This is a genomic window from Marinobacter sp. SS21 (assembly GCF_028369065.1).
Lineage (GTDB): Bacteria > Pseudomonadota > Gammaproteobacteria > Pseudomonadales > Oleiphilaceae > Marinobacter.
Genome location: NZ_JAQNDA010000003.1, coordinates 171,745 through 229,415, shown reverse-complemented (window position 1 = coordinate 229,415; position 57,671 = coordinate 171,745). Strand labels below are relative to the sequence as shown.

At 57.3% G+C, this 57,671-nt stretch carries 54 protein-coding genes and 3 tRNA genes (2 of these 57 only partly in view); 46 read left to right on the top strand and 11 right to left on the bottom strand.

The window, feature by feature from the left end:
* A protein-coding gene (locus tag N6L25_RS05485; protein ID WP_271978724.1) for an Lrp/AsnC family transcriptional regulator crosses the window boundary here: on the bottom strand, positions 1–167 show its beginning. Its footprint begins 343 nt before the window's first position; only the first 167 of its 510 coding nucleotides appear in the window; its start codon is at positions 165–167; the stop codon falls past the left edge of the window.
* A gap of 145 nt (positions 168–312) precedes the next feature.
* Between N6L25_RS05485 and N6L25_RS05480 the strand changes: the two genes are divergently transcribed.
* A complete protein-coding gene (locus tag N6L25_RS05480; RefSeq protein ID WP_271978722.1) occupies positions 313–2,007 on the top strand; it encodes a 2-isopropylmalate synthase in 1,695 nt (564 codons plus the stop codon).
* Positions 2,008–2,108: 101 nt separating this feature from the next.
* Here the strand turns inward: N6L25_RS05480 and N6L25_RS05475 are convergent, their stop codons facing one another.
* The 3 genes from N6L25_RS05475 to xseA form a co-directional block, all read right to left on the bottom strand.
* Complete coding sequence (locus N6L25_RS05475; RefSeq protein WP_271978720.1) at positions 2,109–2,318, bottom strand: cold-shock protein; 210 nt, start codon at positions 2,316–2,318, stop codon at positions 2,109–2,111.
* 320 nt (positions 2,319–2,638) lie between these two features.
* A complete protein-coding gene (locus N6L25_RS05470) occupies positions 2,639–4,510 on the bottom strand; it encodes a propionyl-CoA synthetase (protein WP_271978718.1) in 1,872 nt (623 codons plus the stop codon).
* Between the two features lie 180 nt (positions 4,511–4,690).
* Positions 4,691–6,037, bottom strand: a complete 1,347-nt coding sequence (gene xseA / locus N6L25_RS05465; RefSeq protein WP_271978716.1) for an exodeoxyribonuclease VII large subunit — start codon at positions 6,035–6,037, stop codon at positions 4,691–4,693.
* 234 nt (positions 6,038–6,271) lie between these two features.
* Here xseA and guaB point away from each other — a divergent pair, with 234 nt between their 5' ends.
* From guaB to N6L25_RS05435, 6 genes are all read left to right on the top strand, one after another.
* A complete protein-coding gene (guaB, locus tag N6L25_RS05460; RefSeq protein ID WP_271978714.1) occupies positions 6,272–7,735 on the top strand; it encodes an IMP dehydrogenase in 1,464 nt (487 codons plus the stop codon).
* Between the two features lie 64 nt (positions 7,736–7,799).
* Entirely contained in the window at positions 7,800–9,377 is a 1,578-nt protein-coding gene (guaA, locus tag N6L25_RS05455) for a glutamine-hydrolyzing GMP synthase (protein ID WP_271978711.1), read from the top strand.
* A 14-nt stretch (positions 9,378–9,391) separates the two neighbouring features.
* The gene (gene tadA, locus N6L25_RS05450; protein WP_442915207.1) at positions 9,392–9,883 is read left to right on the top strand and encodes a tRNA adenosine(34) deaminase TadA; all 492 of its coding nucleotides are present in this window, start codon (positions 9,392–9,394) and stop codon (positions 9,881–9,883) included.
* An 8-nt stretch (positions 9,884–9,891) separates the two neighbouring features.
* On the top strand, positions 9,892–10,887 hold the full coding sequence (galE, locus tag N6L25_RS05445) for a UDP-glucose 4-epimerase GalE (protein ID WP_271978709.1): 996 nt from the start codon (positions 9,892–9,894) through the stop codon (positions 10,885–10,887).
* 38 nt (positions 10,888–10,925) lie between these two features.
* The gene (locus N6L25_RS05440; RefSeq protein ID WP_271978707.1) at positions 10,926–12,269 is read left to right on the top strand and encodes a UDP-glucose dehydrogenase family protein; all 1,344 of its coding nucleotides are present in this window, start codon (positions 10,926–10,928) and stop codon (positions 12,267–12,269) included.
* Between the two features lie 3 nt (positions 12,270–12,272).
* Positions 12,273–12,698, top strand: a complete 426-nt coding sequence (locus N6L25_RS05435) for an HIT domain-containing protein (protein ID WP_271978705.1) — start codon at positions 12,273–12,275, stop codon at positions 12,696–12,698.
* On the opposite strand, the gene fabR is transcribed toward N6L25_RS05435, so the two are convergent.
* Positions 12,695–13,339, bottom strand: a complete 645-nt coding sequence (gene fabR, locus N6L25_RS05430) for an HTH-type transcriptional repressor FabR (RefSeq protein ID WP_271978703.1) — start codon at positions 13,337–13,339, stop codon at positions 12,695–12,697. The genes N6L25_RS05435 and fabR overlap by 4 nt on opposite strands.
* A 272-nt stretch (positions 13,340–13,611) precedes the next feature.
* Between fabR and N6L25_RS05425 the strand changes: the two genes are divergently transcribed.
* From N6L25_RS05425 to nadA, 15 genes are all read left to right on the top strand, one after another.
* Complete coding sequence (locus N6L25_RS05425; RefSeq protein WP_271978949.1) at positions 13,612–13,854, top strand: FmdB family zinc ribbon protein; 243 nt, start codon at positions 13,612–13,614, stop codon at positions 13,852–13,854.
* A gap of 40 nt (positions 13,855–13,894) precedes the next feature.
* Complete coding sequence (gene aspS / locus N6L25_RS05420; RefSeq protein ID WP_271978701.1) at positions 13,895–15,703, top strand: aspartate--tRNA ligase; 1,809 nt, start codon at positions 13,895–13,897, stop codon at positions 15,701–15,703.
* 80 nt (positions 15,704–15,783) lie between these two features.
* Positions 15,784–16,329, top strand: a complete 546-nt coding sequence (ruvC, locus tag N6L25_RS05415) for a crossover junction endodeoxyribonuclease RuvC (protein ID WP_271978699.1) — start codon at positions 15,784–15,786, stop codon at positions 16,327–16,329.
* Between the two features lie 36 nt (positions 16,330–16,365).
* A complete protein-coding gene (gene ruvA, locus N6L25_RS05410) occupies positions 16,366–16,989 on the top strand; it encodes a Holliday junction branch migration protein RuvA (protein WP_271978697.1) in 624 nt (207 codons plus the stop codon).
* Positions 16,990–17,237: 248 nt separating this feature from the next.
* The gene (ruvB, locus tag N6L25_RS05405) at positions 17,238–18,266 is read left to right on the top strand and encodes a Holliday junction branch migration DNA helicase RuvB (protein ID WP_271978694.1); all 1,029 of its coding nucleotides are present in this window, start codon (positions 17,238–17,240) and stop codon (positions 18,264–18,266) included.
* Entirely contained in the window at positions 18,262–18,708 is a 447-nt protein-coding gene (locus tag N6L25_RS05400) for a YbgC/FadM family acyl-CoA thioesterase (protein WP_442915214.1), read from the top strand. Before ruvB ends, N6L25_RS05400 begins: the two co-directional genes overlap by 5 nt.
* Before the next feature lie 14 nt (positions 18,709–18,722).
* Complete coding sequence (tolQ, locus tag N6L25_RS05395) at positions 18,723–19,415, top strand: protein TolQ (RefSeq protein ID WP_271978690.1); 693 nt, start codon at positions 18,723–18,725, stop codon at positions 19,413–19,415.
* A gap of 24 nt (positions 19,416–19,439) precedes the next feature.
* Positions 19,440–19,886: a protein TolR gene (gene tolR / locus N6L25_RS05390; protein WP_271978688.1), complete on the top strand. Its 447-nt coding sequence runs from the start codon at positions 19,440–19,442 to the stop codon at positions 19,884–19,886.
* A 12-nt stretch (positions 19,887–19,898) separates the two neighbouring features.
* On the top strand, positions 19,899–20,912 hold the full coding sequence (gene tolA / locus N6L25_RS05385) for a cell envelope integrity protein TolA (RefSeq protein WP_271978686.1): 1,014 nt from the start codon (positions 19,899–19,901) through the stop codon (positions 20,910–20,912).
* A 56-nt stretch (positions 20,913–20,968) separates the two neighbouring features.
* Positions 20,969–22,258: a Tol-Pal system beta propeller repeat protein TolB gene (gene tolB / locus N6L25_RS05380; RefSeq protein ID WP_271978684.1), complete on the top strand. Its 1,290-nt coding sequence runs from the start codon at positions 20,969–20,971 to the stop codon at positions 22,256–22,258.
* Positions 22,259–22,303: 45 nt separating this feature from the next.
* Entirely contained in the window at positions 22,304–22,882 is a 579-nt protein-coding gene (gene pal / locus N6L25_RS05375; protein WP_271978682.1) for a peptidoglycan-associated lipoprotein Pal, read from the top strand.
* A gap of 35 nt (positions 22,883–22,917) precedes the next feature.
* The gene (ybgF, locus tag N6L25_RS05370) at positions 22,918–23,667 is read left to right on the top strand and encodes a tol-pal system protein YbgF (RefSeq protein WP_271978679.1); all 750 of its coding nucleotides are present in this window, start codon (positions 22,918–22,920) and stop codon (positions 23,665–23,667) included.
* Between the two features lie 67 nt (positions 23,668–23,734).
* Positions 23,735–23,810, top strand: a tRNA-Lys gene (locus tag N6L25_RS05365).
* 80 nt (positions 23,811–23,890) lie between these two features.
* A tRNA-Lys gene (locus N6L25_RS05360) sits at positions 23,891–23,966 on the top strand.
* A gap of 191 nt (positions 23,967–24,157) precedes the next feature.
* Positions 24,158–25,219, top strand: coding sequence for a quinolinate synthase NadA (nadA, locus tag N6L25_RS05355; RefSeq protein ID WP_271978677.1), 1,062 nt, complete (start codon positions 24,158–24,160; stop codon positions 25,217–25,219).
* A gap of 47 nt (positions 25,220–25,266) precedes the next feature.
* On the opposite strand, the gene N6L25_RS05350 is transcribed toward nadA, so the two are convergent.
* Positions 25,267–26,754, bottom strand: a complete 1,488-nt coding sequence (locus N6L25_RS05350) for a M48 family metalloprotease (protein WP_271978675.1) — start codon at positions 26,752–26,754, stop codon at positions 25,267–25,269.
* Positions 26,755–26,926: 172 nt separating this feature from the next.
* On the opposite strand from N6L25_RS05350, the gene N6L25_RS05345 reads away from it, so the two are divergent.
* On the top strand, positions 26,927–27,163 hold the full coding sequence (locus N6L25_RS05345; protein ID WP_271978673.1) for a sulfurtransferase TusA family protein: 237 nt from the start codon (positions 26,927–26,929) through the stop codon (positions 27,161–27,163).
* A gap of 18 nt (positions 27,164–27,181) precedes the next feature.
* Complete coding sequence (locus N6L25_RS05340; protein ID WP_271978670.1) at positions 27,182–28,264, top strand: AI-2E family transporter; 1,083 nt, start codon at positions 27,182–27,184, stop codon at positions 28,262–28,264.
* A gap of 58 nt (positions 28,265–28,322) precedes the next feature.
* On the opposite strand, the gene N6L25_RS05335 is transcribed toward N6L25_RS05340, so the two are convergent.
* The gene (locus N6L25_RS05335) at positions 28,323–28,793 is read right to left on the bottom strand and encodes a peroxiredoxin (protein WP_271978668.1); all 471 of its coding nucleotides are present in this window, start codon (positions 28,791–28,793) and stop codon (positions 28,323–28,325) included.
* Between the two features lie 74 nt (positions 28,794–28,867).
* Here N6L25_RS05335 and dapA point away from each other — a divergent pair, with 74 nt between their 5' ends.
* The 5 genes from dapA to N6L25_RS05310 all read left to right on the top strand — a co-directional run bounded on the left by dapA (position 28,868) and on the right by N6L25_RS05310 (position 33,545).
* Complete coding sequence (dapA, locus tag N6L25_RS05330) at positions 28,868–29,743, top strand: 4-hydroxy-tetrahydrodipicolinate synthase (protein ID WP_271978666.1); 876 nt, start codon at positions 28,868–28,870, stop codon at positions 29,741–29,743.
* A gap of 34 nt (positions 29,744–29,777) precedes the next feature.
* Positions 29,778–30,860, top strand: coding sequence for an outer membrane protein assembly factor BamC (bamC, locus tag N6L25_RS05325; protein ID WP_271978664.1), 1,083 nt, complete (start codon positions 29,778–29,780; stop codon positions 30,858–30,860).
* 39 nt (positions 30,861–30,899) lie between these two features.
* Positions 30,900–31,613 (top strand): phosphoribosylaminoimidazolesuccinocarboxamide synthase, encoded by a 714-nt coding sequence (gene purC / locus N6L25_RS05320; protein WP_271978662.1) that lies wholly within the window; start codon positions 30,900–30,902, stop codon positions 31,611–31,613.
* Between the two features lie 38 nt (positions 31,614–31,651).
* Entirely contained in the window at positions 31,652–32,386 is a 735-nt protein-coding gene (locus tag N6L25_RS05315; protein ID WP_271978660.1) for a TIGR04219 family outer membrane beta-barrel protein, read from the top strand.
* Positions 32,387–32,537: 151 nt separating this feature from the next.
* Positions 32,538–33,545, top strand: a complete 1,008-nt coding sequence (locus tag N6L25_RS05310; RefSeq protein ID WP_271978657.1) for an NAD-dependent epimerase — start codon at positions 32,538–32,540, stop codon at positions 33,543–33,545.
* Positions 33,546–33,678: 133 nt separating this feature from the next.
* On the opposite strand, the gene N6L25_RS05305 is transcribed toward N6L25_RS05310, so the two are convergent.
* Together N6L25_RS05305 and N6L25_RS05300 are read right to left on the bottom strand one after the other, a co-directional pair.
* Positions 33,679–33,755 (bottom strand) — tRNA-Val (locus tag N6L25_RS05305).
* A gap of 43 nt (positions 33,756–33,798) precedes the next feature.
* The gene (locus N6L25_RS05300; RefSeq protein ID WP_271978948.1) at positions 33,799–34,743 is read right to left on the bottom strand and encodes a DMT family transporter; all 945 of its coding nucleotides are present in this window, start codon (positions 34,741–34,743) and stop codon (positions 33,799–33,801) included.
* A 345-nt stretch (positions 34,744–35,088) separates the two neighbouring features.
* Here N6L25_RS05300 and N6L25_RS05295 point away from each other — a divergent pair, with 345 nt between their 5' ends.
* Complete coding sequence (locus N6L25_RS05295) at positions 35,089–35,448, top strand: XRE family transcriptional regulator (protein ID WP_271978655.1); 360 nt, start codon at positions 35,089–35,091, stop codon at positions 35,446–35,448.
* A 54-nt stretch (positions 35,449–35,502) separates the two neighbouring features.
* On the opposite strand, the gene galU is transcribed toward N6L25_RS05295, so the two are convergent.
* A complete protein-coding gene (gene galU, locus N6L25_RS05290) occupies positions 35,503–36,339 on the bottom strand; it encodes a UTP--glucose-1-phosphate uridylyltransferase GalU (protein ID WP_271978653.1) in 837 nt (278 codons plus the stop codon).
* Between the two features lie 479 nt (positions 36,340–36,818).
* On the opposite strand from galU, the gene N6L25_RS05285 reads away from it, so the two are divergent.
* The 16 genes from N6L25_RS05285 to N6L25_RS05210 all read left to right on the top strand — a co-directional run bounded on the left by N6L25_RS05285 (position 36,819) and on the right by N6L25_RS05210 (position 56,561).
* Positions 36,819–37,499 (top strand): GntR family transcriptional regulator, encoded by a 681-nt coding sequence (locus tag N6L25_RS05285; protein ID WP_271978651.1) that lies wholly within the window; start codon positions 36,819–36,821, stop codon positions 37,497–37,499.
* Between the two features lie 58 nt (positions 37,500–37,557).
* Entirely contained in the window at positions 37,558–38,448 is an 891-nt protein-coding gene (gene prpB / locus N6L25_RS05280) for a methylisocitrate lyase (RefSeq protein ID WP_271978649.1), read from the top strand.
* Positions 38,449–38,462: 14 nt separating this feature from the next.
* Positions 38,463–39,587 carry a bifunctional 2-methylcitrate synthase/citrate synthase gene (gene prpC, locus N6L25_RS05275; protein WP_271978647.1) on the top strand — a complete coding sequence of 375 codons (1,125 nt, stop codon included), beginning with the start codon at positions 38,463–38,465 and terminating at the stop codon, positions 39,585–39,587.
* A 76-nt stretch (positions 39,588–39,663) separates the two neighbouring features.
* The gene (gene acnD / locus N6L25_RS05270) at positions 39,664–42,261 is read left to right on the top strand and encodes a Fe/S-dependent 2-methylisocitrate dehydratase AcnD (protein ID WP_271978644.1); all 2,598 of its coding nucleotides are present in this window, start codon (positions 39,664–39,666) and stop codon (positions 42,259–42,261) included.
* Entirely contained in the window at positions 42,258–43,436 is a 1,179-nt protein-coding gene (gene prpF, locus N6L25_RS05265) for a 2-methylaconitate cis-trans isomerase PrpF (protein WP_271978642.1), read from the top strand. The genes acnD and prpF overlap by 4 nt, the downstream gene beginning before the upstream one ends.
* A gap of 182 nt (positions 43,437–43,618) precedes the next feature.
* Entirely contained in the window at positions 43,619–45,103 is a 1,485-nt protein-coding gene (gene prpD / locus N6L25_RS05260; RefSeq protein ID WP_271978640.1) for a 2-methylcitrate dehydratase, read from the top strand.
* 120 nt (positions 45,104–45,223) lie between these two features.
* Positions 45,224–46,636, top strand: coding sequence for a TIGR03013 family XrtA/PEP-CTERM system glycosyltransferase (locus N6L25_RS05255; RefSeq protein ID WP_271978638.1), 1,413 nt, complete (start codon positions 45,224–45,226; stop codon positions 46,634–46,636).
* 62 nt (positions 46,637–46,698) lie between these two features.
* Entirely contained in the window at positions 46,699–47,343 is a 645-nt protein-coding gene (locus tag N6L25_RS05250) for an XrtA/PEP-CTERM system exopolysaccharide export protein (protein WP_271978636.1), read from the top strand.
* Positions 47,344–47,396: 53 nt separating this feature from the next.
* Positions 47,397–48,923 carry an XrtA system polysaccharide chain length determinant gene (locus N6L25_RS05245; protein WP_271978634.1) on the top strand — a complete coding sequence of 509 codons (1,527 nt, stop codon included), beginning with the start codon at positions 47,397–47,399 and terminating at the stop codon, positions 48,921–48,923.
* Complete coding sequence (locus N6L25_RS05240; protein WP_271978633.1) at positions 48,923–49,828, top strand: polysaccharide biosynthesis protein; 906 nt, start codon at positions 48,923–48,925, stop codon at positions 49,826–49,828. The genes N6L25_RS05245 and N6L25_RS05240 overlap by 1 nt, the downstream gene beginning before the upstream one ends.
* Positions 49,829–49,886: 58 nt before the next feature.
* Positions 49,887–51,110: an outer membrane beta-barrel protein gene (locus tag N6L25_RS05235; RefSeq protein ID WP_271978630.1), complete on the top strand. Its 1,224-nt coding sequence runs from the start codon at positions 49,887–49,889 to the stop codon at positions 51,108–51,110.
* 45 nt (positions 51,111–51,155) lie between these two features.
* Positions 51,156–52,022 (top strand): XrtA system polysaccharide deacetylase, encoded by an 867-nt coding sequence (locus N6L25_RS05230; protein ID WP_271978627.1) that lies wholly within the window; start codon positions 51,156–51,158, stop codon positions 52,020–52,022.
* A 10-nt stretch (positions 52,023–52,032) separates the two neighbouring features.
* A complete protein-coding gene (locus N6L25_RS05225; protein WP_271978625.1) occupies positions 52,033–53,346 on the top strand; it encodes a FemAB family XrtA/PEP-CTERM system-associated protein in 1,314 nt (437 codons plus the stop codon).
* Positions 53,346–54,359: a GNAT family N-acetyltransferase gene (locus N6L25_RS05220; protein WP_271978623.1), complete on the top strand. Its 1,014-nt coding sequence runs from the start codon at positions 53,346–53,348 to the stop codon at positions 54,357–54,359. The genes N6L25_RS05225 and N6L25_RS05220 overlap by 1 nt, the downstream gene beginning before the upstream one ends.
* Before the next feature lie 5 nt (positions 54,360–54,364).
* Entirely contained in the window at positions 54,365–55,468 is a 1,104-nt protein-coding gene (locus tag N6L25_RS05215) for a glycosyltransferase family 4 protein (protein WP_271978620.1), read from the top strand.
* A gap of 58 nt (positions 55,469–55,526) precedes the next feature.
* On the top strand, positions 55,527–56,561 hold the full coding sequence (locus N6L25_RS05210) for a polysaccharide deacetylase family protein (RefSeq protein WP_271978617.1): 1,035 nt from the start codon (positions 55,527–55,529) through the stop codon (positions 56,559–56,561).
* Positions 56,562–56,579: 18 nt separating this feature from the next.
* On the opposite strand, the gene N6L25_RS05205 is transcribed toward N6L25_RS05210, so the two are convergent.
* A protein-coding gene (locus N6L25_RS05205; protein ID WP_271978615.1) for a carboxylate--amine ligase crosses the window boundary here: on the bottom strand, positions 56,580–57,671 show its 3' portion. The gene runs 93 nt beyond the window's last position; only the last 1,092 of its 1,185 coding nucleotides appear in the window; the start codon falls outside the window, past its right edge; its stop codon occupies positions 56,580–56,582.

The window sequence follows — 57,671 nt, the reverse complement described above, 5'->3', positions numbered from 1 at the left end:
ACGATGATGCCTGCATCCTCCAGCGCTCTCACCCGACGCAAACAGGGGGAGGGGGACAGTCCCACCTTGTCCGCCAGTTCCTGGTTGGTCAGCGAGTCATCGCTTTGAATGTGTTCCAGGATTTTTCGGTCCGTCCGGTCGATTTCGATGAGTTTTTTATCTTTCATGTCAGGAAGTGTCGCCGCAGCTTTATTTTAAGCAATAATATTTCGCAATGGCCCGAAGATCCACAAAAGAAAGCACGCAAATTTCAGCAAAAGCTGGGTAACCTGATCCGTATTGTGAAACCACAGCCCACAAGGAATTTGACCGATGCCTTTTGATCACAGGAAATACGTTGCTTTTCAGCCGGTGAGAAAAACCGATCGGCGCTGGCCCAATCAGGTTATCGAGCAGGCACCGTCCTGGTGTGCCGTGGATCTGCGAGACGGCAATCAGGCGCTGGTGAAGCCGATGACGGTGAATCAGAAACAGCGGTTGTTCGATCTGTTGGTTCGGCTGGGGTTCAAGGAGATTGAAATTGGTTTTCCCGCGGCCAGCCAGCCTGATTTCGATTTTTGCCGGAAACTCATTGAGGAAAACCGGATTCCGGAGGATGTCACCATCCAGGTGCTCACCCAGGCTCGCGAGGAGCTGATCGCACGAACATTTGAGGCGCTTGATGGCGCACAGCGGGCGATTGTCCACGTGTATAACTCGACCTCCACGGTGCAGCGTGAGCAGGTGTTCGGCCTCGATCGTGACGGTATCCGGGACATTGCGGTGCAGGGGGCTAGCTGGGTAAAACAGGGCGCTGCGGCCCGGCCGGACACCCGTTGGACCTTCCAGTATTCGCCGGAGAGCTTCACCGGCACGGAACTGGATTTTGCCGTTGAGGTGATTGATGCCGTGACGGCGGTATGGCGCCCGGATCAGGGGCAGCCGGTCATTATCAATCTGCCCGCCACCGTCGAGATGGCAACGCCGAACGTGTTTGCGGACCAGATTGAGTGGGTGTGCGATCGCATCCAGTACCGGCAACACCTGCGGGTCAGCGTTCACACCCACAACGATAGGGGGTGCGCGGTGGCAGCCGCTGAATTGGCGGTGATGGCGGGGGCCGATCGAGTCGAAGGCACCTTGATGGGCAATGGCGAGCGCACCGGCAATATGGATCTCATTACGATGGCCATGAACCTGTACTCCCAGGGTGTGGATCCCCAGCTGGATCTTTCCGGCATGGCAGAGATTACCGAAGTGGTTGAGGCGTGTACTGAAATTGCCACCCATCCACGCCATCCCTACGCTGGGGAGCTGGTGTTTACCGCGTTTTCCGGCAGCCATCAGGATGCGATCAAGAAGTGTCTGGCCCGCAGGTGCGAGGGTGAGGCCTGGAACGTAGCCTATCTCCCGATCGATCCTGGTGACGTGGGTCGTCGCTACGAGGAAGTCGTGCGGATCAACAGCCAATCCGGTAAAGGCGGGGTGGCCTATGTGCTGGAGCGTGATTATGACATTACCCTGCCGCGTTGGTTGCAGATTGAATTCAGCAAGTTGGTGCAGAAGGCAGCGGAGGTGAACGGGGGCGAAATCGACTCGCTGTCCATTCGGCGGCTGTTTGATGAGCATTACCTCGGGCTGGTCCCAGGCTGGGAGCTGCAGTCCTACGACCTCCATCGTGACAGCGACGGCGTGGTGGCTCAGGTGCAGGTCGGTGGCGAGGGCGTTGAAACCCATCTGCTGAAGGGGCGCGCCCAAGGTGCGGTGGAGGCAGTTGCTTCGGCCTTGGAGCATCGCTTTGGAATTGCGATTGCTGTGGAAGCCTATGATGAGTTTGCCCTCGGTGAGGGGACGTCCGCGAATGCGCTGGCCTGCATCAGGGTGGCGCTGGAAGGCAATGCTGGCAGCGCTGCCGCGCTGGCGGAGGACACCACCTCGGCAACCATTCAGGCACTGCTGTCCGCCGTCTCCCGGCTGCTGGCTGCAGGGGCGGAACGCCCGGTGCGGGAGACGGTCGGCACTGCTTGATCCTTCCCACTGGAATCCTCCCACTAAAAAAGCCGGCAGTTGCCGGCTTTTTTAGTGGCCATTACCCGTGAGGGGCATGGGGCAGAAAACTGCGCATAACCTTAAACAGGGGTTACGTTTTCCGCCTGAGGACCTTTGGGTCCCTGTGTCACGGTGAACTGCACCTGCTGACCTTCGGCCAGAGTGCGGAACCCGCTTGAGTTGATTGCGCTGTAATGAACGAACACGTCACTACCGCCTTCCTGAGCAATGAAACCGAAACCCTTGGCTTCGTTGAACCACTTGACGTGGCCAGTTTTTGTATCAGACATCGATCTTTCCTGTGTATCCGAAATGTATGCCCTCACGGGACCGTCCAATATTCCTTACGGAATATGCGATGCTGAGAAAACCAGAGCGTACCGAGGAAGGAGCAACGAATCGCTTGCGAGCAGGACGTTGTAACGCTTTCACCAAATACCGCTGTCTTTTCACAGCAAATTCAGTATAGACCGAGATTGGGGGGCGTCAACGCCTTTTTTTTAACCAATTCGGTTATTTTTACAGATAAAAAACAACGCCTTGTCACCGGAGTGTTGCCACCCCGGTACGGATGATTCGGCTGCCTGTTGCGACTGTGATCAAGCTTCCGTTAGCTGAACTGTTGCCGGATCTCCTCAAGGATTGCGGGATCATCGATGGTGCTTGGAATGGTGTACTCCTCGCCATCGGCGATCTGGCGAATCACCCGCCGGAGGATCTTGCCTGAGCGGGTCTTGGGCAGCCTTTCCACCACCATCGCCTGTTTTAGGCACGCGATGGCGCCAATGCGTTCGCGTACCATTTCCACCAACTCGTCTTCCAGTTCGTCGTGGGCAATAGTGGCACCGTCCTTGACCAGGACCAGACCTATCGGCACTTGGCCTTTGAGATTGTCATGGGCGCCAACGACACAACATTCGGCAACGGCGGGGTGGGACGCCAGGATCTCTTCCATCTCACCGGTTGATAAGCGGTGGCCGGCCACATTAATGACGTCGTCGGTGCGGCCCATGATAAAGACATAGCCTTCATCGTCGACATAGCCGCCATCGCCAGAGCTGTAATAGCCCGGTATGGGGGCGAGGTAGGTGTTCTGAAAACGATCGTCGTCCCCCCAGATGGTGGTGAGGCATCCCGGGGGCAGCGGGAGCCTGATTGCCACCTGGCCCTGTACTCCGGTATCTGCTACATGGCCTTGCGAATCGAGGATCTGGACATCGAAACCCGGCGTAGGAAAGGTGGCAGACCCGGGTTTGGGGGTAACCATTTCCAGGCCAACCGGGTTGCAGCAAATCGCCCAACCTGTTTCGGTCTGCCACCAGTGATCCAAAATCGGGAGGTGGGTTTGTTCGCTGAGCCACTCGTAAGTCGGCGGGTCCAATCGTTCCCCTGCCAGGAAGATTCGCCGCAGGGAGCTGATGTTGTACTTCCTGAGCAGGTCGGCCTCTGGGTCTTCCTTGCGTACGGCCCGGAAGGCGGTGGGTGCTGTGAACAGCAGGTTAACGCCATGGTCCTGGCAGACGCGCCAGAAGGCGCCGGCATCCGGCGTACGCACCGGCTTGCCTTCGTAAAGCACGGTGGTGCACCCGGAGATGAGGGGGGCATATACGATATAGCTGTGGCCAACCACCCAGCCCACGTCGGATGCCGCCCAGAACACATCGCCGGGTTTGGCGTCGTATACCATGGACATGCTGTAGCGCATCGCGACCGCGTGACCGCCATTGTCTCTAACCACGCCTTTGGGTTTGCCCGTTGTTCCAGAGGTGTACAGGATGTAAAGGGGGTCAGTGGCCTGGACCGGTACCGGTGCCAGCGGTTCCGCATTGGCCACCAATTCATTCCAGTCGAGGTCACGGTCAGGCTTCAGCTCCGCACGGGCCTGGGGACGTTGAAAAACGATGCAGCATGCTGGCTTGTGGCACGCCTGGTCGATGGCGCTGTCCACCAAAGGCTTGTAGGGCAGCACCTTGTCTGTCTCGATGCCGCACGAGGCGGTGACGATGGCTTTAGGTTGGGCATCGTCGATGCGGACGGCGACTTCATGGGGGGCAAAGCCACCAAACACCACCGAATGGATTGCGCCAATGCGAGCGCAGGCCAACATGGCGATAACCGCCTGGGGGATCATGGGCATGTAGATGAGCACCCGGTCGCCCTTGGCGATGCCTTGACGGTTCAGGGCCCCGGCAAATACCGCCACTTCCTCTGTAAGTTGCTGGAAGGTGTAGGACTGCTGGCAGTTGGTGACCGGCGAGTCGTAAATCAGCGCGGTCTGACTTCCCCGGCCGGCGCGTAGGTTGGCGTCCAGTGCAAGATCGGAGCTGTTGAGTACACCATCGGGAAACCAGCGCCCATGTCCGTTGTCATTGGCTTCCCAAATGGTTTCGGGAAACTGCATCCAATCAATCAGTTTGGCCTGCTGGCGCCAAAATTCCTTGGGTCGTTCAATCGATCGCTTGAACTCAGAATGGTAGATCATAAGCTCACCTGGTTCCCGATAACTATTGTGGTTGTTGTTGTCAGGGAGTCTGTGCAGAACCCACTACCAGACTGTAGGCGCTTCATTGATTCACACCACTAGACCATTGGCTAAGGCTGTTGTGGGACTGGTCTGGGCCTGCGTATGGCAGAGTGGGGGCGGCGTTGAGGCGGGGGGCGCTTAGTCGGTGGTGCCGGTGATCTTTGCCTGCAGGGTTCCATCGGCCAGTCGGGCGGTGATGGTGTCGCCGGTGGCGAGTTCGTTGGCGCGCCGTACGATGTTCCGGTTGCTGTCCTGGACAATCGCATAACCTCGGCCCAGGGTAGCCAGGGGGCTAACGACGTGTAGCGTTTGTCCCAGGTGGTTCAGTTGGTCTCGATGGTGTTGCATGCGCTTGGCAATGCCTTGCTGCAGTCGTTGCTGTAATTGCAGGACAAGGGTGCTGTGCTGGTTCAGTGATCGGCGTGGTGACTGCTGCTGAAGTCGGCTGGCCAGATGGTCCGCTCGGGTTGATGCTGCCTCGGTACGCTGTGTGATGGCGGTGCGCAGGCGCAGCTCCAGGTCATCTAACCGCTGGCCTTTTTCCAGTAACTCCCGGCGAGGATCCCTCAGGCGGGCGGAGAGGTGGTCAAGCGCCGTCCGCTGCCGTCGGGTATGTCTGATCGCGGCGTGGTGCAGGCGGAGCTGCAGTTCGTCCAGACGACGCAACCATTCCAGCTGGTCCGGCGATACTTTTTCGGCAGCGGCTGACGGTGTGGGCGCACGCAGGTCGGCGACGAAATCCGCAATGGTCACATCCACTTCATGGCCCACTGCGCTGACCGTCGGAATGCGGCACTGGGCAATCGCTCTCGCCACCCGTTCTTCATTAAAACTCCACAGGTCTTCCAGCGAGCCGCCGCCACGGCCGATGATCAGCACGTCCGCTTGGTTGTGCCGTTGCGCCGCCTCAATGGCCTGGACAATGTCGCCGGCGGCCGCCGGGCCCTGCACGGCAGTCGGATAGAGGGTGACGGGGACGGCCGGGCAGCGGCGGGCCAGTACCGTCAGAATGTCATGGATGGCGGCGCCGGTAGGCGAGGTGATCACGCCAATGTGCCTGGGCGGGAACGGAATGGGGCGCTTGTTGGCGATATCGAACAGGCCCTCGCTCCCGAGCTTTTGCTTCAGGGCTTCAAAGGCCTGTTGCAGCGCACCCAATCCGGCCGGCTCCAATTGCTCAACAATGATCTGATAATCGCCCCGGTTCTCGTACAGGCTCACTTTGCCACGGATGCGTACCTGGTCGCCCTCCTTTGGCAGGGTGCGGACCCTCTGGTTATAGCCGCGGAACATTGCGCAACGCACCTGGCACTTGCTGTCTTTGAGGGTGAAGTACCAGTGGCCGGAGGACGGCCGGGAGAAGCTGGACAGCTCGCCTTCGATCCAGGCTTGCATGAAACTGGTTTCGAGCAGGTGGCGAACCTGATGATTGAGTTCACTGACGGTCAGCGCTCTTGGGCGGCTGGGCGTGACGAAATTGTCCATGCAATCCTGATACTTGTGTGAATTTTTATACGTGAATTCCGAAAAAAAGCCGGGGTAAAAGTAACGGAAATTCAAAAAGATGCAATGCAGAGTTCAGATGTGTGCAGTTTACTGTCCGTGCGCACGGTTTTATAATAGTCCGATTAAGGATCTTGCTTTCGAATCAAAACCGGTCTGTCTATAGCTGAACCGGTGGCAAATCCTCAACTTAGCACGTTCAAAAGGCGGGTCCCAATGCTGCGAATTGCCGAAGAAGCCCTCACGTTTGATGATGTCCTGCTCATCCCCGGACACTCCGAAGTTCTGCCCAAAGATGTCAGCCTGCAAACTCGGCTGACCAAAGAGATCACCCTGAATATCCCGCTGGTTTCCGCTGCCATGGATACGGTTACTGACGCCGAGCTGGCGATTGCCATGGCTCAGGAAGGCGGTATCGGTATCATGCACAAGAACATGTCCGTTGAGCAACAGGCAGCCGCAGTTCGCAAGGTGAAAAAGTTTGAGAGCGGTGTGGTCAAAGACCCCATCACCGTGACTCCCAGCACCACGGTACGTGAGCTGGTGGACATTACCATGGCCAATAACATTTCCGGCCTGCCGGTGGTTGATGGTCGGGATCTGGTGGGCATTGTGACCGGACGCGACATTCGCTTCGAGAGTCGGCTGGATACCCCGGTCTCCGAAATCATGACGCCGAAGGAAAAGCTGGTCACCGTTCAGGAAGGCGCCGATCTGGAGGACGTCAAAGAATTGCTGCACAAGAACCGTATCGAGAAGGTTCTGGTGGTGAACGACAGCTTTGAACTGCGTGGCCTGATTACCGTCAAAGACATCCAGAAGGCCAAGGATTACCCGCTTGCCTGCAAGGATGAACAAGGGCGTTTGCGGGTGGGCGCGGCTGTCGGTACCGGAGGGGATACCGATGCCCGGGTTGCTGCCCTGGTCGAGGCCGGTGTCGACGTTATCGTGGTGGATACCGCTCACGGCCACTCCCGTGGCGTCATTGAGCGGGTTCGCTGGGTCAAGGAAACCTATCCTCAGGTGCAGGTTATCGGCGGCAACATAGCGACGGCCGAAGCCGCCCAGGCACTGGCCGATGCCGGCGCCGATGCAGTCAAGGTGGGCATTGGACCCGGCTCCATTTGCACCACGCGGATTGTAGCGGGTATCGGTGTGCCCCAAATCACCGCGGTGTCCAACGTGGCCGCGGCACTGAAGGATCGTGGGGTCCCGCTGATTGCCGATGGCGGCATCCGGTTCTCTGGCGATATCTCCAAGGCGATTGCGGCGGGTGCGTACTGTGTCATGGTGGGCGGACTGCTGGCCGGTACCGATGAGGCTCCGGGTGAAGTGGAGCTTTTTCAGGGACGAAGCTACAAGGCGTATCGGGGTATGGGCTCGTTGGGTGCCATGGGGCAGGGTTCCAGCGACCGCTATTTCCAGGATGCCAGCGAAGGTGTTGAGAAGCTGGTGCCGGAAGGCATTGAAGGTCGGGTTGCCTGCAAGGGCCCGATGCGCAACATCGTGCATCAGTTGATGGGTGGTCTGCGGGCGTCCATGGGCTACACCGGCAGCGCGACCATGGAAGACATGCGCACCAAGCCTCAGTTCGTACGGATTACCAATGCGGGCATGACAGAGAGCCACGTGCATGATGTGACCATTACCAAGGAAGCGCCTAACTACCGCGTCGGTTAATCCCCGCTGTTTCTGATCCGGGTCAGTCCTGTCCCGGATCCATTACTTCTGATTTGAGGAACTCATGGTTCAGAACATTCACGACCACCGCATCCTGATTCTTGATTTTGGCTCCCAATACACTCAGCTGATTGCTCGCCGCGTGCGCGAGATTGGGGTGTATTGTGAAATCCGCGCGTTTGATATCACCAAGGACGAAATCGACGAGTTCAGGCCCAAGGGCATCATTTTGGCCGGTGGTCCTGAATCCGTAACCCAATTGGGCGGCCCCAGAGCGCCGCAGGGGTTGTTCGAATGGGGCATTCCGGTGCTGGGTATCTGTTACGGCATGCAGACCATGGCCGAGCAACTTGGCGGCAAGGTTGCCAGCTCCGACAAGCGTGAGTTCGGCTATGCCCAGGTCAAGGTTCGCGCCGAGGGGCCCTTGCTCCAGGACATCAAGGATCACCTCACCGCCACCGGTGAAGCTCTGCTGGATGTCTGGATGAGCCACGGTGACAAGGTGGTGACGTTGCCAGAGGGCTTTGAGCTGCTTGCCTCCACCGAAAGCGCCCCGGTCGCCGCGATGCAGGATCTCAAGCGTAACCTGTTCGGTGTTCAATTCCATCCCGAAGTCACCCACACCCTGCAGGGCAAGCGGATGCTGGAGCATTTCGCGCTGACTATCTGTGGCTGTGAGGCCCTGTGGACGCCTGCGAAGATCGTGGATGATGCGGTGCGCCAGATCCAGGAGCAGGTCGGAACGGATAAAGTGCTGCTCGGTCTGTCCGGTGGGGTTGATTCGTCGGTGACAGCCGCCCTGCTGCACAAGGCCATCGGTGATCAGCTCACCTGCGTGTTCGTCGACAATGGGCTGCTACGCCTCAACGAAGGTGAGCAGGTGATGGACATGTTTGCCCGCAATATGGGCGTCAAGGTCATTAAGGCGGATGCCGAGGAGCTGTTCCTGTCCCGCCTGACGGGTGAGGCCGATCCCGAGCAGAAGCGCAAGATTATCGGCAATACCTTCATCGAGGTGTTCGACGAAGAAGCCGCCCGCATCACCGACGTCAACTGGCTGGCCCAGGGCACCATCTATCCTGACGTTATCGAATCCGCCGCCTCGAAAACCGGTAAAGCTCACGTCATCAAGTCCCACCATAATGTGGGCGGATTGCCGGAAACCATGAAGCTCAAGCTCGTGGAGCCACTGCGGGAACTGTTTAAAGACGAAGTACGCAAAATCGGCCTGGAGCTGGGGCTGCCGTACGACATGGTCTACCGTCATCCCTTCCCGGGGCCGGGGCTTGGCGTGCGTATTCTGGGCGAAGTCAAGAAGGCGTATGCGGACATCCTGCGTCGGGCAGACGCCATTTTCCTGGAAGAACTGCACCGGGCCGATTTCTATCACAAGACCAGCCAGGCGTTTGCGGTGTTCCTGCCGGTCAAGTCTGTGGGCGTGGTGGGCGATGCCCGTCGTTACGAGTACGTGATTGCCCTCAGGGCGGTGGAAACGGTCGACTTCATGACCGCGCGTTGGGCGCACCTGCCGTATGAGCTGTTGGAGACAGTCTCCAATCGCATCATTAACGAAATTTCCGGCGTGTCTCGGGTGACCTACGACATTTCGTCCAAGCCGCCCGCCACCATAGAGTGGGAGTAACGCTGGAAACGTCCGTGCCGGAAGATGAACTGTGGATGGGCCGCGCCCTGGAGCTGGCCCAAGCGGCGGCGAGCCGGGGCGAGGTGCCGGTGGGCGCCGTGCTGGTGCGGGATGGTCGTGAAATAGGCGCTGGCGCGAATTCGCCCATCAGCGGCTGCGACCCTACCGCCCACGCCGAGATCTGTGCGCTTCGGGACGCGGCCAAGCGGACGGGCAACTACCGCTTGTCAGGGGCGACGCTGTACGTCACCTTGGAGCCTTGCACCATGTGCGTGGGGGCCATCGTTCACAGCCGGGTTTCAAGGGTAGTGTTCGGTGCCCGGGAACCCAAGGCGGGCGCCATCGTCTCGACTCGGCAAACCCTGGATGAGCCCTCGCTCAATTGGCGGGTGGAAGCGAACGAAGGGGTGCTTGCTACCGCCTGCAGTCAACTCATCAGCGGTTTTTTCGCCCAGCGTCGTGCAATGATCCGTCAGCGGCGCCGGCAACAATCAGGGAAGGAGTGAAGCGCACTATGAAAGTTCTGGTAACTGGCGGCGCGGGCTATATTGGTAGCCACGTGGTCCGGCAACTTGGTGAGGCCGGGCATGACATCGTGGTGTTCGATAATCTCTCCACCGGGTATCGCTGGGCGGTAACTTACGGAGAGCTGGTGGTGGGGGATTTGGCAGACGACGCTGCCATTGAGGCGGTATTCCGGGCCCACGACTTCGAGGCAGTGCTGCATTTTGCGGCCAACATCGTGGTGCCCGAATCTGTCGCCAACCCTCTGAAATACTACAGTAACAATACGCGTAATACCCTGAATCTGCTGAAGGCCGTCGAACGGCACCGGGTTCCTTATCTGGTGTTCTCGTCCACAGCTGCGGTCTATGGCATGCCGGCACAGACAGTGCTGACCGAGGATTTGCCGCTGGCGCCCATCAATCCCTATGGGGCGTCGAAGATGATGAGCGAGCGGATGATCATGGATCTCGCCGCCTCCTCCGCTCTCAACTATGTGATCCTTCGGTACTTCAACGTGGCTGGCGCCAATCCGGAAGGGTTGTTGGGGCAGGCGACACCCGAGGCAACCCATCTGATCAAGGTGGCCTGTGAGTGTGTCACCGGAACTCGTGATGGAATGAGCGTGTTCGGCACCGATTACGATACCCGGGACGGAACCTGCATTCGCGATTACATCCATGTCGAGGATCTGGCCAAGGCCCATGTGATGGCCCTTGACTACATGGCCTCCGGTGGCGAATCCGAAGTGTTCAACTGTGGCTATGGCCGCGGTTTTACCGTGCGTGAAGTGATCGATGTGGTGCGCGAACAGTCCGGGGTGGAATTTGCGGTCACGGAAACCGGCCGTCGCGCCGGCGATCCCGCCGCGCTAATGGCCGACAACCAGCGCATCACCGGAAAACTCGGCTGGAAACCGGATTACGATAACCTGGATGTGATTGTTAGTACTGCCCTTAACTGGGAACGGATATGGCAGGAAAGGCGGTCTGGCGAGTCTCGCTAACCTTGCCTGCAGTATTGATTGAAACAGGGAACCTCTAAATGAAGATTACAATTTTCGGCACGGGCTACGTGGGTTTGGTGACTGGGGCCTGTCTGGCCGATGTCGGTCACGATGTGCTCTGCATGGATGTTGATCAAAGTAAAATTGACCAACTCCTGCAAGGCCAGATTCCGATTTACGAGCCAGGTCTTGACGCCATCGTTAAGCACAATGCCGAAGCGGGTCGGCTGGCGTTCACCACCAACGCCGAGCAGGCGGTCGAGCACGGTGTGCTGCAGTTCATCGCAGTCGGTACGCCGCCGGATGAGGATGGATCCGCTGATTTGCAGTACGTCACGGCTGTGGCTCGTACCATTGGCCAGTACATGACGGATTACAAGGTGATTGTCGACAAGTCCACCGTGCCGGTGGGGACGGCCGATAAGGTCCGCGCCGCCGCCCGTGCCGAACTCGATCATCGTGGCCTGGAGCTGGAATTTGACGTGGTGTCCAATCCCGAGTTCCTCAAGGAAGGTGCGGCCGTCAACGATTTCATGAAGCCTGACCGCATTGTGGTCGGCACGGACAGCCCTCGTGCCCAGGACCTATTGCGGGAGGTGTACTACCCGTTTAACCGCAACCACGATCGAATGATTTTCATGGACGTACGATCCGCTGAGCTGACCAAATACGCGGCGAACGCCATGCTGGCGACCAAGATCAGTTTCATGAACGAAATTGCCAACCTGGCCGAGCGATTGGGTGCGGATGTCGAGGCGGTCCGTCGTGGCATTGGGTCCGATCCGCGAATTGGCTACCATTTCATCTACCCAGGCTGTGGCTATGGTGGCTCCTGTTTTCCGAAGGACGTTCAGGCGCTAGCGCGGACGGCTCGTAGTTGCGATTACGATGCCCGCCTGCTGCATGCGGTGGAGGCGGTCAACCATGCGCAGAAGCATGTGCTGTTTGACAAGGTCAGCCATTATTTCCAGGGCCAGTTGCAGGGCAAGGTCGTGGCGTTGTGGGGGTTGTCATTCAAACCCAATACCGACGACATGCGTGAGGCCTCGTCCCGGACGCTTATGGAGTCGTTATGGGAGGCCGGTGCCCAAGTGCAGGCGTTCGATCCTGAAGCGATGAAGGAAACCCAGCGAATCTATGGTGATCAGGACGGCTTGACGCTTTGTGGCACCAAGGAACAGGCGCTCAAGGGTGCGGATGTGTTGGTCATCTGCACGGAGTGGAAGGAGTTTCGCTCTCCGGATTTTGCCGGCATTACCGAGGCTCTGCGTGAGCCGGTCATTTTCGATGGCCGCAACCTCTACGAAAGTGAGATGCTCGACCGGCATGGCCTGGCGTATTACGCCATTGGTCGCGGACGCAACCAGTTTCATGCGGGTTGAATCATGACTGCAGATTTCCGCCTGCATGAGCAGCTGAGTGCAGACACGATCACACTCGGCACCAGCGCACTGTGTGACATCCGGTTGATGAACGACGCGACTTGGCCGTGGGTGTTGTTGGTGCCCCGCCGGCTCGGGGTTCGAGAGATCTACGAACTGGGGGCGGCCGATCAGGCACAACTTTGGCGTGAGTCGTCGGCGTTGGGCGAGGGGATGATGCGGGTCTTCGGCGGTGACAAGCTCAATGTTGCTGCGCTGGGTAACATGGTGCCCCAACTGCACCTCCATCATATCGTTCGCTACGTCGGCGATCCGGCCTGGCCGGCGCCAGTCTGGGGCAAGCAGCCTGCGGTGCCTTATGAGGCCCGTGCGTTGGAGCGACGATTGCAGGATCTGGAGCCTGTGCTGGCGGAGCTCAGGCGGCTCTAGGTAGCGTCCGAGTGACGACCCTCAACCTTGGCGAGTTTGGCCAGAGTCTGTGAGCCAAGCAAGATCATCCGAAGCTCGAGCTTCAGCTTCTCCTTGAGGGTCTCGCGATCCTTGGGGGACGCATCCAGCGCCTCGGCACCCTGGTTGAATACCAGGGTGACCATGGCTTCGGCCACCAGGCGTGCATCGGACAAGGGTTGATTCTGCTCCTCGGTAATTCGTCTGAGGTCGTCGGCCAGCTCGGTGACAAAATGATCGATTTCGGCCTTGATGGCGGTCCGGAACGGTTTCGAAACGCCGGTGCGCTCCCGCAACATCAGCCGGAACAGGTTGGCGTTATTGACCAGGTACTCCATGAAGGTGTCCACCGAGGTGCTGATGGCGCTGCCGTTGCGGGCGATGCGCTTGCGGGCCTGGCGCATGAGCTGGCGTAGGGCTACCCCGCCTTCATCCACCAGTGCCAATCCCAGTTCGTCGAGTTCGGAAAAGTGGCGGTAGAAAGACGTCGGGGCAATTCCGGCTTCCCGGGCAACCTCCCTCAGGCTGAGACTACCAAAGCCGCGCTCCTCGCTCAGTTGCGCCAGGGCGGCGTCCATCAAGGCTCGGCGGGTCTTCAGTTTCTGTTCGGCTCGGGAGGACACGCAGATACTCCGGTCAGTGTAATGGGAGCAAGCTATTCTAGCGGCCCGGCCCCGAGTCGTCATCTTTGCTTCGGTGTACGTAAGAGCGCCTGATTTTCGCCCGCATTGTGTTTATAATGTCCCGCTTTTCACGTAGGGTCCGCCAGTGCCGCCTGGTCAGTGAGCGACGCATCCGTGCGCAACGTTTCAAGGCGGTACCCGACGATATGAGCAGGGCGGGACCCGTAAGTATGCGGGGGTGCCAGTGTTGGTTATGTTGTGGGGTTTTGAAAATGCCGATCTATGAATATGTATGTGATGCCTGTGGTTTTGAGAAGGACGTCATCCAGAAAATGAGTGCCGAGCCACTCAAGGATTGCCCAACTTGTGAGGAGCCGGCGTTCCGCAAGCGGATTTCTGCTGCGGGCTTCCGTCTGGCCGGAAACGGTTGGTACGAAACCGATTTCAAGACCGGCAGCAAGAAGAATCTGGCCGATCAGGGATCGTCATCAGGCAGTGAGTCAGCAGCGGGCTGAACCAAACTTTTTCGCACACACAGAAATAACGGGAATGGGTATGCGCAGTCATTATTGCGGTGGAATCAACGAGTCTCATATTGATCAAGATGTAACCCTGTGCGGCTGGGTTCATCGTCGCCGGGATCACGGGGGCGTTATTTTTCTTGATCTGCGGGACCGGGACGGTATTTCCCAGGTTGTGTTCGATCCGGATACGCCAGAGAGCTTCGCGCTGGCCGAAAAGGTCCGCAGTGAGTTCGTGATTCAGGTCACCGGTCGGGTTCGTCGTCGTCCGGCGGGCACCGAAAACGACAACATGCCTACCGGTCAGGTGGAAGTGCTTGGTCGTGAGCTGGCCATCCTGAACGCTGCGGCAACGCCTCCGTTCCCTCTGGACGAGCACGTTGACGTCGGTGAGGATGTTCGTCTCCGCTACCGTTATGTGGATCTGCGTCGTCCGGAAATGCTGAATCGTTTGCGGCTCCGCTCCAAGGTGACCAGTTATATCCGCAACTTCCTCGATCGTCACGAGTTCATGGATGTCGAAACCCCCATCCTGACCCGAGCGACACCGGAGGGGGCGCGGGACTACCTGGTGCCCAGTCGTACTCATAATGGTTCATTTTTTGCCTTGCCACAGTCTCCCCAGCTGTTCAAGCAGCTGCTGATGGTGTCTGGCATGGACCGTTACTACCAGATTGCCAAGTGTTTCCGCGACGAAGACCTGCGGGCCGACCGCCAGCCAGAGTTTACCCAGATCGACATTGAGGCTTCCTTCGTCAACGAGGAAGACCTGATGGGGATCACTGAGTCCATGATCCGCGAGCTGTTCAAGGATGTGCTTAAGGTGGACTTGCCTGTATTCCCTCGCATGCCATACGAGGAGGCCATGCGCCGTTACGGCAGCGATAAGCCGGACCTGCGAATTCCGCTGGAGCTGATTGATGTGGCAGACCTGGTGGCCGGCGTAGACTTCAAGGTCTTTGCTGGACCGGCCAAGGACCCCAAAGGCCGAGTGGCGGCGTTGCGGGTGCCCAAGGGCAGTGAGCTGACCCGGAAACAGATCGACGAATACACCAAGTTCGTCGGAATCTACGGTGCCAAAGGGTTGGCCTACATCAAGGTCAACGACCTCAGCAAGGGCGCGGAAGGCTTGCAGTCTCCCATCGTCAAGTTCCTGGGTGACGAGGTGGCGATGGCAGTCATTGAGCGGTCAGCCGCTCAAGATGGCGACATCGTGTTCTTCGGTGCCGACCGGCGCCACGTGGTCGATGAGGCGCTGGGCGCGCTGCGGATCAAGGTGGGCCATGACCTCAACATGCTGACCTCCGAATGGGCACCACTGTGGGTGGTCGACTTCCCCATGTTCGAGGAGACCAGCGACGGGCAACTGACGCCGATTCACCACCCGTTCACCGCGCCTTCCTGCACGCCGGAAGAGTTGACCCAGGCTCCGGCGACCGCGTTGTCCCGCGCCTATGACATGGTGCTGAACGGCACTGAACTGGGTGGTGGTTCGATTCGTATCCACGACGAAACCATGCAGGAAACGGTGTTTGGCGTACTGGGCATCGAGCATGATGAGTCTCGCAGCAAGTTCGGCTTCCTGCTGGATGCCCTGAAATACGGCTGCCCGCCCCACGGTGGCTTGGCGTTTGGCTTGGATCGGCTGATCATGCTGATGACCGGCGCTTCGTCGATCCGTGACGTCATCGCCTTCCCGAAAACTCAGAGCGCTACCTGTCTGATGACTCAGGCTCCGGGTGTGGTCGAGGATCAGCAGTTGAAGGAGCTCAACATCCGCCTGCGCAAGCCGGTGGTTAAGGCTTCCGAAGCTGAAACGGATGACAGCGTAAAGGAAGGCTGAGGAAGGGGTATTCCAATGAGGCCGTTTCCGGTCATATCGGGGACGGCTTATCCCGCTAACCGGAAGTCTCAGGAGGCCGGGTGGCAATCATTCTGGGGGTAGACCCTGGCTCTCGCATCACCGGATACGGTATCGTCCGCACCGAGGGGCGGCGTTTGGAGTATCTGGACAGCGGCTGCATTCGCTTGGGTGACAAGCCGCTGGCAGAGCGCCTTCAGGTGATCTTTCACAGTCTCGCCACGCTGATTGGGGAGTATCGCCCCGCGGAATTCGCCATCGAACAGGTGTTCATGGCCCGGAATCCGGATTCCGCGCTCAAGCTGGGTCAGGCCCGGGGCGCGGCGATCGTTAGTGCCGCCAACAGTGGTCTGCCGGTGTATGAGTACTCGGCTCGCCAGGTCAAGCAGGCGGTGGTTGGTAACGGCGGGGCGGATAAGTCGCAGGTGCAGCACATGGTGCAGGCATTGCTGGGACTGTCGCGAAAACCCCAGGCCGATGCCGCCGATGCGCTGGCCATCGCGCTGTGCCATGCTCACATGAACCAAAGTATGGCGCGAGTTGGTACTGGCGCAGTAATGACAGACTCCGGTGGTCACGGCAAAGTGCGAGGCGGACGTATCCGCTGACAAGAATAACCGGCCATGAGCCAAAGGAGACATCCCTTGATCGGTCGAATCCGAGGCGTGCTTGTAGACAAATCGCCGGCCCAGGCCCTGGTAGAGTGTTCCGGGCTGGGGTATGAAGTGGACATTCCCTACACAACGTTTTTTCACCTTCCCGAGACTGGCGGGGAAGTGACTCTCCATACACATTTTTCCGTTCGCGAAGATGCCCAGAGCCTGTACGGTTTTGCCGCTCGGGTGGACCGGGATCTGTTCCGTCTGTTGATCAAGGTAAACGGTGTTGGGCCGAAACTTGCCCTTGCGATCCTTTCCGGATTGGATGCCGACCAGTTTATTCGCTGCGTGGAAGCCAAGGATGCCAACGCGTTGGTCAAGCTGCCGGGTGTTGGCAAGAAAACCGCCGAGCGCTTGCTGATTGAAATGACGGACCGAATTGGGCAGCTGGAAGGGCAGTTTGGCGTGTCCGAACCCCAGCTCAGCGACACGAAGGCCAGAGCCGTTGTGCAGCCAAGCGCCACCGACGAGGCGGAGTCCGCCCTGATCGCCTTGGGCTACAAGCCGCAAGAAGCCGCCAAGGTGGTCAGCAAAGTGGCGCAGGACGGCATGACACGGGAAGCCCTGATCCGGTCGGCGCTCAAGAGTATGATTCCCACCGGGGCTTGACCGGCACCTTGGAAAGGACTTAAGCCTTTGTCAGTAGCAGGGTTCCTGAAATGCGCGTAACGTGACAGCCACAGGCGCGTCAGTACAATGTCGGTGCATCACGACAATGTCGGTGCGTGAGGACAATGTCGGTGCGTGAGGACAATGTCGGTGCGTGAGGACAATATCGATGCGTGAGGACAATAGCGGGCGTTTGCCGGACCGCGCGCTGCGCGGATCTGATCGCCCGAGGGATGACAGGCAGGTACATGATTGAATCCGATCGTCTGATTTCTGCGCACAGCGGTGCGCATGAGGAAGTGCATGACCGCGCTATCCGTCCGACACTGCTGTCCGAATACGTCGGCCAGCCGGCGGTGTGTGAGCAGATGGAGATCTTCATCTCGGCGGCTCGCTCCCGTCGCGAGGCGCTCGATCATGTGCTGATCTTCGGCCCGCCAGGCTTGGGCAAGACCACCCTGGCCAATATCGTCGCCAATGAAATGGGGGTGGCGATCAAGACCACGTCTGGGCCGGTATTGGAGAAGGCCGGAGATCTGGCGGCCATGCTCACCAACCTCGAAGAGGGCGATGTCCTGTTCATCGACGAGATCCACCGGCTCAACGCGGCGGTGGAGGAAGTGCTCTATCCCGCCATGGAAGACTACCAGTTGGATATCATGATCGGTGAGGGCCCGGCGGCACGCTCCATCAAACTGGATCTCCCTCCATTTACACTGGTCGGTGCCACCACCCGCGCAGGCCTGTTGACGTCACCGTTGCGGGACCGTTTTGGCATCGTCCAACGGCTGGAGTTCTACAACACCCGGGACCTCACCCAAATTATTCGCCGATCTGCCGCCATATCAGGGGTTCAGATCGATGAGCAGGGGGCGTTTGAAATCGCGCGCCGGTCCCGTGGGACACCGAGGATCGCCAATCGTCTGCTTCGCCGTGTCCGTGATTTCGCCGAAGTCCGCCACGACGGTCAGATCAGTGCCAAGGTTTCTGATGCGGCCCTCAATCTCCTGAAAGTGGACAGCGAAGGCTTCGATCACATGGATCGGCGAGTGTTGCTGGCGTTGATTGAAAAATTCGATGGTGGTCCGGTGGGCGTGGAGAGTCTGGCTGCGGCCATCAGTGAAGAGCGGGGCACCATCGAGGATGTCATCGAGCCGTTCTTGATCCAGCAGGGGTTTATGGTGCGAACCCCACGGGGCCGGATGGCAACGTCCAACGCCTATCTACACTTTGGCGTCACGCCCCCGGGTGCGCAGCAGGAGGATCTCATTGATTGACCAGCAGCCATCCCTTGGCGTCTTCGAGCTGCCGCTGCGGGTGTATATCGAGGACACCGATGCCGGCGGAATCGTGTTCCATGCCAAATACCTGCACTACATGGAGCGGGCTCGTACCGAATGGGTGCGCAGTAACGGTGTCGGCCTGCGTGCGGGCCTGCGGGATAACATCAGCTACGTAGTGCAGCGGTTATCGATTCATTACGGCTTTCCTGCCCGGTTGGACGACGAGCTGCTGGTCACCGCGGAGCCTCTTGCCCATGGCCGGGTCTGGATGGACTTTCGGCAACGGGTGTTGAAACGAGCGGATCGCACCGAACTGGCCGAAGCCACGGTTAGGGTGGCCTGCGTGGCGCTGGATACCGGCAAGCCGCGACGGCTACCGGATACTATGGCGAAGCTGTTACAGCATCACTTCAATCCAATTTCTCAATCGGAATAAGCCAGGAGTACAACGTGGAGACAGAACTTTCTGTATGGTCGCTAATTGCCAATGCAGGACCGTTGGTGCAATTGGTCATGCTGATGTTGATGCTCGCGTCTGTGGTTTCCTGGGCGGTCATCTACCAGCGTCTGCAGGTGTTCAATAAGGCCCGGACAGCGCAACTGGCCTTTGAAGAGCGGTTTTGGTCCGGCATGGATCTGGGTCAGTTGTATCGGGACGTGAACTCGAACCCGACGCCATTCTCTGGAATGGAAGCGGTGTTTCGAGCCGGGTTCAAGGAGTTTTCACGCCTGCGCCAACAAAGCCGGGATGCGGATGCGGTGATGGAAGGCTCCCAGCGTGCCATGCGGGTAGCGTTCTCCCGTGAGCAGGAGCGGTTGGAGCTGCACCTGCCATTCCTGGCAACCGTGGGTTCCACCAGTCCTTATGTCGGTTTGTTTGGGACCGTGTGGGGCATCATGAACTCCTTTCGCGGTCTCGCCCAGGTTCAGCAGGCAACCCTTGCGACGGTGGCCCCCGGCATTTCAGAAGCGTTGATTGCGACCGCTATGGGCTTGTTTGCTGCCATTCCCGCGGTCATCGCCTACAACCGATTTGCGGCCAAATCGGACGCCCTGCTGAAAAACTATGAAACCTTCGCCGAGGAATTCTCAAGTATCCTGCACCGACGGGTTCACAGCAGCGATAACTCGGTCAAAGCCTGATCCGGCAAACGGGGGAGTGTGATCATGAAAGGCATGGGAATGATGCCCGCCGCGCGGCGCAAGCCGATGTCGGAGATCAATGTGGTGCCCTACATCGACGTGATGCTGGTGTTGCTGGTGATCTTTATGGTTACCGCGCCCATGCTCACTCAGGGGGTAAAAGTGGAGTTGCCGGAGGCGGTCGCGGACCCGATTCAGGCCCAGAAAGACGTCGAGTCCATCATCGTTTCGGTGGATGCCTCTGGCGCTTATTATCTGGAACTCGGTGATCAGGGCAGTGACCCGATGTCGTTGCCCGATGTCCGAAATCAGGTGGCCAAGGTGCTTTCCGAGCGCAGCAATCGGCAAGTCCTGGTTCGTGGCGATGAGCACGTTGAGTATGGGCGGGTGGTTCGATTAATGGCGGAGCTGCAGGCAGCGGGCGCCAGCAGTGTGGGCTTGATCACCGAAGCGCCGGCAGACGATGGCTGAGGCGGGCGTGTCGTGAAGGGACATGAGCGGGATTTTACCAGTACCGGACAGCCGCCCTGGAAATCGCCCATAGCGTTCTCGGTTCTGTTGCATGGCGCACTGATTTTGGTGGCGCTGGTGGGGTGGCACTGGTCCACGCCTACGGACGACATTGCCCCTCGCAGTATTGCTGCCACCCTGGTGGTGCAGCAGCCTCGGGCTCCGCAACCTCAGGCGCAACCTCGACCTGATCCTGAGCAAGTCAGGCGTCAGCAGGAGCGCCAGCGCCGAGAGACGGAGCAACGTGAGGCGGAACAACGCGCAGCGGAACAACGCGCAGCTGAGCAGGCCGAGCGGCGGCGGCAGGAGCAGCAACGTCGTGAGCGCGAACAACAGCAGGCCGCCGCCGAACAGGAACGGCGACGGCAGGCGGCGGCCGAGGAGGCAGCAAGGCGAAAGGCTGCAGCCGAAGCCGAAGCACAAGCCCGCAGGCAAGCCGAAGATGAGCGTAGGCGGCAGCAGGAGGCCGCCAGGGCCGCAGAGGAACGTCGTCGTCAGGCCGAAGAAAGGGCTCGTCAGGAGCGGGTGGAGCGGGAGCGTCAGGAAGTCGAAGCTCGTCGCCAGGAACAGGAGCGCCGGTTGCGCGAGCAGCAATTGGAAGCGTTGGCGGAACAGGCTAACCGGGAGCAGGCAGAGGCGCAGCAGCGTCAGGCGCAAGCGGCTGCGGCTGCTCGTGCCCATGAGCAACAAATGCTCTCTGATCGCGATCGGTACCATTTGCTGATCAAGGATCGGCTGAACCAGGCCTGGTACAGACCGCCATCCGCTACCGAGGGCATGGTTGCCCGCCTGCGCATAACTCTGCTGCCGACTGGCGAGTTGTCTTCGGTGCAGCTCATCAAGAGCAGCGGCAATACCGCATTCGACAACTCCGCGCTGAGCGCCGTCCGGAGCATCAGTCGTTACCCACTGCCGGATGATCGGGATACGTTTGAACGCTACTTCCGCCAATTTACCATCGAATTTACGCCGTTAGAGCTAAGGTAGGGGACATGCACAACAAATCAGGCACCGGAACGCCAACGACCTTCAGGACGCTTGCTATGGCTAGGAAATGCGGTCTGGTCCTCATGCTGATGTGGGCAGCGGCATTGCCGGTGCAGGCGGAACTGCTGATTCGAATCACTGAGGGTGTGGAGTCGGCCATACCGCTGGCGGTTGTGCCGTTCAAGGAAGCCGGCAACTTGCCGGCGGGCGATAAGTTAAGCGAGATCGTTCGCACCGACCTAACGCTCAGCGGTGAGTTTAGCGCATTGGCGCCGGAAAAAATGCTGAGTCTGCCGTCCCGGGGCGACGAGGTTTTCTTCCGGGATTGGCGGTTGCTGGGACAGCGGTATGTGCTGGTTGGCGAAGTCCGGCAACTGGGTGACCGGGCCAGCGTTCGTTTTGAGTTGTTTGATGTGAACAGTGAGGAGCGTATCCTGGGCGAAACCGCAGGCGCTCCGCTCAATAACCTGCGCAGTCTGGCCCACCATATCAGTGACAAGGTGTATGAGGCCATCACCGGGGTGCCAGGAGTGTTTTCTACCCGGCTTGCCTATGTCACGTTGGAGTCCGTTAGCGGTCGTCCGCTGTACAAATTGCAGATCAGTGATGTTGATGGCCAGCGTTCCAGGGTTCGACTGGAAAGCGATGAGCCCATTCTGTCGCCTGCCTGGTCTCCCGACGGTCGCCAACTCGCTTATGTTTCGTTCGAGACCGGAAGACCTGCAGTGTACGTTCATGAGCTGGCGTCGGGGCAGCGAAGCCGGATCGCCTCATTCCCCGGCCTGAACTCCGCGCCGGCATGGTCTCCTGATGGGCGTTCGCTGTTGCTCACCCTGTCCAAGGATGGCAATGCGGAAATTTACAAAATGGACGTGGCGAGTCGTTCGTTAACCCGTTTGACCGAGCACTGGTCCATTGATACCGAGGGGAGTTGGACGGCGGATGGTGAAGGTCTGTTCTTTACGTCCGACCGATCCGGGGGGCCGCAAATCTACTACAAGGAGAGCGAGCGCGCCGACCCGCGTCGTATCACCTTCGGTAGCCGCTACAATGCACGGCCCCGGCCGAGCGCGGATGGCAAGTTCGTCTATTATGTGCACCAGCGAGATGGCGCATTCCATATCGCCCGGACAAATCTGGAGACTGAAGATGAAACCGTCCTCACGCGTACCCAGTTGGATGAGTCCCCCAGCGTTTCGCCCAATGGACGAATGCTGATCTATGCCACCAAGCAGGGAGGACAAAGTGTCTTGACCGTAATCTCATCCGACGGCGGAGCGAGTTACACTCTGCCCGCGTCGGAAGGGGATGTGCGTGAACCTGCCTGGTCACCGATCATTCGGTAAACGAAAAGCCCTATAAAAGTTCAAAGACAACAGAAGGAAATTGATATGAGTATCTCCATGCAGAAGAAGGCATTCGCAATGGTGCTGTCTCTGGGTCTGGTCGCCGGCTGTAGCTCTACTGGCGAAACCGTCCAGGATGATGGCTACGGCACTGACGTATCCGCAGTGGATCAGGCTGGCGGCAGCACTGTATACGGTGGTGCAGACGATGGCGGCGTGTCGTCCTCTGGCCTGACCGAGGCTGAGCGTGAAGAGGCGCGCATGGCTGCTGAGCGTGCGGCCGAAGCAGCAAAGCGTAGCGTCACTACGTTCTACTTTGATTTCGATACCTCCGAAATCAAGCCGGCTGCGCGGGAAGTGCTGATTGCCCACGCACGTTACCTCGCCGCCAATCCTGGCCAGCAGGTACGCCTGGAAGGGCATGCCGACGAACGGGGAACCAAGGAATACAACCTGGCTCTGGGAGAGCGTCGTGCCAACGCCGTGCAGCGCTTCCTGATTGTCAATGGTGCAACTCGCGGACAGCTGGAAACTGTGAGCTACGGTGAAGAAAAACCGGAGGTCATGGGGTCGTCCGAAAGTTCCTGGGCACAAAATCGTCGTGTTGAACTGATTTTCAAGTAATACAATACTGAAAATTATTTCTAACAGGATGCCCCATGAGACAATTACTCATGGCGACGCTCGCACTATCGCTTGCCGGTAGTGCGGTGGCGCAATCGAGCTCAACCGTCTATCAGGATAGCCGCTCTCAAGCACAACGGGCTGCCGGTGACAGTCAGGCGACAGCCGAACTGTTTTATATGATCGAGCAGCTTCAGCGGGAGGTGCGGCAACTTCGAGGTGAGCTCGAAGAGCAGCGTAATCAGTTGGAGCGTTTGTCCCAGCAGTCCCGTAGCCGCTATATCGATCTGGACCAGCGTATCCTCGGACTGTCGGAGACACTGAATAAACCTGCGGAGGCTGCGACGCCGGCCGCCGAAGCACCGGTGGCTACGCCCAAGCCAGTAAGTCGGGAATACCGTCAACCGGCGGCGGATGAGCGTGCAGCTTACCAGGCGATCCAGACGCTGATTCGGGAAGACAAGAACTACGATGCCGCCATTGGCGCTATCTACGATTTTATCGGCAAGTACCCGGAAGGGGACCTGACGGTGAACGCCTACTACTGGCTGGGCGAGGTCTATTTGGTCAAGCCGCAACTTGAGCAGGCTAAACAGGCGTTTACAATCGTTGCGAGCCGTTATCCAGACCATCGCAAGGCTTCCGATGCGGTGTACAAGCTTGGTGTTACGCTGGATAAACTGGGCGAAGCCGAAGAGGCGAAGCGTCGGATGACGACGGTGGTTCGTGACTATCCGGGGACTGATGCCGCCCGCTTGGCAAAGCAATTTCTGGATTCGCACTGATTTCTAAAAATATTCCTCAAAAGGGGTTGAATGGCGCAAAAATATCAGTAGTATATGCGCCTCGCTTGGGTCGTTAGCTCAGTTGGTAGAGCAGTTGGCTTTTAACCAATTGGTCGATGGTTCGAATCCATCACGACCCACCAAATTTTAAGGTGAAGCGGCTAGAGAGGTCGCGCGCCAGTGTGAAATCGCGGCGATGTTGCGAAATCACCGATCTGTTTAAGGGTCGTTAGCTCAGTTGGTAGAGCAGTTGGCTTTTAACCAATTGGTCGATGGTTCGAATCCATCACGACCCACCAACATGATCAATCCCCGAAGACCGGGGTAGGTCAAAAAAAGAGCCTTAGGGCTCTTTTTTTTTGCCTGTGCGTCCATACCTAATAACAAGGCTTCGGGTCGTCTCCTGAAACGACGCCAACGGGGTGCTCCCTGAACGGGCGACTTCGGGTGGTATACTGAGGCCGGACAGACAATCGATGAGATGTAGGTAATGACACGATCTGAAGACCGTATTCTGGTGCAAGAGCATCTGGCTCACGCGGCCGAGCCCAGGGAACTGAGTGCCGAAGAAAAGGCGGCAATGGAGGACCGAATCCGTACTGTCCTGAAAGAACAGGATGCGGTGTTAGTGGCTCATTATTACACCGATGCAGACATTCAACGTTTGGCTGAAGAAACCGGAGGTTGCGTCGCGGATTCTCTGGAAATGGCACGGTTTGGCAATCAGCATCCAGCCTCTACCGTGGTGGTGGCCGGGGTTCGCTTCATGGGAGAGACCGCCAAGATTCTGAATCCGGAAAAGCGTGTATTGATGCCGACTCTGGAAGCTACCTGCTCACTGGACGTTGGCTGTCCCGCCGATGAGTTCTCCGACTTTTGCGATCAACACCCGGACCGGACGGTGGTCGTGTACGCCAACACCTCGGCCGCGGTAAAGGCGCGAGCCGATTGGGTGGTGACGTCCAGTTGCGCTCAGGCTATTGTTGAGACCCTGGACGCCAAGGGCGAAAAAATTCTCTGGGCACCGGACAAGCACCTAGGTCATTATGTCCAGAAAACCACCGCCGCCGATATGCTGCTGTGGGACGGTTCGTGCATCGTGCATGAGGAGTTCAAGCATCGGGGTCTGGAAGATCTTAAGGCCCTGTATCCCGATGCGGCTATCTTGGTGCATCCTGAATCTCCGGATGCCGTGGTGCAAATGGCGGATGTGGTGGGATCCACCTCCCAGCTGATTCATGCAGTGCAAACCCTGCCCAATGAGCAATTTATTGTCGCTACTGACAATGGCATCTTCTACAAGATGCAGCAGCTGGCACCGAACAAGACCCTCATCGAAGCGCCCACCGCTGGAAACGGGGCTACCTGTCGAAGCTGCGCGCATTGCCCCTGGATGGCGATGAACGGGCTGGAAAACCTGCTTCGCGTGCTGGAAAACGGTGATCAGGAAGTGCTTGTGGATGACGGGCTCCGGGCGCGTGCGCTGGCACCTTTGCAGCGTATGCTCGACTTTACCGCCGGGATGAACCTGAAGGCGGCCGGTAACGCCTGATCTGGCTCATCATTGCTGGAGTGGCTTGTTGTTGCTGGCGAGGTTTGCTATTGCCGACGTGAGAGCGCACTCGCCACTGAATTCAGGCGCTCTGTGATGGCCTGGTGAGCCGGAGTGCCGGGCGCGACCCGTTCCTGGGCTTGCAGTAACTGGCGGCGGGCGGCCGACAGGTCTCCCATTAACAGTTCGTACTCCGCCTGGGCCTGATGCACGCCAACAATGTTGCGGGCCTGGCCTTCCGCTTCCACCAGTCTCAACCAGAGATGCTCGCGCTCCGGGAACTGTCGGGTCAATTTCTTTAAAGCGGCGACCGCAGCCGCAGTGTTGCCGGTGTCCAACTCCGTTCGGGCGAGCATCTCAGTAATCGGGTAATTGTCCGGATTGCGTTTCAGTGCTTCCCGCATCAGGGTGTTGGCGTCTTGGCGATGCTCCATGCGGAGCAGTGCTTCGGCAAGCGTAACCTGAAAGGTAATGCGGCCGGGGTGCTTGTTCAGCAGGGTTTGCAATTCGGCGACGGCCAGTTCTGGCTGATCGTTGCTCAGATAGGCAACCGCCAATCCGTAGCCAACCGCCGGATTACGCGCTCCGTCAGGATGCCGCTGGAGCCGTTTGAAATGTTCGGTTCCGGTCGACGGGGTCTCGGCATAATGGGCTTGCATGCGGGCCCGGATCAAGTGGTACTCCAGGCTGTCCGGAACCTCCCTGGATGGGTATTGCTCAGCTCTTGATCGGGTGTCGGAGACGCGGCTCTGGGTCAAGGGGTGAGTGGACAGGTACTCGGGCACATGGCTTCCCTGGAGCCGGTTCTGCTTCATCATCTGCTCAAACATCGCCGGCATTCCCCGGGGGTCCAGGTCTGCGTCCGCCATGATCTGTAAGCCAATTCGGTCTGCCTCCTGTTCGTGGGCTCGACTGTACTGCAGCATATTCTGAATGGACAAAGCCTGGGTTCCGGCAATGGCGGCGACACCGATGTCAGACTTGGTCACTGCGGATAGCACGATTCCTGCGATCATTCCGGCCAACGCCATGGGGGCGGTATTTTCCTGCTGCTCGAGCCTGCGGGCGAAGTGGCGCTGGCTCAGGTGTGCGAGTTCGTGTGCGAGGACCGACGCGAATTGCTGCTCGCTGTCGGAGCTCAGAAAAAGTCCGCCGTTTACGCCAACGATGTTGCCTGGGACCGCGAATGCGTTGAGGTCGGGGCTATCGATCATGATCAGGGTGAGGTGTTTGTCGTTCAGTGGCACGGAGGGCAGGAGTCGGTGCACCAGGGTCTGGGCATAGTCCGCGGTTAGCGGGTCCTGAATCTGCGGCGCCGAACGCCTCAGCGAGCTCAATACCTGTTGGCCGATCTCCACTTCCAGCTGATCTGAGATAATGCCGCCACCAAGGCCGCCAAAAGTGGGTAGCGGCTGATCATTGGCCCAAACCGGTTGCACCGCCTGGGTCAGCAGGGCGGCGGCGAGGGCGCTGCGTATGCAAAAGCGCTCGATACGGCGCTTCACGGGGATGTTGGTCACAGGGGTGTCGCTCATAGTGCTTCCGAATATGGCTCCGTAGAAAAAGTTCCAACTGCCTGTTAATAAAACAGGTTTCTGCAGCGCTGTGAAGGCCCGCCGTGTGGTGCAATCCGCCTGCGTCAACGGCATAATGCAGCTTACTTCCGATAGTGGCTTTTTTAGTCCGACAGCAGCGTTCAGGATCTTAATGACACACGCCGATAAAACTCTGGATGCAACGGGTCTCCAGTGCCCCATGCCTCTTCTGAAAACCAAGCTGGAGTTGAATGCCATGACGCCGGGCCAACTGCTCGAAGTGGTTGCTACCGATGCCGGGTCGGCCCGGGATATTCCGGCGTTTCTCAAATTGTCCTGCCACGAATTGGTGAGTAGCTCGGAATCCGACGGCAACTACCGGTTCGTGATACGGTGCGGCCAGCCCTAAGTCCCGACGGAGTTGTTAATGGTTAGAATTTTACGCGGTCTTGTCGACAAATACTTTTCAGATGACGAAGCGGTCATCCTTCTGCTGCTGTTGGTGGTTGGGACGCTGGCGATCATCTTTTTCGGTGCCATGCTGGCGCCGGTCATCGCTGCCGTTATCGTCGCCTTCATCCTTCAGGGGCTGGTGGCAAGATTGACCGCCTGGGGCATACCGGAAACGGTCGCCATTGTCGGGGTGTTCCTGGTATTCCTGGGCGTGCTTGTGGGTTTTCTGTTCGGGCTGCTGCCGCTGGTGTGGACTCAGGTTACTGCGCTTGCCGGTGAAGCGCCGCGTATTTTCCGGGAATTGCAAAGCTATCTGGAATTGTTACCGGAGCAATACCCCAACCTGGTGTCAATCGACGCGGTCAATACCGTGTTCCACGAGGTCACCAGCGAAGCGGCACGTCTGACCCAGTGGCTGGTGTCCTTCTCCCTGTCCAGTATCCCGGATCTGGTGGCGGTTTTGATCTACATGGTCCTATTGCCGATATTGGTGTTTTTCTTCCTCAAGGACCGAGAGCTGTTGCTTGGCGCCATTGCGCGTCTGCTGCCCCACCAGCGGCCGTTGATGTTGCATATCTGGGATGAAGTCAATCTGCAGTGCGCCAATTATGTCCGGGGCAAGGCCGTGGAGATCCTGATCGTTGGTGGCGCCACCTACATCTCGTTCAAGCTCCTAGGGGTGCCTTATGCAGCCCTGTTGTCGCTGCTGGTGGGCCTGAGTGTTGTGATTCCCTACATTGGCGCGGCAGTGGTGACGCTTCCGGTGGCCATGATCGCCCTGTTCGCATTTGGTTGGGGGAGTCATTTCATCTGGGTGATGGTGGTGTACGGGATCATTCAGGGTCTGGATGGCAACGTGCTTGTGCCGGTACTGTTTTCGGAGGTCAATAACCTTCATCCGGTGGTCATCATTGTCGCGGTGTTGTTCTTCGGCGGAATCTGGGGTCTGTGGGGGGTGTTTTTTGCCATTCCTTTGGCGACCATGCTGAAGGCTATCTTCTCCGCCTGGCCGGTGAAGAATGACCTTTCTCCACCCTCTGCGGTGGAGAAAGGTTAGGGAGCCCCTGAGCGCCAGAGAGGGTCCGGCCTGGATCAGGGCTTCCTGGAGATGGCTGTTAGAGGTTGCTGGCAGCCTCGAGGACCTCTTCGACGTGGCCTTTAACCTTGACTGAGCGCCATTTCCGACGCAGCACGCCTTCTTTGTCGATCAGAAAGGTGCTGCGGTCGATGCCCATGTATTCTTTGCCGTAGAGTTTCTTGAGCTTGATGACGTCAAAGTGTTTGCAGAGGGTTTCATCGGGATCGGAAATGAGCTGGAAGGGAAACTCGTGCTTGGTGCGGAAATTCGAGTGCACCTTGAGGCTGTCCCGGGAGACGCCGAAAATGACGGTGTCGTTAGCCTTGAAGTCGCCGAAGCGGTCCCGAAAATCCTGACCTTCAGTGGTGCAGCCAGGGGTGTTGTCCTTGGGGTAAAAGTAGATCACCAGGTTTTTCTGGCCCTTGAAGTCCGATAGCCGGACGGCCTGGGATTCCGTGGCTTGTGCTTCAAAATCGGGGACCGGCTTGTTCAGTTCTACCGCAGACATGGGTTCTCCTCTATTTCCCTTGTGTCAGTTCGCACCCAACATTACCATATCCGTTTTATCTGGACGGAGTCTTTATGATTACTGGTAGCCTCGTCGCTCTGGTGACGCCCATGCATCCGGATGGCAGCATCCACTGGGAGCATCTGGACGCACTGGTGGACTTTCATATTGAGAATGGAACCGACGGTATCGTAGCCGTAGGCACCACCGGTGAATCCGCAACCCTGGATCCACAAGAGCACTGTCAGGCGATCGGTCACATCATCAAACGGGTCAAGGGCCGTATTCCGGTCATTGCCGGAACTGGCGCAAACAGTACGCGAGAGGCCATCGAGCTCACCAGCGAAGCGCATAAGCTTGGCGCTGACGCCTGTTTGCTTGTGGTGCCGTACTACAACAAGCCAAGCCAGGAAGGTTTGTATCAGCACTACCGGGCGATTGCTGAAGCTGTACCCGTCGACCAGATCCTATACAACGTACCCGGACGCACCGCTTGTGACATGCTGAACGAGACGGTGGTGCGATTGGCGGATATCCCCAATATTGTGGGTATTAAAGATGCCACCGGTAATATTCCTCGTGGCATTGAGTTGATCAAGGCAGTCGACGGGCGCCTCGCGGTCTATTCCGGCGATGACGCAACCGCTGCCGAGCTGATGTTGGCCGGTGCCAAGGGCAATATCTCGGTGACATCGAACGTGGCGCCCCGTGCTATGGCGGATCTTTGTCGCGCGGCCATGGCGGGGGATCGTAACGAAACGAACCGCCTGAATGATCTGTTGATGCCGCTAAATCACAAGCTGTTCCTGGAAGCCAACCCGATCCCGGTGAAGTGGGCCTTGAATCGCATGGGCCTGATTGGCGAGGGAATCCGGCTTCCTCTGACGGTTTTGAATGAAAAATTCCATGCTGAAGTCGAAGGCGCGCTCAATGCCGCGGGCGTTCTTTGAGGCCGTTTCCCAATTCACCAACTGGAGAGGCCTGATGGGAGCAGTACCGTTCAGGAAGATACACCAACGCGGTGTTCTCGCCGGATTTGCGGTCAGTATAGCTCTGACCGCAGGGTTGTCCGGCTGTGGCATGCTGGAAGATCGATCGCTGCGGTATGTTGATGCGCCGGAAGGAGAGGCGCTTGACACCGTTGGCGAGCGTCAACGGGACCGAATCGGCAACGCCTATCCCATTCGCGAAGTTGAGGCCAGCAAAGGCGGGCGAATGTTTGCCGATGAGTTACCCGCTCCGCCGGATATGACCGCAGAGATTCTCGAGCAGAACTATCTGATTGAGCAGCTGGATGACCAGGTCTGGCTGTTGATTAACGAGCTGCCCGGGCAGGTCTGGCCCGGGGTGACCGCCTATTTAAGCGATCGCGGTTTTGGCGTTGCCCACGACAGTCCACAGCTGGGCCTGGTGCAAACGGAGCTGGCCAACTACAGCCGCAACGCCCGCGCGCTGGTGGGGCTCGAGGATGGCGGCCAGACGGAGCCAAAAGTGTTGCTGCAAGCCCGGGTTGCGCCAGGCGTTCGCCGTAAGACCACCGAAGTCCAGCTACGTCCCCGGCAAGTGCAGGGTAGCCCTTCAGAGTTGATCCCCTGGCAATCGACGGTCGAACGATTGGAAATAGAGAGGGCGTTGCTGGAGGATCTCTCGAGCTTCTTGCAGGCCCGGGTCGACACCAAATCCTACTCGCGGGCGGCGCTGGGGATGGCCAGCGAGCCTCGGGTGCGCATGCTTTCAGAAGCTGAACAGCCGGTTGCAATTCGCATGGACCTGGCCTTTGACCGGGCCTGGGGCGAGGTGAAGCGAGCCCTGGCTGACGCGGGGGTTCAAGTGGTCGACCTTGACCGGAGTGCCGGGCAGTTCTATGTCGATTTCCGATCCCGCAGTGAGAAAACGAGCGGATGGTTCGACTGGTTTGGCGACGAGCCGGAGCCTGTGTACACCTTTCATGTCCAGCTTCAGGTCAGTGACAACGCTATCCTGGTGACGGCCGGACGCGCGCCGGATCACCAAGGCGTCGATCGATCCGCGATGCTATTGAGTCGACTGTTCGAATACCTGTACTAATTTGTTAAAACGGTCACAAGCCGTTGTCGGAGAAAAGAAATGGAAAAGCGTGAAGAGCTTTACGCGGGTAAAGCCAAATCGGTGTACCGGACCGACGATCCGGACCGGTTTGTCCTGGAATTTCGTGATGACACCTCGGCCTTCGACGGTGAAAAGAAAGAACAGTTGAGCCGGAAGGGGATGGTGAATAATCGCTTCAATGCGTTCATCATGCAGAAGCTGGAGGATGCCGGTGTGCCGACCCACTTCGAGGGGCTGCTGTCTCCGACCGAATCCCTGGTGAAGAATCTGGATATGATCCCAGTGGAATGTGTGGTTCGTAATGTCTCTGCGGGGAGTCTCTGTCGTCGTTTGGGCGTGGAAGAGGGGCAGACCCTGACTCCGCCGACTTACGAACTGTTCCTGAAGAACGATGCGCTGCATGACCCGATGGTCAACGAATCCCTGGCGGTGAGCTTCGGTTGGGCGACTGAGTCAGAACTGGCTCGAATGAAGGAGCTGACCTACCAGGTCAACGACGTGCTCAAATCCCTGTTTGACGACGCCGGTATGCTGCTGGTGGATTACAAGCTGGAATTTGGTCGTTCCGGCGGTCAAGTCGTACTGGGTGATGAATTCAGTCCGGACGGCTGTCGCATCTGGGACAAAGAAACCCGCACCAAGATGGATAAGGATCGCTTTCGTCAGGGGCTGGGCAACGTCATTGAAATGTACGAAGAAGTAGGTCGTCGACTTGGAATCGAATTCGACTGATCAGGACATTGATAACAACAACCCTGGAAAGGTGAATTATGCGTAAATCGATACTGGTGGTAGGTGGTACTCTGGCCCTGTTGGGCTCTTGGGCTCATGCGGATATTGTCGGCGTAGGGGCCAGCGTCAGCTACTGGAATTCGGATGTGTCCGGTGATGCCGCAACCAATGGTGACGCGGTGGACCTGGAAAACGATCTGGACCTGTCCAGTGACGACAACGCCAACGTCACTCTCTATTTTGAGCACCCGGTACCGCTGCTGCCCAATGTACGGGTGAACTACACCTCCCTGGAATTGGACGGCGAGGGTGAGCTGCGCGCCAACTTCGACGGGATCGCGTTGGGCACCACGGTCCAGTCGGATCTGGAGCTTGATCAGCTTGACCTGACCCTGTATTACGAAGTGCTGGATAACTGGGTCAATCTTGATTTGGGACTCACCGTCCGGGATCTGTCTGGTGAGCTGACCGTCCGGGACACCGCTGGAGTCTTTGCCGTCAGCGAAACCGAAATCGACGCCGTTGTTCCGATGGGTTACCTGGCTGCACGGTTCGATCTGCCGTTCACCGGAGTGTCTGTTGGCGGCGACATCAACGGAATCGCCTACAGTGGTGATGCCGTTTACGACTTCAATGTCTACGGCCAGTACGAACTGTCGCTGCTGCAACTGCGGGCGGGCTATCGTCAGCTGACCATTGATTACGAAGATGACGATGACAAGCTGGACGTCGATATTGACGGTCCGTTCCTCAGCGCAGGTTTGGTGTTCTGAGGCTGTTCGGCATCGAATAAAAAAAGCGCCTTATGGGCGCTTTTTTTATGGCTCATTGGCGGCGAAGTCGGTACCTCCGTCGAGCTTGATTCGCTACACTCTAAGCTCATGCAATTCATCGACTCGTTCCGCGGATTACGGAGATAAGACCTTGAAAATTCTGGTGACAGGGACTGCTGGCTTCATTGGCTCACATTTGGCGCATCGGCTGCTTGATCGGGGGGATGAGGTGATTGGTGTCGATAATGTAAACGACTATTACGATGTGTCGTTGAAAGAGGCGCGTTTGCAGCGGTTGTTGGGGAAGCCGGGATTTACTGAGGTGCGTACTGACGTCGCTGACCGCGAAGCCATGGCGGCGCTGTTTCAGAAGCATCGCCCAGAGCGGGTGGTGCATCTGGCGGCCCAGGCCGGGGTGAGGTATTCGCTGGAAAACCCGCATGCCTATGTGGATGCCAATCTCGTAGGTTTTATGAATATCCTGGAGGGGTGCAGACACAATGAGGTCAAGCATCTTGTTTACGCCTCCAGCAGCTCTGTCTACGGTGCCAACGAGGCAATGCCATTCTCGGTACACGACAACGTTGATCATCCTGTGAGCCTTTACGCAGCCTCCAAGAAGGCCAATGAGCTCATGGCCCATACCTACAGTCACCTGTACCAGTTGCCGACCACCGGGCTCCGCTTTTTTACCGTCTATGGTCCCTGGGGCCGTCCTGATATGGCCTTGTTCATTTTCACCCGAAAGATCCTGGCCGGCGAGCCCATCGACGTGTTCAACCATGGTCACCACAAGCGTGATTTTACCTACATCGACGACATCGTAGAGGGTGTCATCCGGACACTCGATCACGTGGCGACATCGAACGGGCAATGGTCTGGCGACCGCCCCGATCCGGGCACCAGCAAGGCGCCTTACCGGATCTACAACATTGGCAGCAACAATCCGGTGGAGTTGTCCCGGTTCATCGAGATCATTGAAGACAAGCTTGGACGCAAAGCCGAGAAGAACTTGTTGCCCATGCAAGCCGGTGACGTGCCTGCGACGTACGCGGATGTGGATGCGCTGATCGAAGATGTGGGGTACAAGCCGGACACATCGGTGGAGGAGGGGATATCCCGATTTGTTGATTGGTATCGGGATTTCTATCAGGTCTGATTTGCGGGCGGGCTGCCGTTTACACCGGGGTGACTACCGTTGCCCCGGACCTTTCTTGCTGGCTTGCTTGATCATCAGGCATAAAAAAAGCCAGTTCTACGTAAAACGTAAGTAACTGACTTTTTTGCAGGATTGGTAGGACCACCCAGATTCGAACTGGGGACCTCTACCATGTCAAGGTAGCGCTCTAACCAACTGAGCTATGGTCCTGCCCTGCAACGGGGACGTAATTTACTGATAACCGAGGGGCGGGTCAAGCAATTTTTCTTAACCAACCGCGAATTGCTTTGCTGAGGGTGCTCCAGCGGTTGATCAGCAGTGCGGCGAAGATCAGGCTGCACCCCGCCAGCTGAGTGGGGGCCATGGTTTCCTGGAACCAGCCAGCGGCAAAGAGGGCCACCCACACTGGCTCCAGTACCAATATCACCACGCCGTGGCTGTGGGTGGACAGGCTCTGTGCGTAGGTCTGAAGCAAGAAACGGCCGGCCGTTCCGACGGTGGCGCTGGCAATCACCCACCATGCCAGTGGCCAGGACAGTGATTCGAGTGTGGGCTGCCAGGGCTCCAGCCACAAGGATTCAATCAGCGTCACTGCGCCTACGGTGAGTAAGGTGAGGGTGCAGAGGGGTAGCGGCGGGACTTTCGCCAGTTCTACCTGGGTGCCATCTCGGCGAACGATTTGCCGATGATTGGCGGCGTGGGTGTTCATCAAAAAGAACAGGGCAAAGATCGCGGCAGCGGCAACGAAGAACAGTTGCCCGGCCTCCGGGCGGAAGCCGTTTTTGAGTGACAGCAGAGCCAGCCCGGATACCGCAACGGGAATGGCCAACCAAGTGCTCAGCGGCTGGCTTTCCCTGAAGAACAGCTTTGCCATGATGGGGACGATTACCACCCCGAGGCTGGTCAGAAAGGCGCCTTCGCCCACGTGAGTGCCATGGTGGAGTCCCATGATCCAGAAGCTCATGGCAATGCCGAAGACCAGGCCGACACTCATGCCTCGTCTTATCTGTGTTGGTGTCAGATTGGCGAGGGATCGGCGAGCGGCAAACGCAAGGATAGCGCCGGCCATGATGAAGCGTACGGCCATAAACAGCAGGGGCGGCATCAACAGCACCGCTTCCTTGGAGAACATCCAACTGATTGCGGCCAGCAGGGTAACGCAGACCAGTAAAAGATCTGACTTGTGGGCATTGGTCAGGGGCATAGGGACCTTGGACTTGGCGTTTAAAGGATGGCCTGTCAGCAGGTGACGGAGTCTAGCATGGGTTAGCGACGCTAAAAGCCATTGCCCGACTATTGTATAGGATGCGAACTAAAAAGCCGCTGTATGAGCATAAGGTATTCCCGAAGCTGAAATGGGAGGTTGCAATGGAAAGCTGCAATGAGTAGGTGCGAGGCTGTGACTCGCTCGGTACGACAACAGCTGGATTCGCGCTGTCCCTGACGCGGTCGGCGAAACGCTCAAACACTGATGGAGGCCCTGAGTATGCGCTATATGCAATCATTGAACCGGCGTCTGAGGTTGGTCCGGGAAGATCGAAAGTTGTCTGTTTCGGACCTGGCTCAGCTCTGCGGCGTTGAGGAGCATCGCCTGCTGGCTTGGGAAAGCGCTGATCCGCGTAGAAGGGCGTACCCGAGTGTGGACGAGTTGGTGGACCTGTGTTTCAGGACAGAGACGGCGCTGGAGGAATGGTTGGATCTTGTGGAGGGTCAAGATGCGGGGCAACTGGAGTTGCCGGGACTGGGGGTTGGTGACGGCAACGAACTGACTCAGGCTCTGGTGGAACTGGAGGCGGTCATTGCACGGGTGCAGCCAGAAGCGGATGAGGTGGACCTGTTGGCGGCTTTTCGCAAGGCGCCTTCCGAAACCCGACGCGCCGTGATGCGAACTCTGGGGCTTTAGGGTGGGGGGATGCCGGGCTCCAGAACCGGAGTCCGGCAAAGCTGAGCTGTCGCCTTATTCGCCTTTCTTGTAAATGTGCTCGTAGACGTGATTGGTGGCCTGTACGAAGCCGTCAATGCTGCCGCAATCAAAGCGCTGCCCCTTGAATTTGTACGCCAGTACGCAGCCATTCTTGGCTTGTTCCAGCAGGGCGTCGGTAATCTGTACTTCGCCGTTCTTGCCGGGCGGGGTGCGCTCAATGATGTCGAAGATATCCGGGGTAAGGATGTAGCGTCCAATGATGGCGAGGTTGCTGGGGGCATCTTCCGGTGCCGGCTTTTCGACCATGTCGGTAATGCGGTACAGGCCGTCCTTCATGGACTCTCCGGCGATCACGCCGTACTTGTGGGTTTCGTTCTGGGGAACTTCCTCGATAGCAACAATCGAGCAGCGGAATTGGTTGTAGAGCTTTACCATCTGCGCCAGTACGCCATCGCCGTCCGCTTCGGCCACACAGAAGTCATCGGCCAATACCACGGCAAACGGGTTGTCACCAACCAGATTTCGCCCAGTCAGAATGGCGTGGCCCAGGCCCTTCATTTCATTTTGACGGGTGAAGGCGAAGGTGTTGTTGTCGATCAGGTCCCGAATCGAGGTCAACAGCCCTTCCTTGCCAGTGCCGGCAATCTGATGTTCCAGTTCGTAGCTGATATCGAAATGATCTTCGATCGCCCGCTTGCCCCGGCCGGTGACAAAGCCGAACTCATTGATGCCTGCTTCAGAGGCCTCCTCAACGCCGTACTGAACCAGCGGCTTGTTGACAATCGGCAGGATTTCTTTCGGCATCGCCTTGGTGGCAGGCAGGAATCGAGTTCCATAACCGGCGACCGGGAAGAGGCACTTCTTAATCATAACTTCGTCCTTTGGCTGGAATGTCGGGTCCCGTGCCTGCGTGGCACTGTTCGCTTGGTTCGGGACGCTCCTTGAGTGCTTTAGCATAAAGCTTGCCAAGTTTAACCAAACTAGCGCTCGTTACAACCGGCTTTCGCGCAGGTTTGGCCTTGCTTCGGGCTGACATGCCTGGCCATGGGGGGCGTTTGAACACTCCAGACTCCCTTCTGGTGCGGCCGCCTCCCCGGTAATGCCAAGCGAGGACTATCAATACCTCACGTTCGTTGCAGGCGTTTTACCGAGCGGCTTGGATTGGCGAATGTTGATGGGTGGTGCGTTGGTGAAAGTGCCACCTGCGACCGGTGTGGGTCGATGGCATGCAGGCTGGTAAATCTGCTGAAGTTGTTAACAACCGGCAGATGTCTACCTCTGGCTATTGTTGACAATAGTAGGGTATGGGCGTAGATTTCTCTAAAATATCCGCTTTATTGTTAACAAAAATGATTGAGGCAATTCCCCAGACCCAAACTCGTGCTGATGAAGCCTTCGATTGTCTGCAAACGGCAATCGTTAAGGGCGAGCTGGCCCCCGGTGAAAAAATCGGCGAACTCGAACTGTGTCAGCGATTCCAGCTCACCCGCGGCCCGCTTCGAGAGGCGCTGGGCCGGCTGGAGTCCCGTGGCCTTCTTGTCCGTCGTCCCCACGCCGGAGTCAAAGTGGTTTCCGTCAGTACCGAGGAGCTGCTGGAGTTGTACCGGATCCGGGAAGTCATGGAGGGGTTGGCGGCTCGCCAGGCTGCTGCGCGTATGACGGACGAGGAGGTGGCCGGGTTACAGGCCACGCTTGACGCTCATGAGGCCATGATTGAGCAAGCCCAGGGCCAGGCATACTACCAGGCCGAAGGCGATTACGATTTTCATCACCGTATCGCCACTGGAAGCCGTAATACCAAGCTTGCGCAAATGCTGCTTGGAGACCTCTATTACATGGTCCGCATGTATCGTTACCGTCTCAGTACCTCGGCCGGGCGCCCCCACCGGGCGTTGGGAGAGCACCGCCGCATTGTCGAGGCCATCGCCCAGCGCGATGGGGAGTTGGCCGAGTTTTTGATGAAACGACACATTAACGCTGCGCGCAGGAATATCGAGCAGAAGATCGAGGAAGGCCTGCTGTCCTTCTGACCGGTCTGGAAAACACACATAGGGAATTCACAGTTAGCCGAATGGCTAAGGAGAGAAAATGTCTAAGACCCTGTCCCCCGGTGCCCGTTTTCGTCTGGCACTGAAAGAGAACCAACCTTTGCAGATTGTTGGCACCATCAATGCCTACGCGGCGATGATGGCGGAGAAGGTGGGCCACCAGGCGATCTATCTCTCCGGCGGAGGCGTGGCCAACGCATCCTACGGTTTGCCAGATCTGGGCATGACCAGTTTGAATGACGTAGTGGAGGATGTACGCCGGATAACGGCCGCCTCCAGCCTGCCGCTGCTGGTTGATATCGATACCGGTTGGGGCGGGGCTTTCAACATTAGTCGCACCATCAAGGAGATGGAACGCGCTGGCGCAGCAGCGGTCCACATTGAAGACCAGGTGGCGCAGAAGCGTTGCGGTCATCGTCCCAACAAGGAAATTGTCTCCAAAGAAGAGATGGTGGACCGGATCAAGGCCTGCGTAGATGCGCGGGAAGACGATAATTTCTTTATCATGGCCCGAACCGATGCGTTCCAGCAGGAAGGGTTGGAGGCAGCCATCGATCGTGCCCAGGCTTGCATTGAGGCCGGTGCAGACGGCATTTTCGCCGAGGCGGTCACTGAGCTGGAACATTACAAGGCCTTCTCCGAGGCGCTGGATGTCCCCATCCTGGCCAATATCACCGAGTTCGGCGCGACCCCGTTGTATAACAGGCAGGAGCTTGCAGAGGCCGGAGCCGGCATGGTGTTGTATCCGCTGAGTGCGTTCCGGGCCATGAACAAGGCGGCGCTGACTGTCTACGAGAGCATTTTGGCCAAGGGTGACCAGAAAGATGTGGTCGACCTGATGCAGACCCGAATGGAACTGTACGATTTCCTGAACTACCACGAGTTCGAGCAGAAACTGGATGCGCTGTTCAAGCAGCAGAAAGAAAAGTAAAAGAGGAGAGAGTCATGGTTGATAAGAAACTCGGCGGCGCCGGTCTGCGTGGCCAGGTAGCGGGCGAAACTGCACTGTGTACCGTAGGAAAAACCGGTGCCGGGCTGACCTATCGCGGCTACGACATTGCCGAACTGGCGGATAAGGCCCAGTTCGAGGAAGTGGCTTATCTGCTGCTGCGTGGCAAGCTCCCTAACCGTCAGGAACTGGACGCCTATAAGCAGAAACTGCGTGGTTTGCGGACATTGCCGGATGCCCTGAAACTGACCCTGGAGCAGATCCCCAAGGACGCTCATCCCATGGATGTGATGCGCACCGGTTGCTCCATGCTGGGTAACCTGGAGACCGAGCAGGACTTCACCGAGCAGGACGACAAGATTGATCGTATGCTGGCGGTGTTCCCCAGCATCATCACCTACTGGTACCGCTTTGCCCACAACGGTGTGCGCATCGACACCAACAGCGAAGCTGACTCCATCGGCGGCCATTTCCTCGAGCTGCTGCACGGCAAGCAGCCCAGTGAGCTGCATGAGCGGGTCATGAATGTCTCGCTGATCCTGTACGCCGAGCATGAGTTCAATGCCTCCACCTTTACTGCCCGGGTTTGCGCATCCACGCTCTCCGATATTCACAGTTGCGTGACCGGTGCTATCGGCTCTCTGCGTGGTCCGCTGCACGGCGGCGCCAACGAAGCGGCGATGGAGTTGATCCAGAAGTTCAACACGGCGGATGAGGCCGAGCAGGGCCTGCTGGGTATGCTGGAGCGCAAGGAAAAGATCATGGGCTTTGGTCATGCCATCTACCGGGAGTCTGACCCCCGCAACGCCATCATCAAGAAGTGGTCCGAGAAGCTGGCCGACGAAGTGGGCGATAGCGTTTTGTACCCGGTGTCCGTGCGTTGCGAAGAGGTCATGTGGCGGGAGAAGAAACTGTTCTGCAACGCCGATTTCTTCCACGCCTCGGCCTACCACTTCATGGGCATTCCGACAGAACTGTTCACGCCCATTTTCGTGATGTCCCGGGTATCAGGTTGGACTGCCCACGTCAAAGAGCAGCGCGCTAATAACCGGATCATCCGCCCGAGTGCGGAGTATACCGGTCCCGAGCATTCCGAGTGGGTGCCGATCGAAAACCGTTGATAGCTATGTGAGCACCGGCGTTGTCCGGTGCTTTCCTTTCTTTGCCCCTCCCAAGAATTTCTGATGAGTGTGACCCATGAACAGCAACTACCGTAAATCGCTTCCCGGCTCGGACCTGGACCATTTTGACACCCGTGCGGCAGTCAACGACATCCAGGACGGTGCCTACGAAAAACTGCCGTACACCTCCCGAATTCTGGCAGAGCAACTGGTGCGCCGCTGTGATACCGAGCTGCTGACCGATGCCTTGAAACAGTTGATCGAACGCAAGCGCGAGCTGGACTTTCCCTGGTATCCAGCTCGGGTGGTCTGCCACGACATTCTGGGCCAGACCGCTTTGGTAGACCTGGCCGGCCTGCGGGATGCGATCGCTGAGAAAGGAGGGGACCCGGCGAAGGTCAACCCGGTGGTGCCAACCCAGTTGATCGTGGACCACTCGCTGGCGGTGGAGCATGGTGGTTTCGAGAAGGACGCCTTCGAGAAAAACCGGGCCATTGAAGACCGTCGCAACGACGATCGTTTCCACTTCATCAACTGGACCAAGACCGCCTTTGAGAACGTGGATGTGATCCCGCCCGGTAACGGCATCATGCACCAGATCAATCTGGAGAAAATGTCCCCGGTGGTGCAGGTCCGTAACGGCGTGGCGTTCCCTGATACCTGTGTCGGCACTGACAGTCACACCCCGATGGTGGATGCGCTGGGCGTCATCTCCGTGGGTGTTGGCGGCCTCGAGGCGGAGAGCGTCATGTTGGGTCGCGCTTCGATGATGCGCCTGCCTGACATCGTCGGCGTCGAGCTGACCGGCAAGCTGCAGCCGGGTATCACCGGCACCGATATGGTGCTGGCACTGACTGAGTTCCTGCGTAAGGAGCGGGTGGTGGGTGCCTATCTTGAGTTTTACGGCGAAGGGGCCGACAGCTTGACGGTGGGGGATCGGGCCACCATCTCCAACATGACCCCGGAGTACGGCGCGACCGCTGCCATGTTCTTCATCGATGGCCAGACCATTGATTACCTCAAGTTGACCGGCCGCGATGACGACCAGGTAGCGTTGGTAGAGCAGTACGCCAAGGAAACCGGTTTGTGGGCCGACAGCCTGAAGACCGCCGAATACGAACGCGTATTAACGTTTGACCTGTCCAAGGTGGTGCGCACCCTGGCCGGCCCGTCCAATCCTCACGCCCACCTGCCTACTTCCGAGCTGGCCAGCCGCGGCATTGCCGGCGAGTGGACCGAGGAAGAGGGCAAAATGCCCGATGGTGCGGTCATCATCGCGGCGATCACCAGCTGCACCAACACCTCCAACCCGCGCAATATGGTTGCCGCCGGCCTGATCGCCCGTAACGCCAACCGGCTGGGCCTGACTCGCAAGCCTTGGGTGAAAAGCTCGCTGGCCCCCGGTTCCAAAACCGTCAAAATGTACCTCAATGACGCCGAGCTGATGCCGGAACTGGAGCAGTTGGGCTTTGGTGTGGTGGCCTTTGCCTGCACCACCTGTAACGGCATGAGCGGTGCGCTGGACCCTCAGATCCAGCAGGAGATCATCGACCGGGATCTTTACGCCACTGCGGTGCTGTCCGGTAACCGGAACTTTGATGGCCGCATCCACCCCTATGCCAAGCAGGCGTTTCTGGCATCGCCGCCGTTGGTGGTGGCCTACGCCATCGCCGGCACCATCCGCTTCGACATCGAGAAGGATGCCCTGGGCCACGATAAGAACGGCAACCCCATCATGCTTAAGGACATCTGGCCGAGCGACGAGGAAATCGACGCCATCGTCAAGCAGGCGGTGAAGCCGGAGCAGTTCCGCGAAACCTATATCCCGATGTTCGACATCACCAAGCGGGAGCAGGCCAAGTCCGATCCGCAGTACGCATGGCGTGAAATGAGTACCTACATCCGTCGCCCGCCGTATTGGGAAGGCGCTCTGGCGGGCAAGAAGGCCCTCAAGGGCATGCGTCCGCTGGCGGTGCTGGGGGACAACATCACCACCGACCACCTGTCACCTTCCAACGCCATCATGGCGGCCAGTGCGGCTGGCGAGTACCTGGCGAAGATGGGCTTGCCGGAGGAGGATTTCAATTCCTACGCCACCCACCGGGGCGACCACCTGACCGCGCAGCGGGCTACCCTGGCCAACCCGAAACTGTTTAACGAAATGGTGCGGGATGAAAACGGCGAGGTGAAGCAGGGCTCCCTGGCGCGCGTCGAGCCGGAAGGCCAGGTGACTCGTATGTGGGAGGCCATCGAGACATATATGGATCGCAAACAGCCGCTCATCGTCATCGCCGGTGCCGACTACGGTCAGGGGTCATCCCGTGACTGGGCGGCAAAAGGTGTTGCCCTGGCAGGCGTAGAGGCCATCGCTGCGGAAGGTTTTGAGCGTATCCACCGTACCAACCTGATCGGTATGGGGGTGATGCCACTGCAGTTTGAAGAAGGCACCACCCGCAGGACCCTGGGTATCGACGGCACCGAAACCTTCGATGTGGAAGGTACACCGGAGCCTCGTGCAACCCTGACTTTGGTTATCCATCGTCAAAGTGGCGATGAGGTCAGGGTGCCGGTGATCTGTCGGCTGGATACCGCCGAAGAAGTGTCGATCTATTCGGCCGGTGGTGTTCTGCAGCGCTTTGCCCAGGACTTCCTGGAAGCCGAGGGGGCAGCATGACCGTTGCGCCCCAGATCAAAGTACCTGCCACCTACATGCGAGGCGGCACCAGCAAGGGCGTGTTCTTCCGGTTGCAGGATCTGCCGGAAGCCGCCCAGGTCCCGGGTGAAGCCCGGGACAAATTACTGTTGCGGGTGATCGGCAGTCCCGATCCCTACCAGAAGCAGATCGACGGTATGGGGGGCGCGACCTCCAGCACGAGCAAGACGGTTATCTTGAGCCGGAGCGAGCGGGCGGATCACGATGTGAGCTACCTGTTTGGCCAGGTCTCCATCGACAAGCCCTTTGTCGACTGGAGCGGTAACTGTGGCAATCTGACGGCTGCGGTGGGTGCCTTCGCCATCAACAGCGGTTTCGTGGCTCAGGAGCGCGTCCCGGACCACGGCATATGCACGGTGCGGATTTGGCAGGCCAACATCGAGAAGACCATCGTTGCGCATGTCCCCATCACCAATGGAGAGGTACAGGAAACCGGCGATTTCGAACTCGATGGTGTCACGTTCCCGGCGGCGGAAGTCGAGATTGAGTTCATGGATCCGGCGGACGGCGACGGTGCGATGTTCCCCACAGGTAACCTGGTGGACGATCTGGAGGTTCCGGGCATCGGCAGCCTGAAGGCAACGATGATCAATGCGGGCATACCGACGATTTTCGTCAACGCCGATGAGATTGGTTATCAGGGCACCGAGTTGCAGGAAGCCATCAACGGCGATCCGGATGCCTTGGCTCGGTTCGAGACCATCCGCGCCCATGGCGCGGTTCGGATGGGGTTGATCGGTAGCGTTGAGGAAGCAGCCAGCCGTCAGCACACGCCGAAAGTGGCGTTCGTCGCGCCGCCGAAGGACTATGTTTCCTCCAGCGGCAAGCAGGTTGCGGCTGCTGATATCGATCTGCTGGTCCGGGCTTTGTCCATGGGCAAGCTCCATCACGCCATGATGGGGACTGCGGCGGTTGCCATCGGTACCGCGGCGGCCATACCGGGGACCCTGGTAAACCTGGCTGCGGGCGGCGGAGAACGCAACGCGGTGCGGTTCGGCCACCCCTCTGGCACCTTGAGGGTTGGCGCCGAGGCTCGCCAAGTCGAGGGTGACTGGACCGCCACCAAAGCCATCATGAGCCGCAGTGCTCGGATCCTCATGGAAGGTTGGGTCCGTGTGCCGGGAGACACCTTCTAGGCAATCTTGGCCTGACTGCCGACCGGCGCCCCAGGATACGCCAGCATCGTATGGTTCTGATCGTACTATTCTTAAGGTGCAAACCTTATCGTACGAACCTCATAGTACCGAGGCTGGGAAATCACGTGTCCTGGGGCGTTTCCTGCATCGAGGCGCGCTCTCGGGACACCGGGAGGTGCATCGTGTCCGAGACATTCGATCTCAACGTACGCCCCGATTACGACGATATCCTGCAGCGCATTGCCGATTATGTGCTGAGTTACCAGGTCGAGAGCCGAGAGGCGCTGAACACCGCTCGCCTCTGTCTGATGGATACCCTCGGCTGCGGCTTGTTGGCGTTACGCTTTCCCGAATGCACCAAATTGCTCGGTCCCGTGGTTGAGGGCACCGTCGTGCCGCAAGGCGCCCGGGTGCCGGGAACCTCGTACCGCCTCGACCCCATCAAGGCGGCCTGGGATATTGGCTGCATGGTGCGTTGGCTGGACTATAACGACACCTGGCTGGCCGCGGAGTGGGGGCACCCCTCTGACAACCTGGGGGCCATCCTTGCAGTGTCTGATCACCTGTCCCAGCGTCGACTGGCCGAAGGCAAGCCTCCACTGACGATGCGTCAGGTTCTCGATGCGATGATCATGGCCCATGAAATCCAGGGCGTCCTGGCGCTGGAGAATGCCTTTAACCGTGTGGGCCTGGATCACGTGGTATTGGTCAAGGTCGCATCCACGGCGGTGGCGGCGTGGCTTTTAGGCGCAGGCCGGGAGCGAATGTTGTCCGCCTTGTCCCATGCCTGGGTTGATGGCCAGGCGCTTCGCACTTATCGACACGCGCCCAACGCGGGCTCAAGGAAGTCCTGGGCGGCGGGGGATGCAAGCGCTCGCGGGGTGCAGCTGGCTCAGATTGCGATGCGGGGCGAAATGGGCATTCCCAGCGTCTTGACTGCACCGCAGTGGGGGTTCTACGACGTTCTGTTCAGCAAGACCAACCGCGATCAGTCCATCAAACCTGCCGAACGGCGGAACTTCTCCTTGCCGCAACCGTTTGGCTGCTACGTCATGGAAAACGTCTTGTTCAAGGTTGCCTTCCCAGCAGAGTTTCATGCTCAAACCGCCGCCGAGGCCGCGATTCAGCTCCATGCCAAGGTGAAGGGTCGAATCGGAGAGATCGAGCAGGTGGTCATCACCACCCATGAATCTGCGATCCGGATTATTTCAAAGGTTGGCAAGCTGGCCAATGCGGCCGACCGGGATCACTGCCTTCAGTATATGACGGCGGTGCCGCTGCTTTTTGGCGAGCTGCAGGCCGAACATTATGAGGACGGTTTCCACCAAGCCCACCCGGAAATCGATCAGTTGCGCGACAAGATGAAGGTTGAAGAAGACGCCGACTACAGTCGCGAATACCTTGAGCCTGACAAGCGTTCCATTGCCAATGCGGTGGAGGTGATTTTCCGGGGCGGGGAGCGCACCGGTAAAGTTGCAGTGAAGTACCCAATCGGACATCGGCGCCGACGCAAGGAGGCCATCCCGTTGCTGGAAACCAAGTTCCGCCGGAACTTGGCGACCTGCTTTTCATCTGGCCGCTGCGAAGAAATTTTCAACCTGTTTCAGGATCAACAGGCTCTAGAGTGTGGCTCGGTTAACGAATTCTCGCAATTGTTGAGTCGTTGACTGTTCTACCGTCATTGAAGTTTCGTACAATCAAACTACACTTTGTTACAAAAGTTCACCTTCTATCCCGAAGCATTGGAAGCGCGGGGTTCATTTGTGTGCGAACCACAAGGAGTTGGCGTGGCCCACGTCAGATTGTTCAGACACTACTTGCACCTGCCGTTCCTCCTGCTTGGGTTGATTGATTTACTCGTCCTGATTTTCTCGCTCAGTTTTGTCGTCTTTTTCCGCTACTTCGGGGAGATGTCCTTCTTCCTGGCGAACTGGTCCTATGTTTTACCTTCTGCCATTGTTTTCGGGGTCATGAGTTTGCTGGCGATGATCGCCACTGGCGTGCACCAATCGCGGTTGGAGGATGGCATGTCAGGCATGATGCTGCGAACCATCATGGCGTTGATCATCAGTCTCCCTCTCTCCGGGATGGCGTACCTGATTGCCGGTGATTGGCTCTGGTATCTGGGGGGAGGCAGCGTGATGACAACGTCGGCAGTATTGGCCGTGCTGTTGTTGGGTATTGTACGGACGATATTTTACGCAGTAATGGGCAAGGATACTTTTAAGCGCAAGGTGTTGGTGCTTGGGTCGGGAGAGCGGGCCCGGCAGCTGTTGGATGACCTCACGACGCCACTTAACCGCAAGGGATTTTCGCTGGCGGGATTCGTGCCTTTGCCGGGAGAGCACACCGTTATCCCGGAGGATCAGCTGCTCCGTTTGCCCTACAGCATCTACCAGCATGTACGCACGCATCCGGTCAGCGAAATTGTGGTGGCCGTGGATGATCGGCGCAAAGGGTTACCGATGGAGGATCTTCTGGAATGCAAAATGGAAGGTATCGGCATTGTCGACGGGGTGGCCTTTTATGAGCGGGAATCCCGCAAGGTCGCATTGGAGATGATTACACGGGGCTGGCTGGTATTTACCGATGGCTTCACCGTGTCCACAGTGTCCGGTTTGGGTAAGCGCGCCCTGGACATTATTGCCTCGGCAACGCTGCTGGTGCTGGCACTTCCACTGATGGTGCTCACTGCACTGGCGATCAAAATCGAGGAGGGGCTTAAGGCCCCCATATTTTATAGCCAGGAACGGGTTGGATTAGACGGTCGCGTGTTCAAGGTGTACAAATTTCGTTCCATGAGGACGGATGCGGAAAAGAACGGCGCGGTGTGGGCACAGAAAAACGACGCCCGCGTCACCCAGGTGGGTGCGTTTATCCGCAAAGTGAGAATTGACGAGATTCCCCAAGTGATCAATGTCCTTAACGGCACCATGGCCTTTGTTGGTCCCAGGCCTGAGCGCCCGGTGTTTGTTGAAAAGCTCTCTGATTCCATACCGTTTTATAACGAACGGCACCGGGTTAAGCCCGGAATTACTGGTTGGGCGCAACTTTGCTTTGCCTATGCGGATAGCGAAGAGGATAACCGCGAGAAACTTCGCTACGACCTTTACTACATAAAGAATCAAAGTTTGCTATTGGATCTTCTGATCATCATACAGACCGTGGAGGTGGTGCTGTTTAAAAAAGGATCGCGCTAAGCTTGAATTGGCGCAGTTAATGGACAACGCTAAGTGTTAACCGATTGACAAGAGGATAAAAGATGTCAGGGGTGATTCGGTTTTTCTTTCGTATAGTGGCTTTCGTTTCGGTTGTAGCGCTTACAGGTTGTGTGGGCCCCATTGCCTCTCCTCCGGACAAAATTGCTCAGGCCCTTAATTTGGGCGCCGCCGAGAATACCGGCGAATACATCATTGGAGCCACGGATGAGATTTCCGTGTCCGTTTGGCGCAACCCTGACTTGAGTATAACGGTACCGGTGCGTCCGGACGGGATGATCTCGGTGCCTTTGGTTGGAGATGTCAAGGCCAGCGGTAAGACGCCGGAACGGCTTGCTGATGATATTGAAGCCATCCTGGATGAATATATCCGCGAGCCCCAGGTCAGCGTTGTCGTGACCTCCATGAACAGCCATGAATTTACGGATCGGGTCAGGGTTACCGGCGCCGTGGAGCAACCGATGTCCATGCCGCATCGCTCTGGCATGACGGTGCTGGATATGGTGCTTAGTGCCGGTGGTATTAACCCATTTGCCGCGCCCAACAACTCGATGCTGTATCGGGTCGTGGAAAATGAAGTCGTGGCCATTCCGGTCAAGCTGGGCGATATCCTCAATAACGGCGATATACGCACCAACTATTCGCTCAGGGCTGGCGACATTTTGACCGTACCAGAACGCGGTTTCTAGGTTCGGTCGGGTTGTCTTCATGCATTACATCAGCATTTAGCTAGGACGCAGTCATGGCACTTCCGTTATCCCAGTTCCCAGCTGAAATTATTCGTGAGATCCGGGCGAGGAAATGGCTGGCGTTCTTTCTCTTTACCGGCGTCAGTTTCGTGGTTCTCGCTGCGGGCTTTGTCTGGCCCTACAAGTACAGTTCCGAGGTGATCATTTTTGTCGATGACCAAAACATCATCAGACCACTAATGGAAGGCAGTGCGGTCACCACTCAGATCAATGAGCGTGCATCTGCGGCCCAGGAGTTGCTCTGGAGTCGAAAGGTGCTGGAAGCCGTAGCGACGGACCCGCGAATCTACGGTGAAAGCGCCACCATGCTCACGCCTGAGGAACTCGAAGGGCGAATCGGGATGTTGCGAGCCCGCTTGAGTGTGGCTACCCGGGGGGACAGCTACTTCAGTATTGGCTACAGCTCCCCGTCCCCGCTGATCGCGTTTACGGTTGCACAACGGTTGGGGCAGGCCTTTATCGAAGAGAACAATGAGCGCAAGCGCGCGGAAAGTCGGGGCGCGTATGAGTTTATAGACAAGCAGGTTAGGAGCTACGAGCAACAGATTGCGGAGGTGGAAGAGCGGCTCAAACAGTTTCTGTCGGAGAATGTAGATGGTACCGAAGCGGAAGCCAATGCCCGTATGGCGAACCTTCGCAGCCAGCTTGAGCTTGCCCAGCTCGATAAGGCGGAGCTGGTTACCCGTGCACAGACTCTGGAAATCGAATTGAGCAAGGTTCGTCCGACGATCCTACAGGGCAGGGCCAGGGATATTTATCAGGAAAGAATCCGGGCGCTGGAAGAGCAGTTGGACGAACTGCGGTTACAGTATCACGATACCTATCCGGATATTGTCATCTTGCGGGAGCAGCTTTCAGAACTGCGCCGGCAGCAGCAGCGGGCGGCGGAGGACCCCGATCAGGCTTCTCGTACGCTGGACGGTGAAACCATTGCCAATCCTGTTTATCAACAAATTCGTTCTGCCCTGGCAACCACTCGAGCGGATATCGAGACAGCGGAAACCCGTATTCGATCCATTCGTGCCTTGATGGTCGACCAAACCCAGCGTATGGAGCGGATTCAGGAGAATAAGGCACAGTACTCCGATCTCACCAGGGACATGGAAGTTAACCGGCAAATCTACGATGACCTTCTAAAACGTCGTGAGAAAGCCAGAGTGTCCATGCACCTGGATATTGAGGGACAAGGCTTGAGCTATCGCATTAACGAGGCTGCCCAATACCCATTAAGTCCCGCGGGGGTAAAGTTTCCCATGTTTGCCATCGCGGGGCTTCTGCTGGGTCTGTTGGCGCCGCTTGGTGCCGCGGCAGGTGTGCTTCAATTGGATCCACGAATTCGGTCACGAGAGCAGTTGGAGGAGGAAATGGAACTCCTGGTGCTTGAAACGATTCCCGATATCCGTACCCCCTTCGATAAACGGAAGGATCGTCGTACCACAACCATTGTGGGCATTTGCGTGATTGCAGTGGCAGTTATCTACATTGCAGCTGCCATTACGGCATTTCTGGAGGTGTATTGATGAATGACTCCAGAAACAGGCGGGACAATGATATGTCTGGAAAAGATGAACTAGGCGAACCAGAGAATCGCTCTTCCGACGAGCTTGAGAATTTCGCGGAGCAGGGCGACGAAGCACGCCGGGAGCCGGGTGTGGGCGGCCGGAATAATTCAGAATGGGACGATTCCCGTTTGCTGGTACCGAGTTCGTTGGAGTTCGGCCATAGGGCCGTTGATCGCTATATCAACAGTCGTCAGATTGTGCGAATGAAGGAGCCTCGCACCTTTACGAATGACGATCTTGAAGAACGTCGAATCATCTATCCCGACTCTGATAATCGCCGGCTCGTTAATCACTTTCGGAATCTGAGAACGAAACTGGTGGAGCACTCGGCGGGCAACAATTTTACGTTGGTGGTTACCGGAGCCAGCGAAGGATCCGGCGCATCCTTTGTCGCATTGAACCTGGCGGCAGCGTTTGCCTTCGATCATCAAAAAACCGCACTGATCATTGACTGTAACTTGAGGCAACCGACGCTCCATACCACGCTTGATATCAAGCCAGAGTTCGGTCTTACCGATTTCCTCGATGAGCCGGATTACGACATCGCCAGGATACTGTATCCGACCGGCATCACCCGATTGAGGCTGATCCCTGCCGGTAGTCGGCGGGAAACGCCTGGTGAATTCTTCACTTCGTTTCGGATGAAGCAATTCCTGCAGGCGGTCCGCCGTCGTTACCCGGATCGATTCATTATTCTGGATACGGCGTCGATTGCCGAGTCACCGGATGCACGTATTCTTTCGGAACTCTGTGATTACACTCTGCTGGTCATTCCCCATGGCCGGCTTACCCCTGCCAGCATTGAACAGGCGGCCACGGCCTTTAATCAGGAAAAGTTTGTTGGAGTGGTCATCAATGGTTAAGGCCAGCGAATGTCGCGTTGTTTCCGGTTATGGCAAGTGGCTCGTCCTGGTTCTATCGATGACGATTCCACTGGTGGCGGTGGCGGAGCCACCAACGCTGTCGGGCGGGGTTACCAGTCGTTACAGCGATAACGTCACCAGGGTGCCTGACGGTGCCCAGGACGATGTGGAGACTCGCACCACCTTAAGCTTCGCGCACCAAACGGATCCAGGTGCCTGCAATGCCAGGACTCGCGCGGAATTTGGCTATGGCGTCTGGTCTGACGATACGTTTGAGCCAGAGCTGTACTCCGAACTTGATTTCTTGGGAGACTGCTCGGTTACCGACAATATTCGCTGGGAACTCTCGGATTACTTGCGGGACGTCGTACAGGACGGCCGCAATGTCGACACGCCGGATAACCGCACCCGCAAGAATATCTTCCGGACCGGACCGGTGCTCACCGTGCGCTTAAGCCAGGTCGATCGGCTGGAAATTTCCGCCCAATATGAGAACACCGAATTCGAAGAAAACAGCGAGATCGATAGCGAACGCCTGCTGGGCTCGGCCTGGGTTACTCGAAGCTTTAGTCCGTCCACCGATCTCGGGGTTCGGTTCCTGGCGGATCGGGCGGAACTGGAGACCGGGGAAGAAATTGACCGGGATACCGCGAGCTTGACATTCCGTAAGGCCTGGAGCGCAACGCAGATCCAAGGCGCCTTGGGCTTTACCGAATATGAGAGCCGATTCATGGACCAGGTTCTCGAAAGCGATGCAATTGTGGGCAATTTTACACTTGAGCGGGATGTTTCGGCGTCGACGGTGGCGTTCCTGTCTGCCACCCACGAACTGACGGATCAGACATCGGATATTGATGTTCGAATTGGTGACATCACCATCAATTTACGAGAGCAGGTAGGGGTGGAAGTCACCACCATTCGGGCGGGTATGCGAACGGTTTATAGCGACCGCTCGAATATGGAGCTGGCCTTGTTCTCTAACCGGACGGAGTACCTGCAGTCTGCCGAAGAGGAAGACGGCCGCGGTGCTGATTTCCGATATCGTCTGCCGGTCGTTTCGCGGCTGGATGGGTTACTGGGCGCTCGGGTAGAAAGACGTTCTTTCCAGCCTGAAGACCGTGACGATACCCTCGTCAATGTCCATGTGGGGCTGTCCTACCAAGCAACGCGAAAGTTGGATCTGGTGGGTCGTGTAGGTCGATCCAGTCGAGACAGTAACGTTCCGACGACTGAATATGAAGACAATTGGTTTGAATTAGGTTTGAACTACCGGTTCCTGTGATACGGGCTGCAGCCAGGTGCGGCCAGCTGGGTGAGATGAGTTAGCATGGATGAGATTACCAACGCCTTGACCATTGATGTTGAGGATTATTTTCAGGTAGCTGCGTTGGCTGAAGCGGTCAAACGGAATGACTGGACCTCAATGGAGTATCGAGTCGAGAAGAACACGGATGTACTGTTGCAACTGTTTGCAGATCGGGGCATTCACGCCACATTCTTTGTGCTGGGCTGGGTTGCGGAAAGGTCTCCGGGCCTGGTCCGGAGAATCAGCGAGGCGGGCCATGAGGTGGCCAGTCATGGTTACAGCCATCAATTGATCTACACCCAAACGCCCGAGGTCTTCCGGGCGGAAACGCGCAAGTCCAAACGGATCCTCGAGGATTCTCTGGGCGCTGCCATAACCGGGTATCGAGCAGCTAGCTATTCCATTACCGCACAATCCCGATGGGCACTGGATATCTTATGTGAAGAAGGTTTCTTGTGGGATTCCTCCATTTTTCCTGTTCATCACGACCGCTACGGGATGCCTGGGACGCCGCACGAGCCCTATATTCTCCAAGCGCCCGGGGGTGGGATTCTTAAGGAGTTTCCGCTATCCACTTGCCCTATTGGAAGCTATCGCTTGCCCATCGCCGGCGGCGGTTATTTCCGGCTGTTTCCTTACTGGCTGACACAATGGGGGCTGCAGAAAATTAACCGCTCTGGCCAACCGTTTATCTTCTATCTGCACCCATGGGAGATTGATCCTGGTCAGCCTCGACTGAAGGTCAAGCCATTGTCCCGGTTCAGGCATTACAACAACCTGCATCGGTGCAAGGGCAGGCTGGAAAAATTATTGGAGAGGTTCCAGTTCGGTACGGTCAGCGAGGTGTTCGCCCAGGCCGGCGTCGCCTCTCAGCCAGTTGCTGTTTGAGGATCTGCGTATGAGCTGTCATACCGAATCGGCGGATCTTCTGGCACGGAAACGAAGGCTCGCAGACCTGCAAGAAACCAAAGGTCAGCTAAGCCGACAGATTGGCGCTGCTCGGGCAGAGGGTAAGTTACCCAGCGAGCTGATTGAGCAGTTAAAAGCGATATCCTGTGAAGCCAAAGCTCTGCAAAAGGCGATTAAAAGTCAGCTGAACACCAGACCGACGTCGGTAACGGTTCAAGAACCGTCACTTGCACCAGCGGCGGTGCTTGACCGACCAGTCCCAGCTGGCGGACTGAAAGTCCATGAGTTGCAGCCCGATGCGGAGGACGCGTGGTCTGAGTATGTCTCTTGCCACCCTGGAGCGAGTTTTGCCCATAGTCTGGCGTTACGAGATGCCATTGCAATGACCTTTGGTCATAACATGAGGTATCTCTATGCCAGCAACCGTTCTGGGCAAATTATGGGTGTGCTGCCGCTGATTCAACTGAAGAGCTGGTTATTTGGCAATTACGTTGTATCGGTTCCTTACTTTAACTATGGCGGGATTCTGGCAGATAACATCGAAGCTGCCGGTTTGCTGCTGCAAAAGGCTCGGGCCTGGCAACGAGACCTGGGAGCAGATCATGTGGAGTTACGGCATGCCCAGACCCTCGGCCTTGAGTTGCCGAAGCGCGTGGACAAGGTATCGTTCTGGCTAGGACTACCAGAGTCGGAAACTGTCTTATGGCGCAGTTTCAGCCCTAAGGTACGCGCCCAGATTCGACGTGCTGAAAAGGAAACTCCCGATATAGCGGTCGGTCGAGAAGAGCTACTGGAGGAGTTTTACCGGGTGTTTGCGCGCAATATGCGGGATCTGGGAACCCCTGTTTATAGCCCTGAGTTTTTTCGTAACCTGCTGGTATGCTTTCCTGAAACCGCGAATATTGTTGCCGTCAGACTGCGTGGAAAGGTGGTAGGAGCGGCCTTTATCATGGGTTTTGGATCGCGGCTGGAAATTCCCTGGGCTTCAACGTTGCGTGAGGTTAACCATACCGGCGTCAATATGCTCATGTATTGGTCGATCCTCAAGATTGCCATTCATCATCGCTATGAAATTTTCGATTTTGGTCGATGCACCGAGCATTCGGGTACCTATCGCTTTAAAAAACAGTGGGGCGCGCAACCGATCCCACTGTACTGGGATTACTGCCTGGAGGCTGGCGGATCATTGCCAGGTCTAAACCCGGATAACCCCAAATTCAGGATTCTGATTGCGGCCTGGAAACGATTGCCGGTCTTTGTCACCAAGATACTTGGGCCGGCAATTGTGCGGAGCTTGCCTTGATGAGTCTGTTCCAAACGAAAGCCTGGCAGGACAGCTGGTGGGAGACTTGGGGGCATACCCGCGGCTTCACATTGCTGTCGGCGAGTGACGGCCAGATTTCCGGGCTGTATGAAGACAGCTACCGATTTCGTGGTTTTCTGCCGGTCAGGTCCCTTCAGTTTGTTGGTACCAGTAATCGGCGTATTAACACTCCCAGAACCGAATACAACACGTTGATGCCATGTTCCCATAACGGCACGGATGCCAGGACCGTTTTGGAGCAGGCACTTGTGCAAAACCGCTGGTCGGAGGCTGCCCTGACCGATATCCGGAAGGATTCAATTGAATTCCGCCAGATTACTGACATGGCTAAACGTCATCGTTGGTTGCACCGGGTGATCAGCGAAGACACGGCTTATTCAGTAAATACCTCCGGTGATTTCGAGGCCTATTTATCCAAACTAGGCGCGAACACTCGCCTTCGATTATTTAATCGCAGGAAAGTGTTTGAAAGCCTTGGAGAAGTTGAATTGTGTGAGTTCTGGCCAAATCGAACGGACGAATTCTTCAAGTTACTCGACGATCTGATCATGCGGCGGTGGGGTAAGCCCAGTTTTGGTGGTGGAGAGGGTATGGCCTTTCAGCGGCGTTTTCTGGAGAGGGTCGTGGCGGAAGGTGGGGTGCCCAATCTTTCAATTCTAAAAAGTAACGGTCGTGCTCTGTCGGCCCTCTACAATGTGGCTTTCAACGGTCGTATGTACAACATCCACTCCGGTTTTGAGGAGAACTTCAATAAGAAGCTGGCGCTGGGCACTCTCCACATAGGTTATAACATCGAGGAATGCTTCCATCGGGACGATATAGCGGTTTTCGATCTGTTGGTCGGCACGGGCAAGAACGAAGACTACAAATGCCGAATTGCTGACCGTCAGGAGCCGCTTGCATCGATCATGCTCGTCAGGAGCCCGGTCTTTAAATTTCTATACCTGCTGAAGGATCGAAAGAAACGCAGGTCGGCTGCCAGATTACGGTGAGATGGATGACCAACATTCTGCATCTGATTGATACGACAGGCCCAGGCGGGGCTGAAACGGTGTTTGTTAATTTGCTGGCCGGGCTTGATCGCCGCAAATTCAACCACATCGTGGTGTTGAGGGGAGAGGGCTGGGTTGCTGATCAGGTTCGAGGGGTAGGAATCGAGCCGATCATTATCGATTCCAAAGGAAGTTTCAATGTTCGGTATGTCCTCACTCTCGTCAAGCTGGTGCGGAGTCACGGCGTCAGGCTCATACATTCCCACTTATTGGGTTCGAATGTGTATGGGGCGATCGCGGCGCTGCTGAGTCGTACGCCGCTGGTGGCTACATTTCACGGTAATGTTGATGTTGCTGCCAGGGAGCGATTTTTGGCGACCAAGTTTCGACTCATAAATAGCGGGGCCAGTTCGATTGTGTGCGTTTCGCAGCAATTGATGGCGGATCTCACGGCCAGGGGTACGTTATCCAGCCAAAAACTGAGACTTATCTACAATGGCGTGGATGCGGATGGCTTCCTCCACTCCGGACTTACAGGGCTGAGAGAAGAACTTGGCCTGGCCCCGGAGGCACGGATCATTCTGTCCATTGGCAATATACGGCCTGCGAAAGGCTATGGTGACCTGATTAAGGCAGCGGCGCTGCTGGTGCGCAGGGACCCGTCTTATCACTTCGTGATAGTTGGCCATCCCAAGGAGCCGCTTGCTTCTCAACTTGTGGAACAGGCCCGCGACCTGGTGGTTGAGGCGAATGTGCACTTTCTGGGATTTCGGGAGAATGTCGGAGAACTGTTAAGTCAGGCGGACGTTTTTTTACTACCCTCTATATCAGAGGGATTCTCCATATCGACTGTGGAAGCGATGATGGCCGGAGTTCCCGTCTTGGCAACGAGAAGCGGGGGACCAGAGGAGATCCTGGAGAATGACGTAAGTGGCTTGCTGGTGCCAGTGGCGAATCCACAGGCCATCATGGACTCGGTTCTGCGATTACAAGACCCATGCCTTTCGAACCAATTGGTAAAGGCAGCCAGAGAGGCGGCCGCACAGCGTTTTTCTCTGGGAAGTATGCTGTCATCTTACTGCTCCGTCTATCAGGAATTGCTGGTGTGAAACACATCGGCAGTAAGGCGGCTGCAGGTGCAGTTTCTACTGATGAGGAGAACGGGAGATGAGCTTCAAGAGCGTCGTAAAGTCATCGGTAGTGCAGTTGTTGGCAAAAAAATACTTAGATGATATGGCCAGAATCTTTACGCCTTTTCTGGTGCCCATCTTTATGTTGCATCGCTTTGCAGATGCTAAGAATAATATTTCTGGGCACGACCCCGAATTCGTTGATGGGGCTTTGCGTTTGTTAAAGCACAAAGGATACACCGTTCTTGATCTGGATGAAGCCGTTGAGTTGGTTGTTACGCAACCGGACAATCAGTTTAAGGTGGTGTGTTTTACGTTAGATGATGGCTTTGACGATCAGGTTAATACAGCAGCTGAAATTTTTGGAAATTTTTCCTGTGTCTGTACCTGTTTCTTGATCACCGATTTTCTCGATGGTGTGCTTTGGCCTTGGGACAGCAAGCTCGCACATGTGATCAATAACCTGGACAGTGACCGGTTCAGCTATTCCTTGTTCGATGAGAGCCACACGGTGGCGCTTGAGACCCCAGCCCAGAGACGGCAAGCCATACGCCAGATCTGGGAAACCATTAAGCGGCCGGAAGGTGGGGATGTCGAGCTGTTGGCAATGGAGGTTATTCGCCAATCCGGCGAAACACTTCCAGCTGAGGTTCCGAGCCCGTATCGGCCGGTGAGTTGGCAGCGGGTTCGGGAACTGGAGGCCAAGGGCGTAAGGTTCGGGGCACATACGCGGAGTCACCGTATCCTATCGCGACTCGATGAGGAACAATCCAGAAACGAGATCGTGGGCTCTCACGCCCGGTTGGCGCAGGAAGTTGATCGCCCAAGTCAGGTTTTCTGTTATCCGGTTGGCCGTTCCAGCGATTATTCCCAGAGGGAAGTGGCGACCGTGGAAGCGGCAGGCTATCGTGCCGCAGTGTGTGCGGAGCCAGGATATATGACCCGGGCTCTTGTGGCGACTGGAAGCAGATTTGCGATCCCACGATTCGGATTGCCCAATAATATGGATGACTTGCTGCAGTACTGTTCCTGGATCGAATACGCCAAGGGTAAGGTGTTGGCTCGGGGCTAAAGCGGGCGGCGGGCTGCCTCACGTTTCGCTTTTGAGCGCCTTGAGATACTGACGAATCTCGAACCAGAAGGGTCTCAGGTCGTTAGACCGGTTAACTTCGTGCCGTGTGTGTCGGTTCGGGGAGATAAATCGAAAAATTTCGAGAAGCTTTCGTGAAAATGAATAACGGCTGCGAGGCGCCTTCAAGACGAGGTAAAGGCGATCAAGATCACCAAGCAGCCATCTCACCCGTTTAGGTGGCGCGTAATTCACCTTCGGGAGTTCGAGCCCAGTATGGGTGCAGTAGAGCAGGTAAGGGAAGTCCACACCGGAATCGACAGCCAGTTGTAGGGAGCCCCAAAAGCGAGGATTGACCTCCATCAGATAAGGGGTGCCATCGGCAGCGACTTTGAATTCAACCATGGCAACGCCGTTCCACTGCGCCGCGTGCAGCAATTTGTGGGAGAGGGCCTGCATGGTTTCATCAACCCGGTGCGATTCGCAGAGCACACTGACTCCACCTTCAGGGGGCTTTTCACGGAGCCGTCGATGAGCAGTGAAGCATACCGGTTGGCCGTTGCTATAGAGTGCAAAGACACCTTGACCTTCGCCTTCTATAAATGACTGGATCGAAAAGGGATAACTAAAATCGCGGCGTTTTTCGAGCAGGGCTCTGGCTTCTTCCTGGGTATAGGCAATGGCAACAGAAGTGGAAATGATTTCGCCGTCATCAAGAATTTTCGACTTGAATGGCTTGAGCACGATCGGGAAAACAGTGCACGCATCGAGGGCTTTCAGGCCATCTGCTCGATTTTGGCATAGGAGGCTATCCGGCGTGGGGATCTGGAGGTGGCGAGCGAGTTCCTGAAGGTGATTTTTGTCCGCGAGCATTTCAATTCTGTCGTTGCTCGGGATGGGAAGAATAACAGAGGGCGGCAATCGGTCCCGATACTGAAGTAAGACGTACGCTGTGGCTTCAGTAATCGGTAATAAAAAAGTTATATTATATTGCTTAATGATATCGAGAATTTCGTTGAAGAACCCTTGCGTAGAACTGAAAGGGTCTTGATAGCGCATTGTTCGCGAGCAATACCTTGAAGAGCCGGCAAGTGACATGTCTGAACTCTCACC

Bases quoted from the DNA above. Each gene is read 5' to 3' on its own strand.
- N6L25_RS05225 (WP_271978625.1), top strand. From the start codon at position 52,033: ATGAGCTGTCATACCGAATCGGCGGATCTTCTGGCACGGAAACGAAGG.
- prpB (WP_271978649.1), top strand. From the start codon at position 37,558: ATGTCTAAGACCCTGTCCCCCGGTGCCCGTTTTCGTCTGGCACTGAAA.
- prpC (WP_271978647.1), top strand. From the start codon at position 38,463: ATGGTTGATAAGAAACTCGGCGGCGCCGGTCTGCGTGGCCAGGTAGCG.
- N6L25_RS05245 (WP_271978634.1), top strand. From the start codon at position 47,397: ATGGCACTTCCGTTATCCCAGTTCCCAGCTGAAATTATTCGTGAGATC.
- N6L25_RS05240 (WP_271978633.1), top strand. From the start codon at position 48,923: ATGAATGACTCCAGAAACAGGCGGGACAATGATATGTCTGGAAAAGAT.
- N6L25_RS05250 (WP_271978636.1), top strand. From the start codon at position 46,699: ATGTCAGGGGTGATTCGGTTTTTCTTTCGTATAGTGGCTTTCGTTTCG.
- nadA (WP_271978677.1), top strand. From the start codon at position 24,158: ATGACACGATCTGAAGACCGTATTCTGGTGCAAGAGCATCTGGCTCAC.
- N6L25_RS05210 (WP_271978617.1), top strand. From the start codon at position 55,527: ATGAGCTTCAAGAGCGTCGTAAAGTCATCGGTAGTGCAGTTGTTGGCA.
- galE (WP_271978709.1), top strand. From the start codon at position 9,892: ATGAAAGTTCTGGTAACTGGCGGCGCGGGCTATATTGGTAGCCACGTG.
- N6L25_RS05215 (WP_271978620.1), top strand. From the start codon at position 54,365: ATGACCAACATTCTGCATCTGATTGATACGACAGGCCCAGGCGGGGCT.
- N6L25_RS05335 (WP_271978668.1), bottom strand. From the start codon at position 28,793: ATGTCTGCGGTAGAACTGAACAAGCCGGTCCCCGATTTTGAAGCACAA.
- N6L25_RS05340 (WP_271978670.1), top strand. From the start codon at position 27,182: ATGGTTAGAATTTTACGCGGTCTTGTCGACAAATACTTTTCAGATGAC.
- xseA (WP_271978716.1), bottom strand. From the start codon at position 6,037: ATGGACAATTTCGTCACGCCCAGCCGCCCAAGAGCGCTGACCGTCAGT.
- ybgF (WP_271978679.1), top strand. From the start codon at position 22,918: ATGAGACAATTACTCATGGCGACGCTCGCACTATCGCTTGCCGGTAGT.
- guaA (WP_271978711.1), top strand. From the start codon at position 7,800: ATGGTTCAGAACATTCACGACCACCGCATCCTGATTCTTGATTTTGGC.
- dapA (WP_271978666.1), top strand. From the start codon at position 28,868: ATGATTACTGGTAGCCTCGTCGCTCTGGTGACGCCCATGCATCCGGAT.
- prpF (WP_271978642.1), top strand. From the start codon at position 42,258: ATGACCGTTGCGCCCCAGATCAAAGTACCTGCCACCTACATGCGAGGC.
- ruvB (WP_271978694.1), top strand. From the start codon at position 17,238: ATGATTGAATCCGATCGTCTGATTTCTGCGCACAGCGGTGCGCATGAG.
- N6L25_RS05285 (WP_271978651.1), top strand. From the start codon at position 36,819: ATGATTGAGGCAATTCCCCAGACCCAAACTCGTGCTGATGAAGCCTTC.
- bamC (WP_271978664.1), top strand. From the start codon at position 29,778: ATGGGAGCAGTACCGTTCAGGAAGATACACCAACGCGGTGTTCTCGCC.
- N6L25_RS05440 (WP_271978707.1), top strand. From the start codon at position 10,926: ATGAAGATTACAATTTTCGGCACGGGCTACGTGGGTTTGGTGACTGGG.
- N6L25_RS05350 (WP_271978675.1), bottom strand. From the start codon at position 26,754: ATGAGCGACACCCCTGTGACCAACATCCCCGTGAAGCGCCGTATCGAG.
- N6L25_RS05470 (WP_271978718.1), bottom strand. From the start codon at position 4,510: ATGATCTACCATTCTGAGTTCAAGCGATCGATTGAACGACCCAAGGAA.
- N6L25_RS05475 (WP_271978720.1), bottom strand. From the start codon at position 2,318: ATGTCTGATACAAAAACTGGCCACGTCAAGTGGTTCAACGAAGCCAAG.
- pal (WP_271978682.1), top strand. From the start codon at position 22,304: ATGAGTATCTCCATGCAGAAGAAGGCATTCGCAATGGTGCTGTCTCTG.
- aspS (WP_271978701.1), top strand. From the start codon at position 13,895: ATGCGCAGTCATTATTGCGGTGGAATCAACGAGTCTCATATTGATCAA.
- N6L25_RS05345 (WP_271978673.1), top strand. From the start codon at position 26,927: ATGACACACGCCGATAAAACTCTGGATGCAACGGGTCTCCAGTGCCCC.
- tolB (WP_271978684.1), top strand. From the start codon at position 20,969: ATGGCTAGGAAATGCGGTCTGGTCCTCATGCTGATGTGGGCAGCGGCA.
- purC (WP_271978662.1), top strand. From the start codon at position 30,900: ATGGAAAAGCGTGAAGAGCTTTACGCGGGTAAAGCCAAATCGGTGTAC.
- N6L25_RS05235 (WP_271978630.1), top strand. From the start codon at position 49,887: ATGACGATTCCACTGGTGGCGGTGGCGGAGCCACCAACGCTGTCGGGC.
- N6L25_RS05230 (WP_271978627.1), top strand. From the start codon at position 51,156: ATGGATGAGATTACCAACGCCTTGACCATTGATGTTGAGGATTATTTT.
- N6L25_RS05425 (WP_271978949.1), top strand. From the start codon at position 13,612: ATGCCGATCTATGAATATGTATGTGATGCCTGTGGTTTTGAGAAGGAC.
- N6L25_RS05220 (WP_271978623.1), top strand. From the start codon at position 53,346: ATGAGTCTGTTCCAAACGAAAGCCTGGCAGGACAGCTGGTGGGAGACT.
- galU (WP_271978653.1), bottom strand. From the start codon at position 36,339: ATGATTAAGAAGTGCCTCTTCCCGGTCGCCGGTTATGGAACTCGATTC.
- acnD (WP_271978644.1), top strand. From the start codon at position 39,664: ATGAACAGCAACTACCGTAAATCGCTTCCCGGCTCGGACCTGGACCAT.
- guaB (WP_271978714.1), top strand. From the start codon at position 6,272: ATGCTGCGAATTGCCGAAGAAGCCCTCACGTTTGATGATGTCCTGCTC.
- N6L25_RS05480 (WP_271978722.1), top strand. From the start codon at position 313: ATGCCTTTTGATCACAGGAAATACGTTGCTTTTCAGCCGGTGAGAAAA.
- tolR (WP_271978688.1), top strand. From the start codon at position 19,440: ATGAAAGGCATGGGAATGATGCCCGCCGCGCGGCGCAAGCCGATGTCG.
- N6L25_RS05315 (WP_271978660.1), top strand. From the start codon at position 31,652: ATGCGTAAATCGATACTGGTGGTAGGTGGTACTCTGGCCCTGTTGGGC.
- N6L25_RS05435 (WP_271978705.1), top strand. From the start codon at position 12,273: ATGACTGCAGATTTCCGCCTGCATGAGCAGCTGAGTGCAGACACGATC.